Below are 56,666 nucleotides of genomic sequence, written 5' to 3' on the forward strand. Positions count from 1 at the left end.
TGCTAAGAATGTAGCGACCAATGAGCGTGTGACCACTGAGGTAATTCGCCTCGACAACAAAAACGTTCAGCAGGACAATCTGATTGCTGCCAATAAAGCAGATGCCGATGCTAAGAATGTAGCGACCAATGAGCGTGTGACCACTGAGGTAATTCGCCTCGACGACAAAAACGTTCAGCAGGATAATATTATTAACGCCCATACGACTATTATTAATAATGTATTGGGCGGAAATACGAACACTGTAGCAAGTGGAACTACTACGTTAGGCAACAATGCAAACGGTAACAATACTAATGGCAGTACAATCGTAGGTAATAACGCCACGGCAACCAAAGACAATTCTACAGTCGTGGGTAATGGTGCAACTTCAAATGGCATGGGTGGTATCGCTATTGGTAAAGATGCCCTGGCCGATAATAATGGTGCTATTGCAGTCGGTCATAAATCTACTGCTAGAGGTGAAGATGCTATTGCGCTTGGTAAAGGTGCTGTAACCACCGGTAATAATTCTGTTGCTATAGGTGCAGGTTCTACAGCTCAACGCGACAATGTGGTTTCAGTTGGTGCCAAAGGTGAAGAACGTACAATTATTAATGTCGCAGAAGGTTTCCAAGCCACTGACGCGGTAAATGTTCGTCAACTGCGTCGTGAAATCACTCGCTTAGATGCAATGGATAATTTGCAGAATGAAACCTTAAAACGCCATGATAACGCACTACAAAGTTTAGGTTATCAAATGAACAACCTTGAACATAGCATGAGCGCAGGTATTGCTGGTGCCGTTGCACTGTCATCAATTCCAGCTGCACAAGTAGGTAAGCATGCAGTCGGTTTTGGTACAGGTCATTTTAATGGCGAGGATGCTGTATCGTTGGGTTATACTGGCTCACTTATGACGGACTCCAACAACGTAATTTCCATCAAAGTAGGTGCGGCGTTTAGTAAAGGCGGTAACAACACCTTTGGTATGGGTGCAAGTTATAACTTTAATTAAAACCTGGCCAATCAACAAAAAAACCGTTCAAAATTTGAACGGTTTTTTATTGTTTTCATCATAGTGGGAACTCTATGGTTAGGTCTTTAATGACGTCTTTCATGAGCGAAACTCTATTAACTATTTGCATTCTATCTTCAACAAATTTACCATCTTTCACTAAAGGCTCGTAGAAAACTACAGGCTCACTTGCATTTCGTCGCTGGCCCGAAAGCAATGTAATCACTGAGAAAAATAAGTTAATGGCTTCATTAACCAATTCACGAACGATATCATTAGGTCTATTACTAACAAAATCCTCTATTTCAGAATTTCTATGCTTCATAATCACATCATAATGCTTTGAAAATAACCTTGCCAATTCTTTGTGTGTTTTTACCCCAAAAGCATCCGGTTCAATAATGCAATATACTGCTGTTGTCTCAGCGACAAAATTATCCGTAAAATTACTCAAAAAATTTAAACTTTTAGCTAGACGCTTCATACATTTCCTTTTAATCTTGTTAATTGATTGCTATAACCATAACAAAATAGCTTGCCAGCTTAAAAAATTAGTTTAAAGCTGTTTAAATATATTTTACGTCATTCAAATCATTTAAATAAGAGGCTTTTAACGTTCTTTCAGGGTATCACTAGGGTGTGTCCCTATTTGGATAATGAGGCTAAAAATAGACTAAATCGCTAGCAAAACAAGGCAAATTGTGCAGATAATATTGAAATATTGTCAAACAATTCAACGCAGTTTTGCCAGATTTAGGCATTTTAGGCCATTAAAAATACTTTGTTCCGAATTAGGGACACGCCCTAATATAGAATATTTGTTTGTTATTTAGTAGGATGCTATTTTAGGCTACCTTGATAGGTTTACACAAAAAAATTTGCAATCTCCCACCGTTTTTTCTTCTTAGCCGTCGCGACGATTGAATCGTCTTTTTTTTCTTGCTCTTGCTCTGGTTTAAGTGGCGGCTCATCGCTCATTTCAGCTTGCTTAAACTCTAGCAGTCTTACTTGTGCGAAATCCTGGATACTGGCGTTGGCTTTATCCAGCGTTTTGTTCAGCTGTACTATCTGCTGCTGATAATTTTCAATTAACTTCTTTTGATCGATTACCTGTTGGCTGAGGTGTTCGTTTTTGAGCTTTTCAAGCGCTAATAGGTGTTCAATGTCTGTATTGTACTGAACACTTTGACTGTTCAGTGGTGTACTTTGAACAGTGTCCACTGAACGTTCAGTACGTTTTTTAGAAATTGGCTCACCAAACACGCGCAACATTTCTGAAACGTCTATTTTCTTATCTGATGTTCTGGAAAGCTCACCATCATTGACTTTCTGATAGATCGTGGTTCTTGATACACCCCATTCCTTTGCCGCTTTTGTCACCGATATGTTCATTATTCACCTAGTGTTCAAGTACGTTTTTAAAGACTGTACAGTACAACTGTCCAGAACGTTCAGTGAACAACTATGGCACTAACCTACCTATTGTCAGTGAGTAATAAAGTATCATACTAAAAGACTCATAAGTTATTGATTTTATTATACGATACTCTGTACAGAAAATAATAAAGTGTCATACTGAGAAGCAATAATACACTACCTTAGTGTTTTTACGAGTAATAAAGTATCATACTGGTCTTTTGAAATTTAATATTTATAGTTTGATGCCAAAAGAACTTATTATTTATCGTTTCCTAAATAAATAATTTGAACAAAACCTACTTAACTCCTTTCTCTTTAATAATTTTAACCAGTTGTGTTGCTAAATTTCTTGTATCAATCTTATCAGGTGTGTCTTTGTAGGTTAACGGTGTCAAACCCTGTAAATCACTTGCAAGTTTAGATTCATGCCCCCTTGGAAAAGCTATTAATGTACGTTCTCTGCCTAAAGAACCCATAAATAGACCCAATTCGAATATAACATTGTCACGCGGTGCAGCTAACTCTACCTTTCTTGATATAACAATATCATCAGCACTCATAATAGCCAAGCCAAAGTCATGGCTTTTAATGGCTTTCTCTAGAGATTCTAATGTATAAGAACCAGCTTGAAAAGTATCTGGTTGGCTCCAAAGCGTCACATCTATATCTGCATGATCTAAATTAAGCTTTATATCTTCAGCTACAGTTAAGGCTTCAACGGTGCTGACGATAAACAACCGGGGTGTTGGATTGCATGCTTTTATTAAATCGTTTCTCTGCTCGAGCCTATCAGCCAAATCGATTGATATGAATTTGTAAGCTTCTGGGTAAATTCCTAGTAATTCAATAAACGAATCAACATCGACCTTCACAGTGACAGTTTCTTGGGTGGCAATAAGCGTTGCCGACCTTGGTCTTGAAGGGTTTATTGCTGCCATTTCACCAATACTGATACCTGGTCCCCGAGAATATAATTCTGAACCATTAATGATCACGTTGGCTTCACCTGCAATTATGAAGTAAACATCTTGGTCATGCTCCCCTTGGGTGATGATATTATCACCTGGCCCAAAGCCCACGATCTCACCCTTTTGTGCAATAGCAGACGCAAATTCCTTATTTCCGTTAACCAGCTTTTGTTTTAATAGCTCGTTTACGACAGCTTGATCTTTACCTTTAAATTTTGATAAAAGTGACATAGTAGCTCCCTATGTATTATTGTTTAATTTACAGTCATTCATAGTCATACAACACTTTTGACCTTTGAAATGCTCCCAAAATTTATTATCTTCCAAAATCCTCTTTTTTTCATTAAAAGGTATTTGGTACAACGTCTTTGAGCACTCATTTTTACAACCACCAACTGTTTTATGCTTACGCTTTGCACTACCGTCTGTGATGCAAATACAGGTAGATCTCTTGTTAAGTACTTTATTCTCAATACCCGTAGCGACAAGTTTTGAGTCATAATATAAATGGTAATATGATTGATTCGGATAGCATTTAGCAGGACTAATTTCTCTAAGCTCAATCTTTTTAAAGTCGATGTTGACGTTATTTTCTCTCAGCTTAAGCAAGTCACCCTCAACAAGCTGTTGATAGTATGCTGCATTTCCATGGCTCCACTCTTTAACCTGCTTTGGCCATTTTCTATGTTTATTTACATAATCTTGAGCTCTTAAGTAGTCTTTAATATAAGAAACCCAATCATCTATCGGCAACCCCTCTATTTCAAACCCCAAGCAAAAGTAACCACCCATATTTATATGTCTGTTAGGACAGAAATTTGGCAAAAAACCGCCGCTCTCTTTAATCAACAATCCAGAATCAGATTGAGTGGCTGTTAGCTCAAAAGCCTTTCTTTTACCGCTAGTCATCGGTACATTCAATACAAAACACAGAGTGGATGCATTGTCTTTTTTGGAGGCTATACCAGCAGCATTAAGATACTGCTCAAGCTCATTTAAACTGGGCATGAGGCTTAAACGCAGGTCGTGATGGTGTAAACTCTTCATCCGATGGAGCCGGTACAGAAGAAGAGATATCGTCGTACATTGAGCTTTCGTTTTTAGCGGTATCTTCTTCTATCGCTTCATTATCAACCTCTTCAATACGCTCAAAGGTTATGTCTATAGCTGATCTATCAGAAAATAAATCTTCATATTTAGAGCCTTCTAAGACTCCAAATGCCGTTTTACCAATGCGCGTCTCTGTTTCGTGTTCGCACTGCATTTGTTCTTTTTCGGAGGCTATCGTAGATATCCCTAATGAAAAACGCGTACTATTATCTACGCCCTCTTGACCAACTCTAAGATTAGATACATCACCCAGCTCATAACCGATCGCCAAACCCAAATCATCGGTTTGAATACCAAATCTCTCGTTAAGCTTTTCTAGTGATAGGTTAAAGCTACTTCTAATACCGCCTGATGCCTCAGTGCCAACTTCCACTGTCTTTAGTCTATCTGTCTCTTTATTACTACCTTCGCAAATAATTGCATGCATACAGTCGCCAATAAAACGAACCCGCTTACCTTTAAAGTCAGTATTGATGCAATCATCCATCTCTGATCTGATTACGTGCAAACAGCGGACAATGTTCTTTTTACCTTGCTCTGAATCCATATTAACGTTTACATAGTTTGTAAATCCATCAATATCGGCATACAAAGAAACCAGTTCTTGTCTTTTAGCCGTCTTATAGTAGTACTTATTAAAGTCAAAATCTTCTAAAGGTGATGCTGCCCGCGAGAACTGAAAATCTTTTAATAGTTTAGGCTCAGGCGCGTTCTCATTAACACTCTCAAGTGACAAACCATTCGGTAGCGTTGTGCGCTCAACTGATAATTTGATCTCATCAGAAGTTAACTTTGTTATCTTGGTTTTGTCTGCACTTACTTTGGATAGTTCAAGAGCATCCCTTGCATTAGCAGTGAGGTAAATCCCTTCTTTATCACCTGCAGCATGTTTTGCAGCATGATTGGCAGGGTTGCCTAAAAACAAAGGCTCTTTATTTTTGGCTCGGCCATTATTGACAGCTAAAGCGATACCAGAATCGATACCTACTCTGATCGTCGCTGCATCGATCTGATTATCGTTACTATCTTTTTTCTGCTGAGCGACAGCATCAATAATTAAATCACTAAGGGCAACCGCTCTATCTAAGCGCTCTTTCTCATTATCATAAGGCTTTGTGACGACTGCATGTAGGCGCTGATTATGGAAGTCTACAAATAAAGACTCGGACTCATCCAATATATATCTGATGGTTCTAAAATGTGAATCGAAGAATCTAATAGCCCTTTTGTGTGAAGTTTCATTCTCATCACCATCTTTAGCCAATAGGTCTTCAAGATTTAAAATATCAACATAGATATGAACAGCATCCATTTCATAGGCTTTGTTGACAGGTATATTATCCAAATCCATCTTACGAGTATAATTCGCTATTTCAACATCTTCTACTGAGTCACATAGCTTATCTATATGACTTTCCGCTCTATCTACATCCCAAATGTAATGCATTTTATATCCTTATTTTAAATATTCGATTAGTAATATATATGGTTGCAATGAAGCAAATTTTCAATATAGAAAGAATATACTTTTTACTTGAGCTGAATAGCCACCTATTTTGTAGACACCTTAAAGTTAAATAAAATGACTAATTTATGAGGTGATTATGAGCGGTAAACGATACCCTGAAGAATTCAAAATCGAAGCAGTCAAACAAGTCACAGAGAAAGGCTATAGTGTAGCAGAAGTAGCTACACGTTTAGGTACGACCACCCATAGCCTTTATGCTTGGATTAAAAGATACGATCAAGGGCAGTCCAAGGCAACCAAAGACAAGGATTCAACTGCCGAACTTGCTAGGCTAAAAAAAGAGCTGCAACGGGTTACAGAAGAAAGGGATATCTTAAATGAGGAGGGATAAGCGAAGCACTGCTTCGCCCCGACGCAAGGCGAGAGCTATGCTCGAGTGGGGGCCGCGGTGTACTTCGCAAGTCAGTCCAAATGAGGTGCGCCTTTATTCAGGACAACCAACACATATGGTCTATTCGTCGCCTATGTTCTACTTTAGATGTTCATCACAGTGGCTATCACGCATGGTTAAAGCAACCTATCAGTAGAACTGCCAGAAAGCGACAACACCTATCAAGATTAATTAAACAATTTTGGCTAGAATCTGGTGGCGTCTATGGTTATCGTAAGATTCACTGTGATTTAAAAGATGTCGGTGAAGGTTGTGGTGTCAATCGTGTACATCGACTGATGAAAGCAAATGGTCTTAAATCACAGCGTGGCTATCGCAAACCCAGATCTCAGGCAAGTACACCATCTGTTATTGCCGCAAACACATTAGCCCGACAGTTTAACCTAACGCAGCCGAACCCTTGCGAAACAGTGTTTCTCAGGTGACTGATATCACTTATATTCGTACCCATGAGGCACGGCTATATCTTGCAGTAGTGATTGATCTGTTTTCACGTCTTGTGGTTGGCTGGTCTATGAAATCCAGAATTACAACAGATTTAGTTTTAGACGCATTATTGATGGCTTTGCTTCGTAGACATCCGAAGAATAAAGTGCTGATCCATTCTGACCAAGGTAGTCAGTACACTAGTCATGAATGGCAAACATTTCTTAAGCATCATAATCTTGAAAGCAGTATGAGCAGACGAGGCAACTGCCATGATAATGCGGTTGCTGAAAGCTTCTTTCAGTTGCTAAAGCGTGAGAGAATCAAAAAGAAAATATATCTTCCAAGAGATGAAGCTAAATCAGATATTTTTGAGTATATTGAGATGTTTTATAATTCTAAACGCAGACATGGTTCTATTGGTTAACGTTCTCCGTTAGAGTATGAGAAAAACCATCAACAGATGGTTATGTGTGTCTAGAATTTTGGTGGCTATTCAAAGTAACGACTTAACCTGAATTGTTTAAAATAATTTATTTTAAAATTGGAAGATATAAATACAATGTTACGTAAACTTATAATTTTTGGCAATGGCCTAGGGATGGCAATCGATCATAGTCATTTTTCATTAACAAATGCACTAAATACTGTTTGGACAGACGATAGCTTATGGAGCGATACAATCCATCGTGACCTCATTCAAAACTGTATACCTTCAAATCAGTGTCCTGTTTCAGAAGAGGATTTAGATAAATTGTATTTAGTATCAACTTCGTGTGATTATCTTGATGATATTCCTAATACAAATACTGGAGAGCACTGGCTATCTGATTATGGTCATGAGTTTACTAACGCTGTCCAAGAATATGTCCACACTGTTTCTTCACATTTATTTGACTATAAAAGCTCTTTACCCGCATCATTTAAAGACGCCTTGATTGATTTTATTAGAACTACTAAATCTCATGTAGCAACATTAAATTATGATAAGTTACTATACGAAGCATTTATTGATGCAAATATTTGTAGTGGATTTTCTGGACAATTAGTTGATGGGTTTACCAGTTCAGGTTTTGACAGCTCAAATTTAGCTCGTAAATACGGTAGAAGCTTTGGGTATTATATGCATTTGCATGGCAGCCCATTATTTAAAGATATAAATAATATAACGTATAAATTACAAACTTCACAGATTTCGACATCAAATATCTTTAGTAGTAGACATGTAGTATTAACGCATATTCCCCATAAACCTAATGTGATTACCGCTTCTGCAATCTTATCAACATATTGGAATTACATGATTCTTGCATTAAGTGAGGTGGATGAAATTATTTTATTTGGCTATTCAGGATGCGATACACACTTGAATAATGTTTTGAAAATCCATGCTAATTCAAAAAATAAAAAAATTATCGAGTGGAGCGGTGATTCTTTCACTACTCAACAGAGGCAAGACTTTTGGGATAAAGAATTAGGTAATAATGTAACACTACAAAGGATGTCAGATATTACTAACTTCACATCATGGTAAAGGATGATTACACCGATCTTGGGATGGTCTTCAAAGGTCAATCACTCAGCCAAACCTAGAGCCGTATCCAATCGCTTTTGCCATCGTATAAAATCGTCACTACTTTCAGTAAGTTCGAGCATACCTTTAGGATGATTCAAGGTATGCACATCGTCAAACTTTTTTAAATAACTAGCATTAGGCCAACGCAGTGATCTCTTAACAACCGAGCTCAAAAACTCATCCATATGATCGTTCCAGTAATCTAAATCATTGGTTTTTATTATTAAGGTCGATATTGGCTTATAGTTGTCAGTAGTATCTATCTCCAAAATGACGAAATGAGAAGTGTCAGTTTTGACTCTTACTTCAAGTAAAGACCGTCTATTGCCGTCCATCGTTGTATGTAGCCTAGAGCGCCCGACAGCAGGTAAAAAATGTAGCTCTTCAGTACAGTCAATACCAGGTTGTTCTGATAACCTCTTGATTAGTAGCTTAAAGGCTTCAAATGTAAGCCCCCGACCATCCCACCTATTTCACCGTAAACTAAAGCGAGATAATGTCCATGATTTTCAGTAAATGGACATTAACATGGCAACCAACAAACCCAGACGCAAGACCTACAGTGACGAATTCAAAGAATTTCTAGTCCAAGAAGCGATAAGCTCAGGACGGTCTATTGCCAGCATAGCCAGAGACAACGGCATCAACCAGAACCTATTGCACAACTGGAAACGAGAACAAAAAGCCAAACAAGCCCAAACCGACCAAATACCCGCACTTATTGACAATGACGCTTACCGCAATACACCAACATTCATCCCTGTCAGTTTACAGCCAAAACCAAACCATGAGCAAATCACCGATTTCATCACATCTAGGTCATCAGTCCTGACAGGTATAGAACTACAAATTCCCAGCCACAATGCAATGCCCATAAAACTCACTATCGACCAAATCGACACACACAGCCTACTCGAACTACTGCGGGGGCTACAATGAACCCCCTTATCAACCCCCAACAAATTTGGCTATCCACCACCCCCATGGACATGCGGTGTGGCAGTAATAAACTACTCGCCTTCATCCTACAGCACCACCCAGGCATCCGCCCACACTGTGCCTACCTATTTTACAACAAAACAGGCACCCGGCTAAAAATACTCATCCATGACGGACTGGGCATTTGGCTATGCACCCGAACACTGGATGATGGCAGATTTCACGGACTTGGCGAACGCCTCATGCGACATCACAGTCCACCCAACCCAACCACAGGACTCACCATCAGCCATGAACAATTCAATGCCCTGATTAGTGGTTTGCCTTGGCACAACCTAGGCAAAGACATACTCACGCCGCTGACCTAACCTGCCTTTATCATAAAGCCGCTAAATCTCAACTATCACCACCTATTTACTGACAATGCAGGGCGGTTATGGCAAACTCATGCCATGACCACCGCCCACCCATCCGACCCAATTGCGCCAAGCTATGCTGATTTATTAGCCCAAAACGCTCGGCTTCAACAGCAGCTTGACGCACAAAAACAACATTACTAACAGCAAGCAGCGCAACTCAAACAGCAATACCAACAACAAATGGACGCTCAAAGGCAGCAATACGAAGCTAAGCTTGCTCGCATTAACCAAGCACTCGTTGAAGAAATCGCTAAACAGCAACGTCTTATCCATCGGCTGTTTGGGCAAAAAAGCGAAGGCTTAACGCCCAAACAAGACCACCTAAACCAAGAAACCGCCCTAGAAGACCTAGCCTTACTTGAACAAGCCCATGACAACTTCTTAGCCAATCTTAGCGATGACGAGCGAGCCAAACTGCCTGCTAGCAAGCCGATTGATACGCAAGAAAAAGCTATACAACCAGAAAAACTGACTCAGCCCAAACGACAAAAACGCCTCGTTATCCCTGATAATCTCGACATAACAACCATCATCCACGAACCACCGTCAATTACCTGTGAGTGTGGCTGTCAAATGACGCAAATTGGCCAGGATGTTCAAGACAAACTTGGCTTTAAGCCAAAGCAGTTTTACCGAGAGCGTCATGTTTATCCCAAATACACCTGCCGTAATGCTGCGTGTAACCGTGAGCGGTTGGTTCAAGCCAAAACCGAGCCTCAAATCATCGATAAAAGCATTGCCACGCCTGAGCTACTCGCTCACATCTTAATCAGTAAATACGCTGACCATCTGCCTTTATACCGCCAAAGCCTGATTTATCAGCGTAGTGGGGTATATTTATCCGATTCAACCTTGGCAGATTGGGTGGGACGCTGTGGGGTGCAGCTTAGGTTTTTAGTTAATCGGTTAATTAAACTCATGCTTATTCAGCCAATTGTGCATGCCGATGAGACCCCTGTGAAGATTTTAAACGCTTACGGTATCAAAGACGTGAAAGGCAAGTTAAAGCAAGGCTATGTGTGGGCGTATGTGACCCCAAAGCACAGCCCAATCAAGGCGGTGGTGTATGATTTTGCCCAAGGTCGGGGTAGTGAGTATCCTAATACTTTTCTACAAGGCTTTAAGGGAAAACTGGTCTGTGATGGCTATAACGGCTACAAGCCATTATTTGGGCGAGGGGTGATTGAAGTGGGTTGTATGGCCCATGCTAGGCGTAAGTTTCATGAGCTTCATGTGACAGGGCAGAGTCTTATTAGTATTGAGGCACTAGAACTGTTTCAATCGCTGTATGCCGTTGAGCGTGAGATTGATGAGCGGTTTGAGAAAAACCAATCACCAATGCCCAGAGATGCCCAAATCGTTAGACAAATCAGGCAACAGAAGGCAAAGCCAATTGCGGATAGGCTGTATGCGTGGTTACAACAGAAACGCTTAGGTACAACTAAGAATGCTGATATTACCAAGGCAATTGAGTATTGTTTAAAAAGGTGGCAGGCTCTGACACGTTATTTGGATGATGGTAATTTGCCGATTGATAATAATTGGGCAGAGAATCAGATGCGTCCTTGGGCGCTCGGGCGTAAGAATTGGTTGTTCGCAGGGTCGCTTGAGAGCGGTCAGCGGGCGGCTAGTATTATGTCGCTTATCCAGTCTGCAAGGTTAAATGGTATTGACCCGTATGCGTATTTGGCGGATGTGCTAAGACGTCTGCCTACCCATAAAGATAAGGATATTGATGAGCTCCTGCCTCATGTTTGGAAAATGCAATAGGGGTTGGTCGGATGCTTACTGACAAACTGCTATCTTGGTTGAATCAATATAGCTGATACCCGTACAGTCGCCCATCATGCTTTGCAAGTAGCTGCACAGTGGTATGATACTGCGCGGCACAAGCTCTATAAATCGCGAGTAGCTCGGCAGATTTGGAAACTCCCGTTTCATCATGCCAAGCATGTGATGGTAGTAAAACGCCTTAAACTGTCGATACCGCAGTTGATGAAACAGTACCAAGATGGTCATCATCTCTGCTACACTTATCTGGCATGCTCTTAACCTTTGGTGTCCCGTTGCGATTAAATGAGCGTCAAACTCAGGTTTGAATTGCTGATAAAAGTCGTCAATATGGCAGTATAGTTCGGTTAGGTTGTCCATGTAAGAAGTCCTTGTTGTGAAGTTTGTCTTGGTAAACTTACTTTAGCAACTTCGGACTTCTTTTTTTATCTTTTTTTTGAGCGCTTATCCCGAACTGGGGTTATTAATAAGTTAGCGATGGACAGTAAAAATCATCCTTTTCAGCTATAACTGGGCATTGGCGCTATCAACCTCAGCATATACCGCTGTGCTACCGTCTTTGTTGATTTGCATCACTTGATAAGGTGAAAATTTATTTTGGTACTCCATCCCGGGGCTACCCATTGGCATACCGGGTACGGCAAGGCCAATGGCGTCGCTTGGCGGGTTTGCTAAAAACTCTGCAACATGCTTAGCGGGTACATGGCCTTCAAACACATAACCATCACTCGTGACCGTGGTGTGACAAGAGCGCATATTATTAGGGACGCCGTAGCGCTGTTTAAATACCGCTAAGTCGGCAACATCTTGCCCCTCAGCGGTCATACCATGATCTTCGGCATGGCTAATCCACTCTTTACAGCAGCCACAATTGGCATCTTTATAAACCGTCGCAGAGACGTTTCTCAGCGCATCACTGTTACTGCTAGCGCTCGGAGTCACCGTTTTAGGCGTTTGGACTTTTGAATTCTGGCTGTCTGTTGCCGTCTCTACAGTCGCTGTGGTTGCAGCAGTGGTATTGGTTTCGCTACAAGCAAATAACGACGATGTCACTGTCAGTAGGATAAGCGCACCAAACAATTTATGCTGCTTAAAAGTTAAGTTATGGTTATCAGGTTTCATACATACCCTCTCGTCATTTATTGTTTATTGTTGCATTTGATATTTAACCCCAATTCGGGATAAGCGCTCAAAAAAAAGATAAAAAAAGAAGTCCAAAGTTGCTAAAGTAAGTTTACCAAGACAAACTTCACAACAAGGACTTCTTACATGGACAACCTAACCGAACTATACTGCCATATTGACGACTTTTATCAGCAATTCAAACCTGAGTTTGACGCTCATTTAATCGCAACGGGACACCAAAGGTTAAGAGCATGCCAGATAAGTGTAGCAGAGATGATGACCATCTTGGTACTGTTTCATCAACTGCGGTATCGACAGTTTAAGGCGTTTTACTACCATCACATGCTTGGCATGATGAAACGGGAGTTTCCAAATCTGCCGAGCTACTCGCGATTTATAGAGCTTGTGCCGCGCAGTATCATACCACTGTGCAGCTACTTGCAAAGCATGATGGGCGACTGTACGGGTATCAGCTATATTGATTCAACCAAGATAGCAGTTTGTCATAACAAGCGTATCTACCGTCACAAAGTCTTTGAGAGTATGGCGCAAAGAGGTAAAGGTAGTATGGGCTGGTTCTATGGCTTTAAGCTGCACGCCATTATCAATCATAAGGGCGAGCTTGTATCTGTTAAAGTCACTGCGGGCAATACGGATGACAGAGTGCCTGTTAAGGATATGGCAACGCCTGTGTTTGGCAAGGTGTTTGGGGATAGAGGCTATATCAGTAAAGCCCTAAACGAGTGGCTCACAAAACACAGTGATACCACGTTGATAACCAAACTTCGGCGTAATATGAAACCCCAATTACTCAAGCCGATGGATGAGGCACTACTCAATCATCGCTCTTTGGTTGAAACGGTGTTTGGAGAGCTTAAAAACTTGTGCCAAATCGAACACTCACGCCATCGTAGTGTCACGGGGTTTATCACAAACTTGCTGTCAGGTTTAATTGCTTATTGCTGGTTTCCCTATAAGCCCACCATCAAAAACATGCCTCAGCAGGGACGGGTAGTAACATTGTAAATAGTATCAATGAGTTACAATGTGGCTTATCCCGAACTGGGGTTAAATAGCTTTTTTACAGTGAAGCGATGCCAATATTGATCAAGCCGCCACCAACGATTAACCAAGTAAACATAATCGCCCCAAGTATCAATGGTTTGACGCCAGCTTGTTTAATAGCGCCCAAATGCGTGGTTAGACCCAGCGCAAACATCGCCATGGTGAGCAGCACATCGTCTAGCATGACCATACTACGCTCAAAGCTTGCGGTCATCGGCACCCAAGTGTGCAGTAAGACGATGGCAATGAATATGAAGGCAAACCAAGGTACTTTGACTTGTTGGACGCGATTCATAAACGATGGTTTTTTGCCATTGTCGCTGCTACCTTTGGTTAGGGCAAACGATAAAATAAGTAAAAAAGGGGCAAGCATCATGACGCGTATCATCTTGGTGACAACCGCTGTGTCACCCACTTCGGGACTGACTGCGTTACCAGCGACGACGACTTGCGCCACTTCATGAATGGTGGAACCCGTATAAATCCCGTACTGCTGAGCATTTAGCCAAGGTTGCAACCAACCAAGATGGTATAAAAACGGATAAAGCAGCATCGCAATGGTGCCAAAGACCACGACCGTAGCCACAGCGATAGTGACTTTGTGCGCTTCGGCCTTGATCACTGGCTCTGCGGCGATAACAGCTGCTGCCCCGCAAATACTCGCGCCTGCACCAATCAATAACGTCGTTTGTTTATCGACTTTGAGCCATTTTGTACCTAACCAATAAGTGATTAAAAAAGTCGAGGTCAATACCAACGCATCGCTCATCACCGCAGACAGTCCGACACTTGATACTTGCGTTAGGGTCAGCTTAAAGCCATAAAACATGATGGCGAGACGCAGTATTTGACCTTTGGCAAATGTCACGCCCACATGTAGCTGCTCAGCGAAACTAGAATAAACGGTATTGCCCAATATCATACCGATCAAAATCGCTAGCGTTAACGAAGACAAGCCTATAATGCGCCCGTGACTCCAGACATCCAAGCTCGTATTTAGCCATAAGCAAAATAAGCTACCGACAAACACCACTATCAAACCTGCGAAATGGCGATTGGTTGGGAAGTAGTTGGTCACTGTTTTAGTTAAGGCGTGCATGACGAAGTGTCCTATTGTCCATAATCGAAATAAGCATAAGCTTATGAATAGACATTATAAGGCAGACCAATCTATAATAAAAACAGATTAATTAGATAAAAACTATCGATTTTTTAGGTTAATAAAAGTCTTTGGGCTAAAAAGATGGTTTTTTAGATAATAAAGGGTTTTTAAAATAACAGGTGGTTTTTAGGTTGTATCAATAAGATAGGGTGTCAGAGAAATTATGAAAAAAGCCATGCAGGTATTACCAAAGATTACCCTCAAGCAATTATCAGTGTTTGTCAGTATTTATCAAACTGGCAGTACCAGCCGTGCCAGTGAAGAGCTGCATTTATCGCAATCAGCGGTCAGCAGTGCACTCACTGAGCTGGAGGCGCGGTTACAAATGCCGCTATTTGAGCGCGTCGGGCGCAGGCTCAATCAGCATCCAAACGCCCATCCTATCTATATACAGGCACAAGCGATTTTGGGACAAGCTTTAACGCTTGAGCATTATCATAAGCATCAAGCAGGGCAGATTCATATTGGTGCTAGCACGACTATCGGTAATTATGTATTGCCACCGCTGCTTGCCAAATTGTACGAAGCGCTACCCGATGCCCATATCGATATGTATATTGCCAATACCCAAGAAGTGGTCGGCGAGGTTGAGCAATTAAATATCGATATTGCGCTTGTAGAAGGTATGCCGCGCCCGACAGATATGAAAGTCATTGAGCAGCGCGCTTGGCGGACCGATACCTTGATGGTATTTGCTAAATCTCATAGTAAATGGCTGGCAAACATGGACTATAACCATAAAGAAAAATGCTATGAGCTCAGCGCTGAACGATTGGCAAGGCTGCCATTACTGGTACGAGAGGCGGGTTCGGGGACGCGGCAGATTATCGATGAGCAGTTATTGCAGCATCTACCGCATGCCGAGATTGTCATGGCAATTCAGCAGTCAGAAGCCATTAAGCATATGGTCAGCGCCGATATTGGGCTTGGCTGCTTATCGCAGTATGTCATTCAAGCAGAATTGGATAAAGCAGAGCTGGTGCAGGTGAAAGTAGCAGGTATTGATTTAGCGCGCACGTGGTGGCTGGTGTGGCATAAAGCGCGTCATCAAAGCCCCATTTGGCAGAGTTTTATTGATATTTTGACAGAAGATTGATTTTAGTAGTAAAACCCCAGTTCAGGATAAGCCAGTGCTTAAGTTGTTGATACTATTTGTATAATTATTATCTGACCTTATAAAGTCATGCTTTTGACAGTAGTTTATAGAGAAGCCTGTCTTCAAAGACTTAGCTGGTCTTCAAGAGTAATAGAAAATATCAATACTATCAGCAGCTTAATGAATCACTTATCCCGAACTGGGGTTATAATAATAAAAAAATATATTTGCCTTTAATGATAAGAGAGATTGACGCTAAGTACTGGGATGCCACTTCTACTTATGGGTATGGCGGTCCGCTGGTTGACGACACTGTGACCACTGATGAGCTGGATATTATGTTGAAAGGCCTTCAGGATTTTCTTTATGAAGAAGGCTGTGTCTCTTTGTTTATGCGCCTGCATCCCATCATTAACAAAGAACGAGAGCGCCCCCCAGCTATTGGCAAAATAATAAAGCATGGCTTAACAGTAGCCTCTGATTTGACTAAATCTGAAGAAGAATACTGGCAAGAAACTCAAAATCAGCACCGCCGTGGCATCAAAAAAGCAATGAAAATGGATGTGACTACTAAGGTTGAAGCGTTGGACGAAGAAAACGCTAAAATCTTTTCAAAGATTTATGAAGAGACGATGGCGAATGTTGGTGCCACTGATTATTATTTTTTTGATGACAATTATTACTATAATTTGTCTAAAAACCTACAAGGCAGATTGCTGTTGATAACGGCTTATCAAGAAGATAAGCCTATTGCTTCTTCTTTATACACTGCCTGTGAGGAGTCAGGGATTATGCAGTATCATTTAGGAGGAACGCTCGACGATTATAGAAAACTGCAGCCTGCTAAACTGATTACTCATGTGGCAAGAGACTGGGGGCGGGAAAATAACTATAAATTACTTCACCTTGGCGGTGGCCTTGGTGCTAGCCTCAACTCACTATACAAATATAAAAAAGGCTTTAGCTCCCCCTCTGAGGAGTTTGATTTTAAAACCTATAGACTCATTGTCAACCCAGAGAAATATGCCGAATTGGTAGCCAAGGTTGGTCTGAGCGAGGAAGATTTGAATTCTGACTTCTTTCCTTTATATAGGAAAAAGGCAGCACTTGCTTCTGAAGATGAGGCGAACAGACCTGCTTAATAAGGTAGTATTAAAAAGTATTATTGCAGACAGTATCACTATAAAAAAACACCAGCTATAACTAGTTATAGCTGCTGTTTTTTGTCTCTACAATATATTGGGCTTTATTGAGTTGGAACAATATGCCAAACGCCTTTTACATTATCGCCGTTTGCATCTCCAGCTTTAGTGTCTTTTACAAAGAAGTATAACGGCATGTTATTGGCAGCCCACTGATAAGTACCGTCATCACGCTGAAAAGTCGAGAACTGACCGACGCTTTTGGCATTGTTAGGGGCGGTAAGTGCTGGCCAAGCCGCTAAACAATCACCTGTACAGTTCGACTTATTGGCAGTGTCTTTGTCAAAGGTATATAGCGTCATGTAATTAGTAGAATCAACCAGCATACCGTTTCTACTAGTCACTGGTACGGCGCTGCTACTAACCATCTGGTTATCATTCATTCCTGACATATTAGTGCCAAATACTTTATCCATTGTCGAGCAGCCTGTAAGCGCTAAAACACCACTTAGTGCAGATAACATCATAATACGCTTCATAGTAACTTCCTTATTCTTAGAAAATGATTAGTCAGTAGACCTCTTGCAAAAGTCATAGGTTTAGCTCGAAATTAATGATACCAGCAAGAGCCCATCCCAGATTCTGTGTAACTGCCATTTAGATTAAATGCTTACTGATACGATCATCAAACATAATTATAAAGCGATTAAGAGCCGCCGTCCAGTTACGAATCGGCATCGACCACCTTGACGATGCCTGTTGAGTTGCCAAATAGACCACCTTGAAGGCGGCTTGATCAGAGGGAAACACCTTACGCTTATTCACCGCTGTTCGAATGACACTATTTAGCGACTCTATCGCATTGGTGGTATAAATGACTTTTCTGATGTCTTTAGGGTACTCAAAGAACACCGTTAAGCCCTCCCAGTTATTACGCCAAGACTTGATGACATGCGGGTACTCTTTGCCCCATACTTCATCAAAGTGCTCAAGGTTGGCCTCTGCCATCTCAAGCGTATCAGCACCGTAGATGGCCTTTAAATCAGCTGCTACGGCCTTCTTGTCCGTCCAAGGTACGAACTTCATCGAATAGCGCACCATATGCACGATACACAGCTGAACCTGAGCGTTAGGGTAGACCGTATTAATGGCATCAGGGAAGCCTTTTAGGCCGTCTACACAGGCAATAAGAATATCTTGAACCCCGCGGTTTTGTAGCTCAGTGAGAACACCAAGCCAGAATTTAGCGCCCTCGTTCTCTGATAGCCACATGCCAAGCAGCTCTTTTTTACCATCAAGAGCAACGCCTAAGGCCAGATAGATTGCCTTGTTGATGATCTGCTTGTCTTGACGTACTTTAATGACAATGCAGTCTAAATAGACGATAGGATAAACACTGCTCAGCGGCCGGTTCTGCCAAGCGGTGATGTCCTCTAATATGTTATCGGTGACTCTTGAGACAAGAGAGCTTGAGATGTCGACATCGTAGAGCTCTTTAATGCTCTCTACGATCTCAGTGGTGGTTTGACCTTTGGCGTATGAGCGAGGATCAGCAAGTGTCTGGGAGACACTTGCCCGAAGCGCAAGACGTAAGGCTATGCCTGTAGTGAAATATGATTTTATCATCAAGACCTGAAATACGGGTTTGATGCTTACTGACAAGTACAGGCTCAAAGCTACTGTCGCGGTCTCTTGGGGTGGAGATCTCAAGCTCGCCTGTGTCGCTACGGACTCTCTTTTTAGTGTGCCCATTGCGCTTATTAGGCCTGTCTGCCTTTTCATGCTTGGGGTAGCCGAGATGCTCTTCCATTTCTGCTTCTAGGGCAGTGTCGATGAAGGACTGCATGAGCTGCTTTTGAAAGTCTTTGATGTCATCGAAGCTTTTCATGCTGCTGGCCATTTGCTCAGCCAGTTTCTTGATGTCAGATTGGTTAGTCATTGCTTATTCTCCTGTTAGTGGATTATAAGCAGTTACACAAAGTTTGGGAAACTCCCCAACTTGCGCTTTAACGGCTTATCTTTGTCTTTATAAATACCGACATGATAAGCCCAACAAAATGCTAAGGCGTTCACTGCGACTAATTTACTGACCCGATCAAGATGGGTTAAGTGGGTATCTTCAAGATTAAAGCCACGGCCCTTTAGACAAGCAAATAAAGTCTCAATCTCCCAACGCTTAGCTTAGCATAGCTTGTCATCGCATCCACTGTTTCTAGTTGATTGGTGGCCACAATCACTAAACCGTAGTCTTTATCACGCTTGGCAAATACTCGAACCAAACAACCATCGACAGTCAGTATTCGCCCATGTCGATATGTTTCTTGATGGCTAACATGGCGTAATAACTCTTTAATCTGTACCAACTTGCCATGATGATTCTTAACTTTACTGTTCTTCTTAATCCGTATGGCAAAGGGTATGTGATTATTGGTGAGCCAGTTAAACCATTTTTCGCCAACAAACTCTCTGTCTGCTACTATCATCTCAAGGTTATCTTTGCCAAATTGTTTGATAAACCGCTCAATAAGTTCACAGCGTTCAAGATGGTTTGTATTACCTCGCTTATCTAGCATTTGCCAGTATAAGGGGATGGCTATCCCTTTATATACCACCCCTAGCATAAAGATGTTGAGGTTACTTTTACCCCATTTCCAGTTGGTGCGGTCAATGGTTAAGGTGACTTTGCCTAGCCCAAATAGTCGATATATCATTAAAGCCAGTTGATCGTAGTCTATCCTCGCTTCGGCAAAAAATCGCTGTAGTCTGCGATAGTGACTGTCGGTCTTGCCACCCTTAGGAAGGTGTCTTGCTATTTTTTTTAAGATTACTGCTTTGAGCAGTAATCAGGGCTATTATCATTAGGCTCAAACATGTGATTCTTGCCTTGTTCATACTCAGGTTTTGAGTTAAAGTTTCACTAAGTCTGTTAAAGTTTGGCATGGTCTATTCGTCTTAAAAATTACTATTATGCCTTTGCTTTAACAGACTTTTTTGTTTTTTTGTCGTGTGCAGAGATAAATTTCTTATTTCTTGGATTGTGTTGCTAACTTTATGAATTTACTGATGTTGAACTGGGCGGTGCTACACCCGAAGTAACCCATCCCAACTAAAATAATTCTGCGTCAAACGATCTCAGCTCATACTCCAAGCACGATTTGGCAAATAACAACCACTCAATGCAATTTTAGATTTGCCGTATTTGGCTTGGATCGCTTCAAAGGCTTGCATGAGATTTTCGTTTTTTTCATGTTGACTATGGTTGCTGGCAGATCGCTTAGAAAAGTTGGGTGTGGAAGTGGTTAATAAAGAGATGTCGAGACAGTGTATTCAAGACCGTAAGTTAATTACAGGAGATAGTCCTTTGGCATCGAATACCTTGGGTAAAATGGCAGCACAAACGCTTTTGGCCGAGGTTCAGTAGTTATATTTTCTTCAATCAAGAGCGCCGTGGCGCTCTTTTTTATGTCCAATTTGCTTGTTAAAAGTTCGATTTTTTAAGCTTGGAAACTGATCTTGAATGTGGATCAAAGATTAAAATTAAGCACTCATTTGTTCCAACCAAACTGTTTAAAAATCGCATGGCCTTGTGCAGAGCTTAAAAACGTAATAAAACTTTTTGCTTCAGGATTTTTTAGACTGTGTTGAGTTAGTGCAACACCTGCATCACGGTAAATCACCAGTTCAGGTTCGATCGGGATAATTTGCCCAATGTCTGGATTACTGACTCCCCAAATATTAAACACCAACCATGCATCATAGCTGCTGTCAGTTTCCCATGCTTTTTTCGCTGTGCCTGTATTGGGTGCATACATGGCGATATTTTTACGGAAGGATTTTGTGAGCTGAATGTTGCCCGTTCTACCTGCAATATCTTCCCACATGCCGACTTGGCCTGCGCCATGGGTGACCAAAACTTTAGTGTTTGGCCTGCTTAGATCTTTAAATCCTTGAATATGTTTGGGATTGCCTTTTCTGACTAAAATGGCAGCAGGGCGTAGGTAAATAGGCTCAATCGAGTCCTTTACGATTTTGTCGGCAAATAAGCTTTCGAAATCAGACATCATGGCTTCCGAACCACTATAGATGACGTCGGCATCAAGCTTGGCTTTGTCGCTCCATTGTGAAGTAGGGCCCGCGGTTACATGGACATCAATCCCTGTTTTATTTTTAAATTGTTTCGCTGCTTCGTGCATCGCTGGTGCTGGTCCACCTGGACCATAGACATTAATTGCCGCTATAGCATTCATTGATAAAAAGCCCAGCATGAGCGGAAAGATATAGTGGCTGAGCTTATAATTTTTTGACATTTTTATTCCCTTTATTGATATGTGAATGTTGATAATATTTGTTTTGCTGATGTATTTAAATATTTATATTATTTTTTTTGTTAAAGAGTTTTTTAAATATTAGCGCGATTTTCTTACTTAAATTTAAGTTGTAGAAAGACAGAGACATGACGGAATTTTTAATGCACTTACTCTAAAGAAACTATCAGTGAGCGTAGTGAACTCTTTTTAACTGTAGGGGACGCTTTTGCCAAAGTCTAAGGATGAGGCCAGAAAATTGGAGCGACAGCTAAGTTGCTGGGGGAAGTTGAATTGTAAGGTCGGACTAGGAATAAAAAGAGTGCATCGGCGCTCTTTTTATCGTTTTGACACTATTAATTAGTAGTCAAAGCTAAAGTGTTCAGCGGCCAATGACGTCATGGTTTTTGAAGGATTGACCATTCTTCAGCATGACCTTGAGTGCGCGGTAACATGCGTTCAAAGTAGAAGTCAGCCAGAAAATACCATTACGCACAAAGTTTAGTTAAGGCCAAAAAATAACGAATGTTTGCTAGGTGAACCGTACCGGGTTTGGAGACCCTCCGACATAGTGTCGTCTAGCCCTGCTTTAACACCCGATAAACCGTAGCTACCCCAACACCAACCGCCTTAGCGATCTCCTCTTTTGTCATATTGCCTTGACTGTCTAATTCTCTAATACGATTGTGTTTCGTTGTATTAGGCTTCTTACCGGAGGGCTTATAGCCACTGTTAGCCAATCCCTGCTTGATACGCTCTCTACGCTTGTCGTTATCAAGCTTTGCCATCGTTGCTAATAAGTCGATCAGCATATGGTTAATCACTGTTAGGATCTCACCTGTCATGCCTTTACTTACCGTATGCGTAGTTGGTAGATCAGCCACCACCAATCGCAAGCCCTTGTCTTTGATGCGCTGCTTTAGAATTGCAAAATCATCTTGAGATAGCCTGCTTAATCTGTCCACGCTTTCAACCAGCAGAATATCGCCTTGATCAGCGTCTTTTAATAGCTTAGCTAATACTGGCCTATCGAGCTTTGTACCACTGAAATGCTCAACGTACTCAACATGTTTAACGTTATAGCTTTGGCTAAAGGTAATCAAGTCAGACAAGGCTCTCTTAGCGTCTTGATCCTTAGTGCTGGCTCTCACATAAATACGAACGGTCATAACGCGACCTCTATTACTTAGACTTAATAATTAATGTTCATTGATAATAGCAAGATATTACTATCATTTAATTTTAGAAACAAGTCTAATGATAGCTAAGTTATCGTTTAGAAGTTTTATGTTTTAGGTATAGTCTAATGGTAGATTGTCAGGCGCTTTCACTGGTTCGGTCCCCTAGTGAGGACTTGAATCTTTGGCTGTGGGCTAATGATATCGATATATTGAGTTATTTAGGTAATCGCAGTGTACTTCGTTGTGTACATCCAGTAAGCTTTTGGATCATTATTTTTATTTACCATAAGCGCTGTTATAGGAATAAGGATTACTGCTGGCATACCTAACAACAAGCCTAATGGTTAGGCATTAAGCTCTTTGCTAACCTTTTAATATCGCTAATCTTAACAAGATCTAGTGACTTGGCATACTATAGTGATCTGCGATTAGTTCAACAGTGCGATATTGGGCGGGGCGCGAATAGCCCTGAACAACCAGCATTACCTCGTCAACCCCTGTCTTTTCCTGAATATCCTCCAAACCTTTTGCTACCTCGGCAGCAGTACCATGAAGGGTTTGATCAGTATATTTGTCAATAATCTGATGCTCTTGTGCATTACCTTGAAAAGCCGCCACTTCATCAGGTGGCAGTAGGGCAAAAGGTTTACGTTGGAACATTCTTAACATTGCCATAGCAGTAGAACTTGACTGGCGACGTGCCTCTACAGGGTCTTCATCTGCAATCGCACCAATACTGACCAAACTGTATGGCTTGGCTAGGATTTTTGATGGACGGAAATTCTCTCGGTAAATCCGCATGGCATTTAAGACATCAGCACTGCCAAACTGTAATGCGAACGCATAAGGTCTGCCAAGCTGTGCTGCCAGATGCGCTGAATAAGTCGATGACCCTAAGATCCAAACATCAGCAGTAGTCTTCGATGGGGGTACTCGGTTTTGCTCGGCCTGCCATGGGCCTGGCACAGCATGAACTTCACTATAAGGATGGTCTTTTGGAAAGCTGTTTTCTAAAAAGCCCAACAATTCTGCGACTTGCTGAGGAAACTCATCATTCGCTGCCTGATGACGACGCAAAGCTGACGCCGTTGCGCCATCCGTACCTGGTGCCCTTCCCAAACCCAGATCAATCCGTCCTGGCGCCAGCGCATCAAGCATACCAAATTGCTCAGCGACCACCAGAGGCACATGATTCGGTAGCATGATACCGCCTGCACCAAGCCTAATGCGCTCGGTTTCACCAGTAAGCCGAGCCACCATCATCTGTGGCGAAGGAACCGCGGCGCCAGGCATGGCATGATGTTCAGACATCCAAAACCGCTGAAAGCCCCTTTTATCTGCCAGTTTCGCAAGCGCAATCATCTCTTGAAAGGTGTTCTCTACTGTGTGGCCAACGCCGGTGAAGGCATTGTCGAGTACCGAGAGAACGAAAGGTGCGTTGCCAGAATTATTTGGCATATTCATAAACTGTCTCAGTTATGCAGTGTTTATTATATGTGGCAACACACTTTGAGCATTGCCACACAGGGAAGCTTCTAAAAATTGACTTCTAAAGAACTAGAATTTATAGGTTTGACCATCATTAGGAACAAGCGCACGCTGTTTGTCTAAGTGTTTTTCTTCGATAAAACGGCGCAGCTCTGCCTTCGTGAGTGTGGCATGATTAACCGTATCCATATGTACGCTCACGATCTGAGCATTAGGAGAGAATTTATACGCACGATATACATCGTCTTTACCCATGATGATAGAATCATCGACAAAGGTAGTCAGCTGTGCATAGCCTGTATTCAAGATAACCGCATCAGGCTTGTAGCGAGTAAGTGCATCTTCTACTCCCTTATCCCAAATGGTATCTCCTACTACATAGACCGTCTTATAGTTTGGCTTTTGGAACACAATTCCCATCGTTTTGCCAAGTAACTGAGCAAGCGCTGGAACTTTATACATCGCATCAGTGCCATGCTGTCCGATGGTTTTATTGATTTTAGTGCCTTTAAACACCACACCTTGCTTTGTCAATACTCTGACATCGGTAAAGCCATCTTTACGTACGATTGCTGCATCGGCTTCATCTTGGGTAAAAATTGGCATGTCACGAGGCACTAAGTTACGTGCAGCATCATCCCAATGATCAGCATGTAAATGGGTCAAAATAATAGCATCCGCCTTAAGCACCTCTTCAACGGATATAGGCAAATCGACCATTGGATAGCGTATTTGGCTATTTACTGTGCCTTCAAACCCTGGATAAGCGTTTTTAGCCGCTAGCATAGGATCCACTAAAAAAGTAGTACCTGCATAATCAAGCTTAATCGTGGCATTACGGATTTGCTGAAATTGAACGGTATTGGTCGCCGTCTGTTTGTCAGCGTTAGGATTAGCCGCTGGAGTGGCAAAGGTGGTACATGCGGTTAACAACATCACGCCACTTAACAGCGTGGTACTGGTGAGCGATTTCGCTATATTCATAATTTGATACCTTGTTAATGAGATTCTTGTTGATGAGTCTGTTTTACGACTTAATGAGGGTTTGGTTAAACACTCAGTATTAACGTGCAATCCAGGTTTGGGTATCAATCACTTCGCCATACATAAACTCAATGGCTGCCATAATAGTGGCATGAACCTGAGCTGCGGGTACGGTCGTGCCATTAAATTCAAGATCAAGCGTGGCACAAGCATCATGAATCGTGGTCGTGGTATAACCAAAGTCCACTGCCGCGCGAACGGTTGCATCAATACACATGTGGCTCATGGCGCCAATTACGGTCACCTCTTTAATGCCTTCTTTATCTAACAGCTCTTTCAGAGTCGTCTCACGGAATGAATTGGCATAATGCTTCACAACGACGACTTCACCCTCTATCGGTTTTACCTTCTCATGGATCTCTACACCATCGGTATTAGGCGTAAATATCGGCGCATCAATAGAGGGCATTTCATGGCGGATATGAATGACGGTATGGCCTTTTTCTCTAGCAGACTCAATCACCAAAGCTGCATTATCAGCGGCTTCATTGATACCTACGAGTGATAATTTACCTTGCGGAAAATACTCATTTTGAATATCTACAACGATAAGTGCTTTTGTGCTCATGATGATTCCTTTTTTTATCAAAGTGACTGTATAGGCGTCTATTTTACAAGCTCTATGCTACACTAACGAGTGGCTACATCGACACATAAGAGGTTAATAACGACATATGAATCAAAAATATGCTATTGAAATAGGCTTAATTGTCTATGAGAAAGCACAAATGGCGGCCATCCTTGGGCTGACTGATTTACTGATGGTGGCCAGTAAAATCGCTGCCGAACGTCAAGATACAACCGATCTGCCTTTACAGGTCAGTCACTCGGAGATTACGGGTTCTGAGCAGCAGCCTACCTGCACTTTTTCGAGCAATCCCGATAGTGTAGGAAAATTAAAAGCCGTCATCATTCCACCCACGTTAGAGACGCCAATTGCAAAGCAAGCAGCAGCACCTTGGCTTGAATGGCTAAAAGAGCATCATTCAGGAGGTGTGATAATGTCATCTGTTTGCGCCGGTGCTTTTTTGTTGGGCGAAACAGGACTACTATCTAAGCGCAAGGCGACTACGCATTGGGGTTATGCAGAGGATTTTAAGCAGCGCTTTTCTGATGTGGATCTTGATGTGGATCGCATTATTATCGAAGACGGCGATATTGTGACCGCTGGTGGCGCGATGGCTTGGACAGATTTAGGACTTAGAATGGTAGATCGCTTTCTTGGCTCACAAGTGATGAATGAGACCGCTCGTGCATTGTTAATTGACCCCTCAAGGCGTGAACAATGCTATTACAGTGCGTTCTCACCCAACCTCACCCATGGTGACGCGGCCATACTAAAGGTGCAGCATTGGCTACAAAAAACAGAAGCACGGGTTATTGATTTATCCACCCTAGCCAGTTGTGCGCAGTTAGAGGAGCGCACTTTTCTGCGCCGTTTCCATAAGGCGACGGGCATGACATCAACAGAATACTGTCAGCGATTACGCATTGGTAGTGCAAAAGACTTTCTACAGTTCTCTTTAATGCCTGTTGAGCAAATAGCGTGGAAGGTGGGTTATAGTGATGTCAGTGCGTTTCGTAAAATATTTAAGCGTGTTGTTGGTTTGACACCAAGTGAGTATCGGCGCAGATTTACTCTGGATAAAGAGTAATGTACTCAGGCGATTACTTTTTTAAAGCGCATCAATAAGATGCAGTTGCTCATTCCAGCTTTTCTCCAACTGGTCAATATTTTCAGATGTGATTCAGCCCATCGTCCTTTCTGTCAAACAGATAGGCTGCGCGTTTATAAGGCTCATTCATTGCGCTTGTGCAGGGAAACCGCCTTTTGCTAAAGCAGCTGTCATCTGCTCAATACTGGCGATGGTTTCGATACTGACCACTTTGGCTGCTAAATCAATCTTAACCTTGGCCTTTGAGTCGATATTCTGAATAGCTGCTGTCACACCACGGGCACAACCGCCACAGTTCATATTTGCAATCAATAGTTTCATACCCTTTCTCCAAATAAGTTTTATTTCATCACTAAGCTTAAGCCTTGTCATAATGGTAAGGTCAAACACATTTTTGAAAAAATATACTTGACCTTACCATGATGTCAACCTATATGCTGTTGATAATAGATTGAACATGATAGAGGCTGTTATGAATTCAGAAAATAGTAAGTCTTATCTTTATAGTGAGACATTGCCCATTGAGGGTATGACTTGTGCTTCATGTGTGGGACGAGTAGAAAAAGCATTAAAAAAAGTTGAAGGTGTTGAAAATGCTGAGGTGAATCTTGCGACTGAAAAAGCCATGATTTCCTCATCTCAACCTTTAGACCTTATCGCAGTAACCAAAGCCGTAGAACGAGCCGGTTATAAGATTGTGGCATCTCAGCCGATTGAGCTTTCAATCGAAGGTATGACCTGTGCTTCTTGCGTTGGTCGGGTAGAAAAAGCATTAAAAAAAGTTGAGGGTGTACAACAAGCAAACGTCAACCTTGCGTCTGAACGAGCATGGGTACAAGGCAACACTCAGGTACAGAGTAGCGATCTGATTCAGGCCGTTAAAAAAGCGGGATACCATGCGAAGCTGGTTGAGCAGGATCAAAGTGACCAACAGGACAAGAAAGCCACGGAACAGCAGCAGCTGAAACGAGATTTAATCATCTCTTTGATTTTGGCCGTTCCGGTTTTTATTCTAGAAATGGGGTCACATATGATTCCAGCTTTTCATATGTGGGTCGTGGACAATATCGGCACGCAACAAAGCTGGTTGATTCAATTTGTTTTGACGACGCTGGTTCTTATCTTTCCAGGGCGACGTTTTTATCAAAAAGGTATTCCGGCATTATGGCGTTTTGCACCGGATATGAATTCATTGGTCGCGGTTGGAACACTGGCGGCTTATAGTTTTTCGCTAGTCGCAACATTTATTCCACAAGTTCTACCCGAGGGCACTGTGAATGTTTATTACGAAGCGGCCGCTGTGATTGTAAGCTTAATTTTATTAGGGCGTTATTTTGAGGCAAAAGCCAAAGGACGTACCTCTCAAGCCATTCAACATCTAGTGGGTATGCAGGCAAAAACAGCGCGTGTTCACCATAATGGGCAAGTGAATGAAGTACCGATTGTAGAAGTAACCACAGAAACGATCGTTGAGATTCGTCCCGGTGAGCGTGTTCCTGTTGATGGTGAAGTGGTTGAAGGTCAAAGCTATATTGATGAATCCATGATTACGGGTGAACCCGTTCCTGTTAAAAAACAAGTGGGTGATCAAGTGGTAGGAGGGACGGTCAATCAGAATGGAACATTGAATTTTCGGGCAACGGCCATTGGCGACTCTTCGGTATTGGCGCAAATCATTCGCATGGTTGAACAGGCTCAAGGATCTAAATTACCGATTCAGGCATTGGTTGATAAAGTCACTATGTGGTTTGTTCCCATGGTCATGTTCTTAGCAGCTCTGACTTTTGCTGTGTGGTTTGTTCTTGGTCCTGAGCCTGCTTTGACGTTTAGTCTCGTTAATGCCGTTGCTGTCTTAATCATTGCTTGTCCCTGTGCAATGGGATTGGCAACCCCTACCTCCATTATGGTTGGTACAGGTCGCGGTGCAGAAATGGGCGTCTTATTCCGTAAAGGTGAAGCGTTACAAGCTTTACAGGAAGTTAAAGTCATTGCGGTCGATAAAACCGGCACCTTGACCGAAGGTAAACCAACCTTAACGGATTTTCATGTCCAACAAGGGTTTCAACATGAGCAAGTCTTGCGTATTGTGGCATCGGTTGAAGCAAAGTCTGAACATCCCATTGCCGTAGCCATTGTTCAAGCCGCAGAACAACAAAATATCAGCTTATTACCGATTACCGCCTTTGACTCTGTGACCGGACTAGGGATTAAAGCGGAAGTGACAGGTCAAACCATTCATATTGGTGCTGATCGTTATATGAAGCAATTAGAGCTTGATGTTACACCTTTTGAAAATGAGGCTGCACGCTTAGGACAAGAAGGTAAAACCCCACTTTATGTCGCGATTGACCAAAAGCTAGCAGCCATTATTGCCGTTGCAGACCCTATTAAAGATACCACTTATACTGCTATTGCAGGTTTACATCAACTGGGCTTAAAAGTGGCAATGATTACAGGCGACAATCGGCATACCGCCCAAGCAATTGCAGCAAAATTACATATTGATCAAGTGGTCGCAGAAGTGTTGCCTGATGGAAAAGTAGATGCACTACGTCAGCTGCAACAACAGTATGGACGAGTGGCTTTTGTTGGTGATGGGATTAATGATGCCCCTGCTCTTGCTCAAGCGGATGTCGGTCTGGCAATTGGGACAGGGACAGATGTGGCAATTGAAGCAGCAGACGTGGTGTTGATGTCAGGTAGTCTACAAGGCGTCCCTAATGCGATTACTTTAAGTAAGGCGACTATCAAAAATATTCGACAGAATCTATTTTGGGCATTTTTCTATAACATTGCCCTGATTCCAATTGCCGCAGGGGTTTTATATCCAGCATTTGGTATTTTGCTGTCACCCATTTTTGCCGCAGGAGCAATGGCGCTATCCTCTGTTTTTGTGCTAGGTAATGCCTTACGTTTAAAGTACTTTCAGGTGCCAGCGATTAAAGCATAGATTATATTAAGATAGGGTTAAAGTAGCCGTTTGGCTTTAACCCTTTTTATATCAGGAGGAAAGTTATGAATATCGGTCAAGCGTCAGAGCGATCAGGAATCTCTCCCAAAATGATTCGCTATTATGAACAAATCGGTTTGCTTGATACCGCCAAACGCTCGAATTCAGGTTATCGAATCTACTCTAATCAAGATATAAAAAACTTATGCTTTTTAAGACAGGCTCGTGATTTAGGTTTTTCCTCCAAACAGATGAAAGAATTGCTTAATTTGTGGAAAAATACAGATCGGCAGAGTGCTGATGTTAAAAAATTAACACTGACACATATAGAAACTTTAAACCGAAAAATAGCTCAGTTGCAAGATATGGTGAGCTTATTACAGATTTCTGCTGATCATTGCTCAGGTAATGAAAACGCAGAGTGCGCCATATTAGAAGATCTTGAACAGGGTGAATAAAATAAATTGCATTTGATCTTATCTATTTCCTTATCTATATATCAGTCTGAAAAACGTATACCCTAGCGGAACCACCTAAAAACGCCTTATAAAATATTAATAGACCACCTAAAATAGACTGGTATAATAGAACCACTTATAACAGACTATTTTGGGTGTTTATGTTTATTAGAGCCTACCTTCGTGCCTCAACCAAAGAGCAAGACGCCAATCGTGCTAAAGATGAACTTATTGCTTTTGCTAGAGAGCATGGCCATAAAATTGCAGCATTCTATACTGAGAACGAGTCAGGAGCGATGCTAGAACGTCCACAACTCATGCAGCTCATTGATGATGCTTCTGAGGGCGATGTGATCTTAGTTGAACAGATAGACCGTTTGGCACGTTTAAATCAAACTGATTGGGATACCTTAAAGAGAAAACTATCAGCCAAACGTCTTTCTGTAGTGTCTAAAGAGCTTCCAACGTCATATATGGCATTGCAACAAGGTAATGGCTCGGAGTTTATGGACAGTGTACTACGCGCCATAAATGACATGCTGCTGGATATGTTAGCGGCTATAGCTAGAAAGGATTATGAGGATAGACGTAACCGTCAAATGCAAGGTATTGCACGCGCTAAAGCTCAAGGTAAATATAAAGGGCGGAGGAAGGACATGGAAAAGCGTAAAATTATTGCCAGTCTTCTAAAATCAGGCCACAGCTACTCTGATATTCAACAGACTGTGAAGTGTTCAAGACAATTGATTGCTGATGTTTCAAAGGCATCAAAACCAATATCTTCCTCTATGTAACCTGACGAATATATTTATACAGTAAAGCCAATATGCTTCCCCGTTGGCAGCTCCACATCAATACGAAGCTTACCACCCATGGCTTCAACATATTTTTTCATGGTTGAGATTTTAAGGTCATTGCCACGGTTTTCTATAGCAGATAGTGAAGGCTGCTTAATACCCAAAGTTTGAGCAAGTTCTTTTTGAGAGATTTCAAGCTCCTCTCGGATGCGGTAGAGTTGGTTTTCCAAAAATAGCTGCTCGGCCAGTTGCTGAATACGCGCCTGGCTGTCTAAAGAGCGCTCTGCTAATAGCTCTTGTAATGTCTTAGTCATGTTATAAATCCCCCAAGGTTTTAAGGTGACACTCATACTGCTGATCGGCTGTGGCTAGCATTTCTTTATAAAAGCGCTTGTTATTACCCTTATCACCGATACAAAGTACAATCGCTTGCCTTTTCGGATCAAATGCGAAAAAGGCTCTCAGTGGTTTACCTCGATGCTGGACCCGAAGCTCTTTCATGTTGGTAAATTTTGAGTCATATACAGTGTCCACTAAAGGGCGCCCTAGGCTTGGGCCTTGCTGCTGTAAAACCACTAAAGCGGCAAGCACCTTCTCTTGTGTCGATTGATCTTGCTGATAAAGCCAATCATTGAATAGATCGGTTGTGATGACAGTCCACATATAAAACCATAATATAGATTATAGTCTATATACTACTCCTAATAAATGCTCATGACAACTGTGATACTTAGCTACTCTTTAACAAGTAAAGGTTTTGCTCGTTAAAACCTAACTATCCATGAGAGCATTTACAAAGACAAGCTCCACCATCTTTTCTTGCCCTTAGTGTTGATAGCTTCTTGATTAGTAGCAGGTTTTGAATTTGACTCAGAACTTACTATTTCACTGTCTCCCTGATTGTCCTTGGAGTTGTTTTCGTCTTGAGAGATGCTCGATCCTGATAAGCTACCTTTCATCTCTAATAGCTTAGTTTGTGCAAAGTCCTGAATACTAGCATTCGCTTTGTCCAAGCTCTTACTTAACTGGTCAATTTGCTTTTGATAATTTTCAACCAACTGCTTGTGATGATCCACCTGCTGCAGCAGGTAGACATTTTTTAGTTTTTCCATCTCCAGTTGATGTTTTAGCTGAACGTTTTCCTGTTCAGCTTCACTGTTCACTGACGTCCATTGGACATTATTTTCATTTTGTTCAGTACGTTCAGTGCTTGGTGGATTCCCAAACTCCCGTAACATTTCAGTAGTATCGATTTTCTTGTCTGAATTTCTTGAAAGCTCGCCATCATCTATCTTTTTGTAGATTGTGGTCCTTGATACACCCCATCTTTTTGATGCTTCTGATACTGATATGTTCACATAGCCTCTCTTTGTTCAATGATGTCCTCTGATGTATACCTAGTACAGTATCATAGTTGTTCTAGATGGTTGTCCAATTTCACCGAAAGCCATATACTAAAACTACCTAAGAAAGGCTCAATTAACATCCTTATACTTTGTTATAGCCTCTAATAAAGGGGCATAAATTTAGGTTTAGCCTAAACTAAAAATGGAATAGCTCATATCCCATAAGATATGAAGTAAAATTATAAAGGGATAAAAATATGCGCCAGAAAAAACAAACGACCAAACTTAAAAAATTTAAGAATACTAAAGATGCTATAAAGATTTCAGAAAAGATACAACTGGTTCAGATCAGGATGCTATTCATAGCTATCCTTACTATTTTATTAATAGGGTTAGGCATTAGTTTTATAAGAAATTGACATACAAAAAAACCGCATTTTAAAAAATGCGGTTAGGAGCGATACTTAAGGTATGATTTTATTGTTTTTATATTTTAAAATTAATACTAGTTGCTAGGGCGTGTCCTCAATTTAACTTAGCATGAATAATAGAGCAAGCCAAGTAAAGCATCGATTTAAAATTACGAGCTAATTTCTCATAGCGAGTAGCAATACTACGAAACTGCTTTAATCGTGCAAATGCATTCTCGACTAAGTGGCGTAATTTATAAAGGTAGCTATCAAAATCAGGGTTAGGTTGCTTGGCATTTTTACGCTTTGGTATAATAGCTTTCATACCGTGTTCTATCGCTTTATCTCTGATTTCTTGCGAGTCATACCCTTTGTCAGCGATAAAATATTGAGCTTCTTGTATGACTTCTATCAAGTCGTTTGCAACTTGACTGTCATGCACGTTACCCCCAGTGACTTTAAAATCGAGCGGATTTCCATGCGAGTCCACACATAGGTGTATTTTTGTCGTGTTTCCGCCACGGCTTTGTCCAATTGCTCTATCGAAACCACGCCGAGCTCCACTTGCATGTTGATGACACCGTACATAACTTCCGTCGATGAATACCCATTCTTTGTCAATTTCTTTTCGTAGATCAAAAAAAAATTCTGCCACAAGCCTTTTTTAGACCATCGGTTAAAGCGGTTATAAGCGGTTTTCCATGACCCTAGCTCAATAGGTATGTCTCGCCATGGTGCACCTGTTCTTAGCTTCCATAGTATGGCTTCCATAACAGTACGGTCGTTCTTCCATTGATGACAGCCGTGCGCTTTCATGGTTGTTTGTAATTGTTCCCATATGTTGTCAGTTATTGCGGTTCTCGCCATTGTTTGTGTTTGCCTATATTTTGTTGGAATATAGGGTTAAAATAGGGCTCTTTTGGGCTTATTCAAATTAGGGACACGCCCTAGGTTCCTTCTTTAATAACATTAAGCTCGCTACCGCAAGTTAAGCAACCAACTTTTAAATTTTTACGGCCCCATAGTTTAAATTTGCAGCTAGGGCATTGATAGCAAGTTTTTATAGGTGAGTCTGGCCTGTCTTTAATGGAAGAAATATCAAAAAATTCATTAATCGGGTGGGTAATAGCATCGTAGGCATCTAATTCATGATTAACTTCGTTATTGCTATTGAAATTATCATCATCAAAATCTTCGTAATCGTCAAAATCATCGTCAACAAATTCCTGTGACATGTTAAATGTAGAGGTTCTGACATTGTTTAGACCAATACTGGCAGTCAAAGCTACTTCTGATGGGTAATATTCATAATCATTATAATCATCAAAGTCACTAAAGCTATCGCCGATTACAGGATTCTCAAAAGACGCATTATCACTATCATTATTAATAGTATTAAACAAAATATCTTTTTCAGGTGTGGTATCTATCTTTATTGCTAGACTACTAGCATTATGGATACGCTCCTCAATAGCGGAATTCAAACGATTAAGGGTGATGTTTGAATTATATTGTTTATCGACTAAGGCCAGCTTATAACCAGCTAAGAAAAACTCTATACAACATATAATACTCCCCAAAAACTAGACCAAAAAATCATAGCAAATAAGATAGAATAGCCCTTAAGCAAAGAGGTCTATCTAATGACAAAAGTTCGTAAGCGTCATAATGCTGAATTTAAAAGCAAAGTTGCTGTTGAAGCAATTAAAGAGCAAAAGACTATCAATGAGCTGACCGCAGAATATGGTGTTCACGCAACCCAAATCAGCAACTGGAAAAAGCAAGCCTTGGCTGCTATACCCAGTGCCTTTAACACCAAACAGCACGACAACGAACAAGCCCAGCAAGCCATCATCGATGAACTGCATCGGCAACTGGGGCAAGTCATTAGCGAGAGAGACTGGCTTAAAAAAAAGTCCTCACAGCTACCCTAAATGCTCGTAAACAACTGCTAGAGCCTGACAATAAGGATTTCAGTACTCGTAAGCAATGCGAACTACTGGGTATCAACCGCTCAAGTCTGTACTATCAGCCAAAGCCCATCAGTAAGTTTGATATCACCTTGATGAACCTGCTTGACGAACAATATACCAAAACCCCATTTTACGGGGTAAAGCGTATGACTGCTCACTTTAAGCAATTGGGTCATCCAGTAGGGCAAAAGCGAGTTAGGCGATTACTACGGCAAATGGGATTAGACGCCATCTATCAGCATCCTAACACGAGTAAGCCCAATCCTGAGCATCAAGTTTACCCGTATTTGCTTAGAAATGTACCCATTACACGATGTAACCAAGTGTGGAGTACCGATATCACTTACATTCGCCTGTCTAAGGGCTTTGTGTATTTGATGGCGGTGATTGATTGGTATAGCCGTTATGTTTTAGACTGGTCGCTATCTACCACGCTTGAGGCAGATTTCTGCATTGATACGGTGGGTAAACTACTGCACAATGGGTTACGCTGTGAGATTTTTAATACGGATCAAGGTTCGCAGTTTACCAGTCCAAGATTTACCACGCCGCTGATTGATTTGGGCATTGCTGTGAGCATGGACGGTCGTGGCAGGGCGTTGGACAATGTCTTTGTGGAAAGGCTTTGGCGGTCAGTAAAATACGAGTGCGTGTATTTACGCCAGTTTGATACGGTTAATCAAGCTAGAGCTGGTTTGAAAGACTACTTCGAGTTTTACAATTATGAGCGGTTGCATCAGTCGCTTGAGTACCATACCCCTGCACAGGTTTATTTAAACAATAGTTCGGATAATCTTATGCTTTATCAACCCAATTCTATCTTAGTTTTGTGATTATTTGGTCTGGACATTGGGGAGTACCTTAACATTGTTCAAATTTACCGCCAGGAATAGGCTTATCACCCACGGATTGACCTGTAATACCGCCATCTTTTGCTACTGGCATTAATCCAATATCAATCATCATATTTGCCCATTCAAGATTGTGATAGCCGCCTCTTGAGGGCTTTCCAAACTCAAACATAGCCTGATGACACATTTCATGACATAGCGTTTGATAAATTTCAAGCGGTGATGCAGTGATAAAGTAGGCTGGGTTCACAGCAATCTCATGTGCCTCATCACCATTTTCTGCTACCCAAGCATTATTACGAAAGTAACCACATACCCTCTTTTTTCGAGTAATGGTGAACATCACTGGACTGAGCTTATTGTTAAATAATCTCTCATTAAAAAAATCAAAAGCAGTTTGAAGATAAGTATAAAAATCTAAAGTGGGTTTCAACTCAAATCACCTTATTTTGTAATGTACTATACAATTTAACAAAATTTACAAGAACAAGGTAGATGCAGTCAATTTTACATAAAAGAAAATAGTAGATTGTTTATTTGATAAGGATGAATCGAATTTCAACATAACTGACATTTGTTAGATTTCTAACTGTTTAACAATATACTGATCAAGCAGTAGGGAAATACTGTAACTCAAATTAACTGGAGTAAACATTATGAAAAAACAAGCGTCTAAAGTTGTATCTGCTGTACTGGCTATTAGTTTTGGTGTATCAATTATTAGTACAGTAAATTTTCAAACCACCAATACCAACAATAACATAGTAAGTCATGTCACCAATCAAATTGACCGTGCTTATTGTGTTTCATTTTCTGAAACCAGCTACAACATTGACAAGAGTATTCACGACTGTTTAAACGAAGCTAAAGCTGAAAGACAGCAAAAAAACTTTTTATAAACCAGTCGGGTAAAAATCACTAAATCAAAGATTAATTAACAATGAAAGTTGGAAGCCCAGCTTTCATTTTAAAGGTAGGTATTCTAGTAAGAGAAAATAGTAAAGAGAATGCTTTTAAGTCTAATTTTTGGTGATTTATTACAATTCTATCATAAAATATAATTTATTGTTTTATAATTGTAACTTAACTCAGATCAACTGGAGTCAATATATGTCTGTTCTATCTATAGGAAATTTGAAAAAATTTATTCGCAAATACAAACATTTGTCTTTATTTTTACTCATTCATAGCTCATTGTTATTCATACCCTTTTTATCAATTTATTGGCTGCAACGAGAAAGGGTAGATATTACTTATCACTTACCACAGGACACCTATAGTTTCTATGTGGTGGGCGTGTTGGTTATAATTTTTCTATATTTCTACTCTAGTACCATTTTCTATATGGTGTTCAAAGATTATTTGTTAATCAGAGCGATAGATAAAGGGGATGCCTTAAAGCTTTAACAGGCATACTAATATAATAATGTATTTTGACTTTCTCCCCTTGCTAAACCAAGGGGGATTGTTTTTACTTCCGTTAATATCTTTATCATGTCATGTGCCATATTAAGCTGATATTCATTGCTATTTTGCTCGCGTGAAAGTATGAGGTCAAAAATCATCATCTGTTAAGTCATTTTCTTGCAGCTTCAAGAAATTCAAACTTTGTTTGCTAAATTGGAGTTTCTTATCTTCAAGTAGGGTATAAGAAAAATTTTCCCCACTAATTTCGCTGATTTCTTTCATCGCTGGGGCAATACAATGCCGCAAAAACTCAGTTTTGTTTTGCTTGTACGTGTTGGGATTATCTGCAAGCAGAACCGCCCTTAATTGTCCGACTGTATAAATATTTCTATGCCCCGACCCACGGCCCAATAAAAGCATTTCTTGTAAACGCAGCGTATATTTCGATTTTGCTTCTGCCAATGAAGAAACACTATAGCTGAATTTTTCAAACTTGCTTAAAACAGCTTGTAATAGAGGAACAATGTCAGAATTTAACTGATACGATATGTACCCATTTTTATATTGTAAGTAGTTGAAAATTTTTCCTTTATAGTCGACCTGGCTTTGTGATAATTCCTCTGGTTTGCTATTCCAATATAGTAGATGCTCATCTTTTTTTTCAGCAAAGGTTTTACATGGACTACAAAAATTACCAGTTTCCTTATTGAGCCTTTGTCCTAATTCAAATGTTGCATAAAGCTCTAAAATATCTTTTTTAGCAGACGTTAAGCCTTTGTTATGCCTAAACGCAGATTTTAATAAATACAAAAAAATTCGCTGGTCACTTAATGACAAATTGTTGCGTAAAGCAAAAAGTGCCGTATGTTGCTCGGGGGGAGTAATGGTTTTTTTCAATTTTTAACCTCATAATCTTTTGGGTTAACAATATTAGATTTAATTATTTTTTCCGCACTATGCTTAGTCGAAATTTAAGTCAAACAAAAGAAAATAGTAAATATTAATCAACATAATCAAACAGACCTCAAAAAGCTATTCTGAATATTTATATAGTCAATTTGAATGGCGTTATACTTCACTTGTCTTAGTTATTATAGCTCAATACAAACAGACTGGAGTGAACATGTATAGTGATATTTTTGGTAAAGAAGTACCGCTGCTTAAGAACTTAACTCAGGAGCAATTAGCAGCGTTATTTGTCATTCGTTGCTCAAGCATCAAAGAATTTATGGCAAAGGGTCGTGCTAAAAGTGAACTGTGGGGTGACACTGCTAAAGGCTTAATTATGCAGATGGCTAATGAAATCTGCTATGCCACTAATATTCAAACCAATGCAACTAAAACTATTGCAAAAGGTGTGGTACTTGAAAATGATAGCATTGAGTTGGTGAACCGGGTGTATTTTGAAAACTATACGAAAAATGACCTGCGCTTAAGCAATGGCATTATTACTGGATGCCCGGATATTATCGACCACGGCAAACGTATGATTATCGACATTAAAAGCAGCTATTCGCTTGATAGCTTTGCTAAAGAACGTTTTGGCAAGGGAACTGACTATACCGCTCAACTACGTGGTTATCTATGGCTTTACAATATGGATTATGGCTGCACGGCCCATACCCTGCTTAATACCCCAAAGGAGCTGTGGAAGTATGGGGATAACGCTTCGATGCACAACTATGACCATATTCCAGCCGAAGATCGAGTGATTATCGGTAATATTGTTTATCGTGATATAGCCTGGGAACAAGAAGTTGCAGAGCGTCATGCTCTAGGGTTATCAATGTTCTTAGAGTACGTTGAAGTATTCAAAAATAATGGACGTGAACTGCCTCAGCCACCAATAGAGCAAGTGGTTGATGATTTAGAAGAAATTGAAGATACTCAAGCCGCTTAATTTCGGCTATCAAGTTACCTATAAAAATTAGCCTAAGCAGAATATTATAAATTAAACATATAAAACAACGGGAGAATTGCCGCAAACTTAGGCTGATTACAAGTTTTTTTTAATTAAGGGAGAAAATTTATGATACTCTTAGAAAGAGCAGCACTATCTAGCACTAGGGCAGTATTGGGGTCCTGGCAAAGACCGTTTTATCAAAACCCAAAGCAGCTTAAAGACATAGAACTCAGCCACGTCAAATGCCCTCACTGTGGCAATACTGGCTTGGTTGACCCGGATATAAGTCATTGCCCTAGCTGCGATAAACATGGGCTTAGACTGATTGGTGACCAATCATCACAGCCATAGCTAGAAAAAGGGCTAAGAACTTAGCCCTTTTTTTGTTGTATCATACTTGCAGCTATTAACAAATCCTGATAGTTATAATCTTTTTTAGCTTCTGCACCAGCTTGGATCAGGGCTTCTTCTGCCTGATACATATATATTAATAGACTATCTGCTAACACATGTGTATCGGTATTATCCGGCAAATTTATTAATCGAATTTGTCTGATTATCTGACTACTGTTGGATGATTCAGTATATACACCTGTTACAATATACAATACATCAAAACCTATATCCCATAGCTTTGCAAGTAAGCTGGCAGGGATATTGCGTTTACCAGTTTCATAACTTTTATAAGTGGTTTGGGCAATATCGAGGCCCTTATAAACTTCAACTGCTTTCATTCCAAGCCGTTTTCGCTCATTTTCAAGCCGCTTTCCAATATTTTCAAGTTCAAACATGTATATTATCTGCAAAATAAGTTAATTTGAACGTAATATATCAGAGACTATTAGAACTAACAAGTAATACCTAAAATCAATGTTTATTATAGTATAAACAATTAAAAAGCCAGCAAATAGCTGGCTTTTTAATTGATGGTAAAGACTAAAAACAAACTGACTCACCACTTTTTGATGTTGCCATACAGCTACCAAATTTGGGCTGATTTTTTGTTTTACCACTATAATAATCATCACTGGCTTTTGCAACCGCCTTAGCTGTAGCGATCTTGCCAGTCTCAAGGTTATAGTATTGCATAGTTGCAGACTTGCCAACCACACTATAGCTGGTTTTCTCCTGCATATTCCAACTATCACCGCCAGCACCGCATAATAAAGACGTGTTGTTTTCTTGGATGACAGTACCGTTAGCAAGACTGTAAGTGGTGATTTTGTTTAAAAAATCAGCGGAATCGGCATTCTTATCAACAGTACGGCACACTTTTAGCGGCCCTTTTTTGTGTGTTTCGACGACATTTTTAGTGCAAGCGACTGGCGTGGTTTTACTATCTTTAACAACATAGCATGTAGCATTCTCGCCAGCGTGAGCTTGAGTAAAAGCACTGATGATCGCTATGGTAGCTGCTGATTTAAGTATTCTTGTCGTCCACATAATGCTTTCCTTATATTGCGGTGTGGTTTGCTGTTAAATAGTTTAACAATTCAGAACTTTTGTCATTAACTATAGTGGATGAATAGTATCAGCGATTAATAAAATCAGTCAATGATAATAAGAGTTTTTCCACTCTCACTTTTTACAGTAAATTTGTTTTTTGATCCAATCTTTATAACCGTGTAACCGGCTTGTTCAGTCAGCTCGAACTTACTTTCCTGTTTTATTTCAGGAAGAATTGAGGTTTGTATAGGCTGATAAAGATCTTCAATATTAAGCTCACTCCCTTGTTGGGGTAAGGGGCCGGCTGCTACTTCATTTTTATCAATGTATAATTTTATAGCTAAAGCAACACCAATACATAAAATCATTAAAAATAGTAAAATTACGATAATAAAAATATTAGAACTGTTTGATTTTTTAAATTTTTTACTTTTATATTTCACATCGTTTTCAAAAAAATTTTCTAAAGAACTCGGTTCTAGTTTTTCCATACAGCCTCCTTGATTGATTCCTAAAAATCCCATTGATACGTTGGCTTGCCGCCTCGGTAGATTATTTGCGGCTTGGGTAAATACTCGGGCGCAAATTGACTGATTTCCACCCATTGAAGCATGAAGAAGAAATCAGCTAAGTCTTGGAATACTTGTTTGACGATCATCATATCCTCAGTATCTAAGGCAATCGGTGTGATGTCGCTATCATTTAAAAGTAATAGCAATTCACCACTGACACGTCTTTTTAATTCAGAAAAATCGTTACTATTCACTTGCCAATACTGATTGAGACCTTTTATTAAGGACAATGCTCCAGGGCAGTGACCAATAGCATTATCGTTATGACGCGGATTCAATAGCAGTATTTTTTTAAATGCCTTATCGTTACTTGGCTCATTATCAGCACAGTAAACGCCACAATATTGATTAACAATCAGACCAATCCAATCACATAAAAACTCAAAAAATGGTGGATAGCCCATCGCAAGAAATACCTTTCGGACTTGCGAGAAACGCCAGTCGGCATTAAACCTGTCATCAAACTGGATGGTCTTTTCGAGCCGGGGCAGGGTATTGATGTCTATCATTTACTTGAGCGGTCCTGTTATCTATGGCATCACGCCAGCATTAATCTTAGCATTGTTGGGCGATAATGATTTATGACCAATAGATTAACAGGTAATAATAAATCCTGATAATAAATCGCTTAACTATAATAATATATATTAAAAAAGTATTATAATTAACATTTTTATAATTAATTTGGAGTATTTATGAATAAAACAACTGCGATTGAAAATGTCCCTAAGACTCAAGGTGAGGCGTTTGATTGGTTAATAAATTTGGATCGACAAATGCTTGAAAAGAAACTGGCTTTTGATGAAGCCTGTAGAGCGGTGGCAGAAAAATATGACATCAAAGTGGGCGATCTCAAAGCTGGCGTAAAAGCTCGCCGGGACTTGGAGAAGGGCGCACAGATGGTTCAAAAGCAAAAGGATAAAGCAGAGATAATGCAGGAGATTATGGATGCTTGAACAAAGGATTAATTATATGTCTGCAATTTTAATTAATAATTTAACCATTCCTATTAAGCAGATTATTAGGATTGAAGATATTGATAAAATATCTTCAAAAGTGGTTTTAGCCGATGGCAAATATATTATTTCACGAATATCAGCTAATGATATATTACAGAACATGAATAAAGTATGTGGTAGCAATAATTTTGCGCTTTTAGTAAAAAACAACATTAATTGCTTACTTAACCTTAATTACTTAGAAAATATGGAGCTTATGCGCTTATATTATCAAGACAGTTTTAATTATTTCGGATAGATTAAGGATAAATCATGAATCAGCAGCTCAATATATTTGATGTGATGACGGCATTACAAAATTGTCGTGTGTGGCTGGAACTTTATCGAGACAATGCTATACAAAAAGCCAAAGAGGGTGGTGTTTATCATTTTTTTACTGGCGAGGACTTGCCCGGGATTGAAACTGAACTCACTATTGAAGCATGTTACGTTTATGATGAGGAAGTTTTGCAAAAACATGATAGTAGTATTGAAGAAACGCTCAACCATAATCTATACTTAAAGCAAACATTGAGCAGCTATATTAAACAAATCAAAGCTAAAAATTTGGGCGATATCAGTCGTATTGAAGCAATTAAAACAGGTATTTATTTACTCGACCAGCAGATTACCAGCATTGAGCAACAAAAAAATGATAAGAAAATTCAAGTCTGCTTAAATATCACGCCAGCTTTCGAGCGTAAAATGGCCGAGTCTATTAAATTGTTGGATAAAGAAGCTCTACAACTGATGCGACTAAATCTAGGCATCAATTTTACGCCACCACCTAAGGGGTATAACGAACCATGTTAGAAGTAGCTGCTGCGGTTATTGTATTAGCCATTGTTATTAGTGTCTTTTTTGGGGTCATTGGCTCCAAAAAACACACTAAACAAAGTCAAGATAGCACAGGCGATACCCCCATCTATGCCAAAAGGTTAATGACCGAACATGAAAAAACCATGTTCACGCAGTTAAAAGGTGTACCAGGTTGTCATATTTTTTGTCAGGTGTCTTTGGGTGCTATTTTAAGAACAAAAAGCTGGAAAACGCGCAATAAATTCTCCCAAAAAATCGCTGACTTTGTGGTGACCGATCAAAACTTTAATATTCTAGCTGTTATCGAATTGGATGATAAAAGCCATGACGATAAGCAAGCACAGGATAAAGCTCGAGATGATATGCTTAAAGCAGCTGGGTATAAGGTGCTACGATACCGTATCGTACCTAGTCCACAACAGCTCACCCAAGATATTTTGACACTAACTCAATAATTTTTGGAAACATGAAGGCTGCTAGATAATGGTTGGCGTTATGATAAGCTATAGTAGAAAAAGACCATCGCTATAGGTTAAGGTGCAGATTATGGCTTTTTCATGTGTTATGAACGAAGAAAAAATTTACAGCTTTCATTTTTCGCCTGAACAGTGGATTAAGTTGAAGTGCGAGTATAAGCAGCATGTATTTAGAATGCCTTGTTGTGGTGCAAAAGCCTTACTCAAAACGAGCGCATTGGGTACACAGTTTTTTGCCCATAAGACTAAAAGTGAAAGCTGCCCATCACCGGCTCTTGAAACAAGAGAACACCTTTTTGCCAAATACTTAATCAGCAGAACCTTGTTTGAAATGGGCTGGCAAGTTGAAACTGAAAAAAAGGGAATCACACCACAAGGCAAAGCGTGGATCGCCGATATCTATACTGAGAAGGGTAGAGCAAAGATGGCAGTTGAGGTTCAATGGTCGCCGCAATCCTATGAAGAAACAACGTTAAGACAGCAAATCTATAAGGATGCCGGTATTCGATGCGTATGGTTGCTTAGGGACCTTAAAGATGGTCATAACAATGCGTTAACCGGCGATTATAGGTTTAGAACAAAAGATATTCCGGTGTTTACCCTGGCAAAAACCAAAGACGGTGCAATGCGCGTCCACAATATATATCAAGTCAATGAAAAAGGCATACATTTAGCCGAGAAATTTCAACCAGTCAGCCTAGAGCTAACAACGTTTATCAGGCACCTATTTAACGGCAGGTTTAGCTTTATACTAAGAAACAATGACCCTAACCAATACATGTCAGTACAACTCATTAATGATACCTGCTGGAGGTGTCGCCGGTCGATAGTGATTGTCGGACAGGTTTATTATCACCAAAATTTGTATGGATGGTTGATAAAGCTTTGGCCAAGTAGAACAATCAGAGAAATTTCTTTAATGGATGTTGATTTCATCAATCAGTATTTTCAGCCGGCTTTTCATTTTGCAAAGTTATCTAAGCGGTATAGCAAAACGGAGAAAACCGATTATATGGCCAATAGCTGCCCACATTGCAACGCAATCATGGGTAAGTTCTTTGAAGAAAATATGTATGACGACCCAAGTACCATAGAGACCCCGATCTGTACCATTGCTTGTAGTACCATGCAAACCGACACTCAAATGGCAGTTGGTCAATGGATTTTGGACTCGACCTTGCCAGCGACACCCGATACTAATGGTATTAACTATTTCAAGGATGAAAATCCTAGCGAAACGCCTGTAGATTATCTAGAAGAAGGGTACGAGCATGAGCATACAGTCGGCGTAAAACTAACTACCATATCAAAGCAAGCGGAAGTAAAAAGCTTATTAGCCCATCTATTCGGTGGCAGATGATTTTTTAAAAGGCCTAGAAAACTTATCCAAGACAACCAGGGAAGATGCTCACAATTTTAAGATATGACTAACTTTGTGAACTTAAGGAGAAACCATGCGGAATTTAAAATTTATCCTCCGTTGCCGTAAAACCACCCCCTTTAGGCGGTGGATATAAGGCAAACAACACGACGAACAATGACGTATAGCCAACCTAGCATCTTGAAACAGTAAACATAACTTGCCACACTAAACTTATGAAAACACTCAAGTTACGCATACGAGACAAACATAAAGACCAACTAAATCGCCTAAGCGGTTCGGTTAATTTCGTATGGAACTATGTCAATGCGTTAAGCTACGAGCATCTTAAGCGTACTGGCAAATTCTTTAGTGCGTATGATTTAAACGAATATACCAAAGGTAGCGGTGAACTGCTAGGCTTACACAGTCAGACCATCCAAGCCATCAATGAAACCCACGCCAAATCGCGTCGCCAATTCAAAAAAGCTAAACTGTCATGGCGAACCAACAACCCAAGCTCTAAGCGTAAATCGCTCGGTTGGCTACCGTTTAAACAATCTGCCATCAAACACATCGCCACCCATGCCATAGGCAAAAAGGGCTTAAAATCCACCTTGCAACTAAGCCTAGCCAAAGGGCAAAAACTCATCATCGACCTATGGGACAGCTACAACCTTAGCCTATATCAAATCAACACCCTTGAGGTCGTCCAAGACAGCCGTAACCGTTGGTATGCCTGTATCACAGTCAAAGACTATCCCAAACAATCATGCGGAACAGGTAGTGTAGGTATTGACTTAGGACTTAAAGACAGTGCTACCGCCTCAAACGGTGACAAGCTAACCATTAAGCAAACGCTAAAATATGCCAAAGCATTAGCTATAGCCCAACGCTCAAACAACAAAAAACGTATCAAGGCTATCCATGCCAAAATCAAAAACACAAGGCAAGACCTGATACACAAATTCACCACCCAATTAGTCAAAGACAATGCCCTAATCGTGGTCGGTGATATTCAGAGTAATCAATTTAATAGTAAAAAAGGCAAACTCGCCAAATCGGTTTACGATGCAGGCTGGTTTGAACTGAAACGACAACTGACCTACAAATGCGAGAACGCAGGTTGCCGTTTTGAAATCGTGAATGAGAGATACACGACCCAGCGATGTTCGTGTTGCGGTGACATCACCGCCAATAGTCCGAAAGGTAGAAAATCGCTTGGAATAAGAGAATGGATATGTGCTTCGTGTGGCACATGGCATGATAGAGATATCAATGCCAGTAAGAACATTCTTGCGGTCGGGCTTGACCGTCTTGTAGAAGGAATCCCCTTGCTTTAGCAAGGGGAGGAAGTCAATTAATAGGTACCCATAATTTAAAAAAAAGAAAAAAGTAAAGAGGGTGGTTCATCAAGCCCCAAGCGGCTTGCTGCTATGCCCAAATTGATTTTGAGGGGCGTGGGTGATTGCTAAAATAGGCATATCAAAAGCCAATAAGTTTAATCAACCTAGGAGAACCCTTATGCAACTTATTAAAACTTTAATGAACGCCATGATTGAAGCCGGACTGACCAAACCTGAAACTGCAACAGGTTTTGAGTACCTAACAAGCATTTATGATGACTTAGACAATGCGACCTTTAATGTCACTTATCGTAGTCCACGTAAGATTTTTTTCACTCATGTGCCAAGCCAGTTAGTGTATTTTTTCGAGAAAACGGTGTTTGAAAATGGTACTGAAATTTTTAGCCTTTATCTAAAAGATGAAAAGCAGGATGTGCTAATCACTAATTCTTACCGTCTTGATGATATGTCAAAAAATAAAAACCTTATCGCAGGTTATAACCGCATCGTGGGCATGGTGCGTAGCTATGACGAATTGGTGCGCCGCTGTGAAGCAGGGCAACAGGAGTTTTATATGCTCGTTGGTGGCTGTATGCGCTCAAGCAAAAACATTGTCATGACTGGCAAGGATGAATTTTCAATCCTAAATGAGATTGACGGTGAATATCAAGACGTGACCAAGGAAACCTTAGAGACCGAAACCAATATCATGACGGCTATTAATGAAGAACGCTTTTTTGCCTATGATGGTCAAGATATTGACCCCACTATCATTAGCCAAGCGTAAGTCTACCTGTCCCCTAGCTAGGTTCAAAGGTTAGGGGGCTTGTTTAATTAATTGTGAGGGATATTGTTATGGCCAGTGAAAAGCAAACAAATCAAGTTGCTTATGTCCTAGCAGAGGCTAACGGAATCAAGTTTTACCCAAAGGTTGATTATGATGAGCATGATGCTTGTTTGGTACGATGCAATCAGTGCATGAGTTTAGGCTATGCGTGGTATGGCGATGAAATATGCCCTGTATGCGGTTACGATGGGGCATTAATGGATTTAGAAGAAGCACAGGCGTAAAGTTTATATTGAATCACCCTTGCCGCTGGCAGGGGATTTTTTTGGCATCAAGCCAGCCAAATTGCCATTTAAAAGAAAACAGTAAGACATGCCAAACATTAAGCCGATGACGGCCAACTAGCTCATGCACAATTAGACTATGCGCTCGATTAAGCAATTATAATTGAGCCATCCCAAGCAGTAATGCTTACTTTCACTCAAACACACTGGAGTATTTTTATGTCAGCTTTTGCAGAGCTTTTTAAAAAAGCAGATAATTTTACGGTGACAGACATTCATGTCACGCGCAAAACCCATCACCACGGCATCGTCAATCAAGAGGGAACAGGTTATAAAGAGCTTGTTTTAAGCCGTGAAGTATCAATCAACTTGACTGACAATCGAGGAATGGTTGTCAACCTCAATGCAGAATTTTTTGAGAGCTGTGATAACTTAAACTTTGGTTTGGTTAATCGCTACAACCACGATTTTTCTAATGGCAATGGGGATGTTCGCCTTCGTCTTTCAAGCCATTGCGATACCCCAATGTGGCTCATACTGACAGAAAGCGATTTTGAAGATGATGATGTTACTCAATACTTAATGAGTTCAGAAACTTTAAAACCTGACTTTGCGATGATATTCGCCAGTAACTTGCTAGATGACCTTATAAAGAATGAAAGTGAGTACACGCAGATTAAAAATGCGTTTCATGCAAGCTTCCGCTAATCGCTCAAGTGCCATAATAGTGGGTTAATGATGACCCACTTTTACAAGGCCTATTCACTTTTGAGTTTCTATAAGGAATAAAAATGTTAAAAAATGAAGTGAAAGTTGCCACTAAGAATGCAGCACAAAGTTTTCAAATTTTAAAACTGGCAAATCTAAGTGTCGATTAAATTCGAGTTAAGTTTGCGTCGGCGCAAACTTTTGTGTCAATTAAATAATCACTAAAAGAAAATAGTAAATAAAAAATACATAATCACCGTATGCTGGTTATTAGCTGTGGGTGGTGATTAAGAGTAGGGGAGGAACAAAATACTAGGCAATGGGTTGGGTTAGTAATCAGTTTTTAAAAAACGTGGGCAAGACAAGTATTATTAGCCAAAAAAAGCTTATCATCCTAGCTTGTCTAGAATACCCTTGTCTTAACGTAAACCATGCGAAAATGTAGGGCATGAAAAAAATACCCATGCCAAGTAAAAAAGATACCCGGCGATATGACGCATCATTTACAAATTGTCGGTTAGGTAAATTGGCAATATTTCTGCGATTATTCCATCGAGCAGTGCGTGTGGTATATGAAATACCGCTGCCAGGAATGCCGATGGTTGAACGTACACCACGGCGGCTAATATTGGTTGTTAAACCGCGTTTGCCAACTGACAAACTGGTGCCTCTTGTACTAACGTTAACTCGAACGCCAGGCGCAATTTTGATGCTTTTTCTAAATCTTAGTCCCATATTAGCCTCTATTTACAAATGCTTTCGCAAGGTATGCCATCACCATCGCCATCAATCTGTTTATTGCCGCAAGCCAATGCTTGTTTAGCTTGACCACATGAACTAAAACTGCCGCAGGTAGCATTTTTATATTGATTGCACACTGCTGTTGAAGGTTCGCTTGGCACAATGACTGGTGTTGTTGGAGAAGTACCGTTATCACCGCAGTTACCAGTTCTGATGCCTTTGCGCCAATCCCACGGCGCGATCGGGCAGCTATCCTGCCACAAACCCACTTTAGCACCTCTCGCCAAAACTTCGGCATTTGAATAGGTTAATTGGTCCGATTGAGTTTGCTCACTTTGATACTGCTTATAATGCCAAGCCATGCCTTTTTTGACTTGCTCGAGATTACAATCTTTTGAGTTTACCAAAACCTTGCCTACCAGTCGGTCATATTGGTCTTTTTTGATCCATTCAATCGTGACATTGCCGAGGCTGACACAAGTTTCAAGTGATGACTTGCTAGTATTGCCATAAGGTTGGTCACTTTCAGGCGCATCAATCCCCATAAGTCTCACACGCTCACTTTGGCCACTGACAGGTATGACTTCTAGAGTATCGCCATCAATGACGCGGACGCTTTGAGCTTGGATTGTTTTTAATGAGGTATCAATTACAGGTGGCGTGACAACTGGCTGGGTATCGGTTGAGCCAGTCGTTGTATTACTAGGATAATTATTTTTTACATAAACGGATGGCAGTTCTCCAAATCCATCCGTATTACAAGCAGTTAACGCAAGCATTGCTGGTAAAAACAGAGCAAACCTTTTCATGATTCTTACTCAGTTGTTTCTTTTGATTAAATCATAAACACCATTCGACTAAAAGTAAAGTTAAACGCTATACGCATTAAATACCTTATTAGGCACATCGCCTAAAATCATGTAATCAAGTTTATCTCAACCACTTCTGCTAATCTGCTAAATGATTTTCCGTTTGGGTAATTGCCGCTTTTTTTACAGGATCAGTAGCAGCTTGAGCGCGACATGCTTGTTCGCTTGGGCAACTAAATGACAGTTTATTATCAACATACCAGCCTTGCTCAAAAAACGTATTGTCATTGATCCAAGTGCCTAATTTAGAGCGTTTGTCGCTTGCAAACGCGGCTTTAGGAACCGTTAGTTGGCCAAACCCCCAAGCCTTACCTTTAATGACATGGCCTTCATACACTATACCGTTAGCTCTTTGTGCTTTACCAATACCAGTCTGTTCATTATTTGCAAAATCTCCTTCATACCAACTACCATCGGGAAGAACTATCTTACCCTTACCGCTTATAACACCATCATCAAAATCGCCAGTATAAACATACTGATTTGGCACTATTTGCTTACCCTTACCTGATACAGTATCGTTTTCCCAATAGCCTTCATATCGAATACCGTTACTCCATTCACCGACCCCATAGCCATGCTTTTTACCTTCCTTCCATTCCCCATCATAAACAAGGCCTGTTCTCTTTGAGGTATATTTACCCTTGGATTGCTCATTATTTACCCATTGACCTTCGTATTTATCACCATACCAGGGGCTTTGCTCACCCCAGGTATAAACCCCATACCCTGATTTTTGACCAGCTACAAATTCTCCAACATAGGTATCGGTGTAATACTCATTGTCTTTGCCCCAAGTAAACTTGCCTCGATATCGCTCGCCACAGGGAACAAAATCACCCTCAAAGCGATTACCGTCGGTAAACTCTATCACGCCTTTACCAAGCATTACCCCATCGTTAAATTCGCCCTCATAACGCTTGGTCTCATTAGGAACCTGTGCGTCCCATTCAATAATACCTTTTCCGACAATTTTACCTTTCTCAAATGTGCCTTGATAATGGTTATAGGCATTGCCATCTTTGTCATACCACTGAGCAACCCCTTTACCGGTTGCATAACCATCGCGACATTGCCCTTGCCAAACCACGGTTTGATCGGTTTTTAGCTCGGCGTTATAAACAGCACATTGATTATTCGTGCTTTTATGATAGCCAGTAGCGTCGGCAGCCCATAAAGAGGTGGGCATCACACAAAATAGAGCAAAGCCAGCACTTACTTTTAACAATAATTTAAATGATTTTATGGAGGTTCGGCTCATAAGCGATGGTATTGCTATAAAAATTTAATTGGTGATAGCGTAATAGTCAAATTTTGTAAGGCTATAAAAGTCATCTATTATCTTATCTGAAAACAAATGTTATAACTAGCGATAAATTAGCCCACCTCCTATTGGCCAAGTATGTCTTGGCAGCCTGACTATCATCTACCTAAAAAGAAAACAGTAGAGTGGTGGGAAATGAGTCGAATACGAGCGTCAACTGTAACGACATCATTCGTTTTCTTTGGGCAAACTCACTACACTTGAGTTAAGCAGGTAAGGCGAACGCTACTGCTGCACTGACTGTTTTTAAGTGATTTTTACCATAAGGAATTTATGATGCCACAATCAATCAACAATGACGATTTAACCGCCCTCAAAAAGTCATGGCTAGACGACCCATGTTGGGATATTGAGGATAGCGAAGGCTTTGAAGCTCACAAGGCAGAATTGCTGGCATGGCGTAAAAACCATGAGGCTCGATACCAGTTAGAACAAAATATAATCCAAGCTCAAGGTAAAGTGAGTAGCATTGAGCAAGCTCTCAAAGAAGCCAACAAATTGCCAACAATGGCTTTACACGAGACGATGCAAATTAACAAGTCTCTTAGCGTCACTCGGGTTAATGATGGGTTTATTTACACCACGATCACTCGAGAAGAATTTGATACAAACTCACAAGATGCTAATGGTAACCGTGTATATCAATTAGCTTTAGCTAATAGCTCAGTTTTTGTGCCTTTTGGCGTAAAAGACTTAAATTTCCAACTATCAAAAGTCGCCACCCAAGAGGCACTTTTAAAAGCCGAAGATATGCTTGAAACTTATCTTATGCAGCTTGAGCAATTACCACAGGATTTTTAATAAAAATCCATTATCATAAGAGTTTTAAGGTTCGCGAAATGGCTTATTTATTAATGATATAGATTTTGCCATTTTTCTATATATATTACTAACAACATGTATAGAATTTCCAAAATTCTATACATGTTAATGTGAGCGCGCCTAATTTTGTATCTATCAGAATGAAATTTTTAGTAAATGAAATAAACTATTCTTTGGGATAATCATAAAGCAGTGAAGAATGATAGTGAATAATACTGATATTATATCTGTTAAAGAAACTCGAACTGATTGGGGTGATTTTCCTCCAGTTATCAGCAATGGAAAAATTGGTGAATTAAAAAATGAACCTGAATATCAAGAGGCAAAAAGTGGGGATTTTAATCAGTCTATGGCATTGGTTGAAAAACTGCTGAAAGATGAAACCATTGATAGAATTAAAACTTTGATAGGTGATGAAAAACCTATCATACTACCTGTTTTATCTGAGGAGCTGACTGGCAAAAATCGCATTCCACAAGCAACTGCTTATGCTCTAGCAGTCAGTTTAGAATTAGAAGTTGATACTAATATATATCAAGATAATACTGCTAAACGTACTGGTACAGGTATTTATCACCGCTATATTGCACCACCTGAATTTAAAGGAGAGGTTAAAAGCGGACAATCCTATTTAATCGTTGATGATACTTTGTCAGTTGGTGGCACGATTGCAACCTTAAAGGGATATATTGAAAATCTAGGCGGTAAAGTTATCGGCGCAACTGTTATGACTGCCTTTGATTACAGTGTAAATATTACTATCAAGCAAAATATGCTACAATCTATTAAAGAAAAACAAGGTTTAGATGAATATTGGCATAAAGAATTTGGTTATCACTTGGATAAGCTTACCCAGCAAGAGGCTGGGCATCTTAAAAAACCAACACTAGAGCAGATTCAGGCGCGTGTTCAAGAAGCTAGACAAGCTTTGAAGCAGAATTAGGAAAATCATTATGAAACAACAACCGAAAATCATCGTACCGAACAATAACCAATACACTCGTCATCTCAAATTGACCGAAGAACAGGAACGTGAGTTGATAGCTTATAATAAAGCAGGCGCGGAGTTTTTCAAAAAAGCATTTCAACATCGAGCCAAAAAAACCAGTCAAGTTGTTAAATAGTTGTCTATAATTGCATTTCATTAGTGCTGTTTAGTCAAACCGTCTCATTTACTGCATCTTTAAAAAGCCACCTATTTGGTGGTTTTTTTGTTTTTTGCGGCTATTAAGTCATTTAGGTATCAGTATGATAGGTAATTGCTCAGTATGATAATTAATTGCTCAGTATGATAGTTAATTAGTTCAAATTCCTGGCAAACATCGCCCGGAAAATTAACGATAATTGATTCAAAAGAAAACAGTAAAATGGTGGGGCAATAAGCGCAAAACCGCTTGTAGCCTCGCTCAAACTGCTGGGTTGGCAAGCTAATACCCCCTTATAATGGACTCATACCAAGCAGCAATGCTTACTTTCACTCAAACACACTGGAGTCCCAATATGAACCCAATTAATGAAACTGCACAAAAAGCTGAAACCATCGTAACTAACATCCTATCGCTGACACCGGATATCAGCAAAGACCATGATGAAGGTACAGTGACCGCCTCCTGGCGTAACTTTGGTTATGGCATTACCGCAACAGCTGTGACAGAACGTATTGACGGTATTGACCATGTGAATGTAAGTGAACGCCTTGAATTTTGGGTTGACGTCGATGGCGTTGATGACAATAGCTTTGATGGTGTTGAAGCAGAAATGGAACGCCGTTACCAAAAATTTATGCAACTATTTGCTGGCATGATGCCTTGGGTTGAGAATGTGGAATCGCCTGTGGTATAACTGGCAAACCTAGCCAGCCCCCAAGCTGGGGCTGGCTAGGGTCAATTCACTAAACGCCATCTTATAAACAATCGACCAAAGATAAATTTAGACAAAAGAAAACAGTAAATAGGGTAGGCATCAAGGTCCATGCCGGTTCCCAACGCGCCTAATATAATCGCCCTATCAGTCTATCACGCCTATAATCAATTTATACCTAATCGATATTCACCTTAATTTTTTATAGGAATAACATCATGAATTTTACTTCTTTTCAGCGCATTGCAACATTAATTGTGTCTTTATCTGCCTTAATTGCCCTGCCAAGCTGTGCAACGCTAGGCTACAAACCTGACCCTTATTTTGAGTTTCATAAAACGCCTGTCAGTAATCCCAATGGCTTAAGAACGCGCTATTTTTGTGAGGTCACTGACCAAACTAAAGATACCCCAACGCCTTATCGCGCCATACCGCTTGAACAAATCACCATTCAGGATAGCTATATTAAGTTTCAACGTAGCCCCAATGGGCAGATATACGCCATAGATAGAGAAGTGGCTCGTATTGACTGCTTAGAGACATTGATGGAATAACCGTATTTTCTTAGCAAGGGTAGCCAGTTAAATGGCTATCTTTGCTACCATGCCAAACATGCGATTGGCAAACTTTAGTTTAATTGAGATAGGCGATCAGCCTGATTTCTTTAAATTGAAACAGACGGAATTTGGGGTAATTTGGGGGTAGGGCGAGATATAATTTTAGTAGTATGCCATTATTGTCCGGCCAGCAATAATGGCCATTTAACTGCTTTAATCTGATTTTATTGGCGTAAAGTGTTGATTTTTAATGGCCTGAACAACATTTTGCTTCAACTTTCTATTTTGCTTCCAGCTATTTAATAGCTTAATCACTTCTGCTTCATCGGGTTTATCTTGGTATAACTTTAAAATAACGGTAACGGCTTGATGCTTCATATCGTGTTTTTTAGAACGCCGTGATGCTGGATTCATAGTTTTCCCGAGAACAGACAACAATTAAAATGAGAATTATTTTAATGTAATATATATTATATTACAATTATGAATAAATGTTTGTTTCCCAAATATTTTATTCAGCTTAACGCAAAATTTGAGTTTAGTTTTCCATAGGATTTAATAATGGTATTAAAGTTCACCAACGCGCCAATCACATTCGTTTATCATGCTAATTGCAATGATGGGATAAGTGCTTTAGGTGTTGGTTTGTATTATATAAAAAAACAGTTAAAACGCAGTGATTACAGTATCATTGAAGGTCATCACCAAATAGAAGTTTCACTAGATGGCTTTATAGGCCGAAATGTTATCATGTTAGATTTCTGCTATCCAAGAGCCATTACTGAAAAAATACTAAGCATCGCCGAAAGCGTTACTATCATTGATCACCATATCAGTATCTTTGAAGATTTAAAGGGTTTAAACCATCCTACATTACGCTATATCTATGACGTAAATTGTTGTGGGGCGACGTTAGCTTGGCAATGTTTTTTTCCGAGTATAGATAAGCCTCTATTCTTAACCTACATTGAAGATCGCGACTTATGGCGAAAGCAATATATTGAAAGTGAATACCAGTCGCTTGCATTAAGAGCAAAACGACTGACAGCCGATGAATTTACTGCGTTGGTTTTTGACATTATTGACGAGTGGCTCCATGCTGATGAACAAATCACTCACAACCGATTGGTAATGATAGGCCAACAATATGCCGATTATCATCATGTTTTGGTCGACCAAATTGCAGCATCGGCTTACCCAAGCGAGTTAGAAAATGGGGTAAAAGTAATGAAATGCAACGCACCATTGGCATTTGCCAGTGATTTAGGAGACTGTCTCAATAAAATCTTTGGGGTGACTGTGATTTATGAGCAAGCAAAGGATTGTACTAAATATTCCTTACGTGTAGCCAATGATTGTGATTTTGATGGCAGTGCGTATGCTAAATCGAAAGGCGGTGGCGGCCATAAAAAGGCAAGCGGCTGGCGTGATTTCAGCTAAAAAATTATCAAAAGGAAAAAAGTAAATTTACCGGAAGATTAAGCCCCAAGCGGCTTTGAATCTTGCCTGTCTTTATACTTTGCGTGTTAGTGGGTAGATATAATGAACGCATAGCCAGCGATATTCGCTAAGGCTTGTTTCATTTATCACCCATTTGCAAGGATAAGCCCATGTCAAACCATGCTGAAATTCAAAAATTAAAACAAGACGTTCAAATACTTGAAAAAATGCAATCATTGCACTTTTTTGACTGTATGCCTGTTAATTCTTGCAGACGAGTGATGCGTGTACCGGGTGGTTGGATTTACGACAATATTAATAAGCAATACTCAGCCACCACGGTAAGCGATAGCCTCAATAGTGTGTTTGTCAGCGATACTGATCTTAATATCAAATACTCGCTTAATCAGATTAAATCAACAATCGCAGAACTAAACGAACGTTAATTTGGTTCTAATTTAATGGTATTTGAATGTTTTAATCGCCTCATTATTGAGGCGGTTTTTTTGACAAATGTTCTATAAAGTTAAATTATTAATCGACTTAAAACTTCTCTTTAGTTTGTTAAAAAAAGAAAACAGTAACCAATCTTATATTAACCATCTTGCCAGTGGCATCCGTACTCAATCTGATCGGCCTAATAAGTGCAAATGCCTATAATAGTGACTACCAAGCAAGACAACTTGGTAAACCTTACACTCAAAGTTACTGGAGTCATTAGTATGTCTATTGAAAATACTGTTATTACCGCGCCTAAAGGCTTTGTTATTCAAGAAATTAAATCGGGCGGCTTCTATCACGCAAGCAGTATGCCAAATCTACACACCACTTACTCAATAGCGGTCAAATTGGCGGCTCAAAAACTTGAGGTGACGCTTAATGACAATGGCAATCGAGTGTTATTGGTCAGTAAAGAAAAGCACATTGCTAGTCGGGGTGCGGTATATTTAGCGGTTTATGCTGACTCAAGCAAAAACTATACTATCACCTTGCCAACAAGCAAACAGACGGTTATCGTCGATAAAACCACCTTGGACTTTCTTTTATCCTTCATGGTTTGGCAAGAAGATTTAAATACCCTGCAAAATAACAAAGACTATCCCTACAGTCATAATTTGCAGATGAAGCATGAATGCGTGTCTGACTGGCTGTATAAGCTTAAGTATGAGTTGTTAGAGGGCGAAATTCACATGACCGCTGATGAAAAGGCGTATGCCGTCTTGATTGAGCCAATCGTGAAAGAATTACTCGCGTTATAACCAATGGGCGAGTAATCGCCCTATATCCTCCAACTTTCTTGCCATGCTATAAGGGA

61 protein-coding genes and 7 pseudogenes are annotated in these 56,666 nt (G+C 40.3%); 34 read left to right on the forward strand and 34 right to left on the reverse strand.

Going from position 1 to position 56,666, the window contains the following annotated elements:
* A partial coding sequence (locus RTJ53_RS08130; protein ID WP_312276577.1) for a YadA family autotransporter adhesin occupies positions 1-997 on the forward strand: 997 nt, incomplete at its 5' end.
* Between the two features lie 58 nt (positions 998-1,055).
* Here RTJ53_RS08130 and RTJ53_RS08135 read toward each other — a convergent pair.
* The 5 genes from RTJ53_RS08135 to RTJ53_RS08155 all read right to left on the reverse strand — a co-directional run bounded on the left by RTJ53_RS08135 (position 1,056) and on the right by RTJ53_RS08155 (position 5,941).
* Positions 1,056-1,481: a hypothetical protein gene (locus tag RTJ53_RS08135; RefSeq protein WP_128681855.1), complete on the reverse strand. Its 426-nt coding sequence runs from the start codon at positions 1,479-1,481 to the stop codon at positions 1,056-1,058.
* 380 nt (positions 1,482-1,861) lie between these two features.
* On the reverse strand, positions 1,862-2,389 hold the full coding sequence (locus RTJ53_RS08140) for a hypothetical protein (protein ID WP_128681853.1): 528 nt from the start codon (positions 2,387-2,389) through the stop codon (positions 1,862-1,864).
* A gap of 323 nt (positions 2,390-2,712) precedes the next feature.
* Positions 2,713-3,615: a TIR domain-containing protein gene (locus tag RTJ53_RS08145; RefSeq protein ID WP_128681851.1), complete on the reverse strand. Its 903-nt coding sequence runs from the start codon at positions 3,613-3,615 to the stop codon at positions 2,713-2,715.
* Between the two features lie 9 nt (positions 3,616-3,624).
* Positions 3,625-4,392 carry an E2 domain-containing protein gene (locus tag RTJ53_RS08150; RefSeq protein WP_128681849.1) on the reverse strand — a complete coding sequence of 256 codons (768 nt, stop codon included), beginning with the start codon at positions 4,390-4,392 and terminating at the stop codon, positions 3,625-3,627.
* On the reverse strand, positions 4,376-5,941 hold the full coding sequence (locus tag RTJ53_RS08155) for an adenylate/guanylate cyclase domain-containing protein (protein WP_128681847.1): 1,566 nt from the start codon (positions 5,939-5,941) through the stop codon (positions 4,376-4,378). The genes RTJ53_RS08150 and RTJ53_RS08155 overlap by 17 nt, the downstream gene beginning before the upstream one ends.
* A 157-nt stretch (positions 5,942-6,098) precedes the next feature.
* On the opposite strand from RTJ53_RS08155, the pseudogene RTJ53_RS08160 reads away from it, so the two are divergent.
* Both RTJ53_RS08160 and RTJ53_RS08165 read left to right on the forward strand, forming a co-directional pair.
* Positions 6,099-7,266 (forward strand): annotated as a pseudogene (locus tag RTJ53_RS08160) (IS3 family transposase).
* A gap of 174 nt (positions 7,267-7,440) precedes the next feature.
* Positions 7,441-8,373 carry a hypothetical protein gene (locus RTJ53_RS08165; RefSeq protein ID WP_312276578.1) on the forward strand — a complete coding sequence of 311 codons (933 nt, stop codon included), beginning with the start codon at positions 7,441-7,443 and terminating at the stop codon, positions 8,371-8,373.
* A gap of 41 nt (positions 8,374-8,414) precedes the next feature.
* Here the strand turns inward: RTJ53_RS08165 and RTJ53_RS08170 are convergent.
* Positions 8,415-8,852, reverse strand: a pseudogene (locus RTJ53_RS08170) (Tn7-like element transposition protein TnsE); the annotation flags it as partial.
* 91 nt (positions 8,853-8,943) lie between these two features.
* Here RTJ53_RS08170 and RTJ53_RS08175 point away from each other — a divergent pair.
* The 3 genes and pseudogenes from RTJ53_RS08175 to tnpC form a co-directional block, all read left to right on the forward strand.
* A complete protein-coding gene (locus tag RTJ53_RS08175; protein ID WP_100271173.1) occupies positions 8,944-9,354 on the forward strand; it encodes a transposase in 411 nt (136 codons plus the stop codon).
* On the forward strand, positions 9,351-9,722 hold the full coding sequence (gene tnpB, locus RTJ53_RS08180) for an IS66 family insertion sequence element accessory protein TnpB (RefSeq protein ID WP_312276579.1): 372 nt from the start codon (positions 9,351-9,353) through the stop codon (positions 9,720-9,722). The genes RTJ53_RS08175 and tnpB overlap by 4 nt, the downstream gene beginning before the upstream one ends.
* 204 nt (positions 9,723-9,926) lie before the next feature.
* Positions 9,927-11,543, forward strand: a pseudogene (tnpC, locus tag RTJ53_RS08185) (IS66 family transposase); the annotation flags it as partial.
* Between the two features lie 21 nt (positions 11,544-11,564).
* Here the strand turns inward: tnpC and RTJ53_RS08190 are convergent.
* A pseudogene (locus RTJ53_RS08190) lies at positions 11,565-11,924 on the reverse strand (IS982-like element IS1599 family transposase); the annotation flags it as partial.
* A 144-nt stretch (positions 11,925-12,068) separates the two neighbouring features.
* Positions 12,069-12,686 (reverse strand): DUF411 domain-containing protein, encoded by a 618-nt coding sequence (locus RTJ53_RS08195; protein ID WP_312276581.1) that lies wholly within the window; start codon positions 12,684-12,686, stop codon positions 12,069-12,071.
* A 147-nt stretch (positions 12,687-12,833) separates the two neighbouring features.
* Between RTJ53_RS08195 and RTJ53_RS08200 the strand changes: the two genes are divergently transcribed.
* Entirely contained in the window at positions 12,834-13,715 is an 882-nt protein-coding gene (locus RTJ53_RS08200; protein WP_312276031.1) for an IS982 family transposase, read from the forward strand.
* Positions 13,716-13,770: 55 nt separating this feature from the next.
* Here the strand turns inward: RTJ53_RS08200 and RTJ53_RS08205 are convergent, their stop codons facing one another.
* Positions 13,771-14,853, reverse strand: coding sequence for a YeiH family protein (locus RTJ53_RS08205; RefSeq protein WP_312276582.1), 1,083 nt, complete (start codon positions 14,851-14,853; stop codon positions 13,771-13,773).
* Positions 14,854-15,079: 226 nt separating this feature from the next.
* Between RTJ53_RS08205 and RTJ53_RS08210 the strand changes: the two genes are divergently transcribed.
* Together RTJ53_RS08210 and RTJ53_RS08215 are read left to right on the forward strand one after the other, a co-directional pair.
* Positions 15,080-16,012, forward strand: a complete 933-nt coding sequence (locus RTJ53_RS08210; RefSeq protein WP_068037308.1) for a LysR substrate-binding domain-containing protein — start codon at positions 15,080-15,082, stop codon at positions 16,010-16,012.
* Positions 16,013-16,248: 236 nt separating this feature from the next.
* Complete coding sequence (locus RTJ53_RS08215; protein ID WP_312276583.1) at positions 16,249-17,154, forward strand: GNAT family N-acetyltransferase; 906 nt, start codon at positions 16,249-16,251, stop codon at positions 17,152-17,154.
* 104 nt (positions 17,155-17,258) lie between these two features.
* On the opposite strand, the gene RTJ53_RS08220 is transcribed toward RTJ53_RS08215, so the two are convergent.
* From RTJ53_RS08220 to RTJ53_RS08230, 3 genes and pseudogenes are all read right to left on the reverse strand, one after another.
* Positions 17,259-17,693, reverse strand: coding sequence for a COG4315 family predicted lipoprotein (locus RTJ53_RS08220; protein WP_068037304.1), 435 nt, complete (start codon positions 17,691-17,693; stop codon positions 17,259-17,261).
* A 118-nt stretch (positions 17,694-17,811) separates the two neighbouring features.
* Positions 17,812-19,093, reverse strand: a pseudogene (locus tag RTJ53_RS08225) (IS256 family transposase).
* A gap of 202 nt (positions 19,094-19,295) precedes the next feature.
* Entirely contained in the window at positions 19,296-19,994 is a 699-nt protein-coding gene (locus RTJ53_RS08230) for an IS4 family transposase (RefSeq protein ID WP_109592591.1), read from the reverse strand.
* A gap of 416 nt (positions 19,995-20,410) precedes the next feature.
* Here RTJ53_RS08230 and RTJ53_RS08235 point away from each other — a divergent pair.
* A pseudogene (locus RTJ53_RS08235) lies at positions 20,411-20,575 on the forward strand (glyoxalase III HchA); the annotation flags it as partial.
* A 124-nt stretch (positions 20,576-20,699) separates the two neighbouring features.
* Here the strand turns inward: RTJ53_RS08235 and RTJ53_RS08240 are convergent.
* From RTJ53_RS08240 to RTJ53_RS08265, 6 genes and pseudogenes are all read right to left on the reverse strand, one after another.
* Positions 20,700-21,461: a substrate-binding domain-containing protein gene (locus tag RTJ53_RS08240; RefSeq protein ID WP_058368377.1), complete on the reverse strand. Its 762-nt coding sequence runs from the start codon at positions 21,459-21,461 to the stop codon at positions 20,700-20,702.
* A 357-nt stretch (positions 21,462-21,818) separates the two neighbouring features.
* Positions 21,819-21,937, reverse strand: a pseudogene (locus RTJ53_RS08245) (hypothetical protein); the annotation flags it as partial.
* Between the two features lie 99 nt (positions 21,938-22,036).
* Entirely contained in the window at positions 22,037-22,627 is a 591-nt protein-coding gene (locus RTJ53_RS08250; protein ID WP_058368781.1) for a recombinase family protein, read from the reverse strand.
* A gap of 408 nt (positions 22,628-23,035) precedes the next feature.
* Complete coding sequence (locus tag RTJ53_RS08255; protein ID WP_312276584.1) at positions 23,036-24,103, reverse strand: LLM class flavin-dependent oxidoreductase; 1,068 nt, start codon at positions 24,101-24,103, stop codon at positions 23,036-23,038.
* Positions 24,104-24,196: 93 nt separating this feature from the next.
* The gene (locus RTJ53_RS08260) at positions 24,197-25,111 is read right to left on the reverse strand and encodes an MBL fold metallo-hydrolase (RefSeq protein WP_312276585.1); all 915 of its coding nucleotides are present in this window, start codon (positions 25,109-25,111) and stop codon (positions 24,197-24,199) included.
* 79 nt (positions 25,112-25,190) lie between these two features.
* Entirely contained in the window at positions 25,191-25,739 is a 549-nt protein-coding gene (locus RTJ53_RS08265; protein ID WP_025646090.1) for a cysteine hydrolase family protein, read from the reverse strand.
* A 160-nt stretch (positions 25,740-25,899) separates the two neighbouring features.
* Between RTJ53_RS08265 and RTJ53_RS08270 the strand changes: the two genes are divergently transcribed.
* Positions 25,900-26,826, forward strand: a complete 927-nt coding sequence (locus RTJ53_RS08270; protein ID WP_312276586.1) for a GlxA family transcriptional regulator — start codon at positions 25,900-25,902, stop codon at positions 26,824-26,826.
* 147 nt (positions 26,827-26,973) lie between these two features.
* Here the strand turns inward: RTJ53_RS08270 and RTJ53_RS08275 are convergent, their stop codons facing one another.
* The gene (locus RTJ53_RS08275; RefSeq protein WP_025646094.1) at positions 26,974-27,168 is read right to left on the reverse strand and encodes a heavy-metal-associated domain-containing protein; all 195 of its coding nucleotides are present in this window, start codon (positions 27,166-27,168) and stop codon (positions 26,974-26,976) included.
* Positions 27,169-27,319: 151 nt separating this feature from the next.
* Here RTJ53_RS08275 and RTJ53_RS08280 point away from each other — a divergent pair, with 151 nt between their 5' ends.
* The 3 genes from RTJ53_RS08280 to RTJ53_RS08290 all read left to right on the forward strand — a co-directional run bounded on the left by RTJ53_RS08280 (position 27,320) and on the right by RTJ53_RS08290 (position 31,049).
* Complete coding sequence (locus RTJ53_RS08280; RefSeq protein WP_312276587.1) at positions 27,320-29,797, forward strand: heavy metal translocating P-type ATPase; 2,478 nt, start codon at positions 27,320-27,322, stop codon at positions 29,795-29,797.
* 65 nt (positions 29,798-29,862) lie between these two features.
* The gene (gene cueR, locus RTJ53_RS08285; RefSeq protein WP_007394853.1) at positions 29,863-30,255 is read left to right on the forward strand and encodes a Cu(I)-responsive transcriptional regulator; all 393 of its coding nucleotides are present in this window, start codon (positions 29,863-29,865) and stop codon (positions 30,253-30,255) included.
* Between the two features lie 161 nt (positions 30,256-30,416).
* Positions 30,417-31,049: a recombinase family protein gene (locus tag RTJ53_RS08290; protein WP_128681841.1), complete on the forward strand. Its 633-nt coding sequence runs from the start codon at positions 30,417-30,419 to the stop codon at positions 31,047-31,049.
* A gap of 14 nt (positions 31,050-31,063) precedes the next feature.
* On the opposite strand, the gene RTJ53_RS08295 is transcribed toward RTJ53_RS08290, so the two are convergent.
* The 5 genes from RTJ53_RS08295 to RTJ53_RS08315 all read right to left on the reverse strand — a co-directional run bounded on the left by RTJ53_RS08295 (position 31,064) and on the right by RTJ53_RS08315 (position 34,388).
* Positions 31,064-31,366 carry a helix-turn-helix domain-containing protein gene (locus tag RTJ53_RS08295; RefSeq protein WP_011954794.1) on the reverse strand — a complete coding sequence of 101 codons (303 nt, stop codon included), beginning with the start codon at positions 31,364-31,366 and terminating at the stop codon, positions 31,064-31,066.
* A 1-nt stretch (position 31,367) separates the two neighbouring features.
* The gene (locus RTJ53_RS08300) at positions 31,368-31,715 is read right to left on the reverse strand and encodes a type II toxin-antitoxin system RelE/ParE family toxin (RefSeq protein ID WP_110817442.1); all 348 of its coding nucleotides are present in this window, start codon (positions 31,713-31,715) and stop codon (positions 31,368-31,370) included.
* A 128-nt stretch (positions 31,716-31,843) separates the two neighbouring features.
* Entirely contained in the window at positions 31,844-32,410 is a 567-nt protein-coding gene (locus RTJ53_RS08305; protein ID WP_128681839.1) for a plasmid replication DNA-binding protein, read from the reverse strand.
* Between the two features lie 513 nt (positions 32,411-32,923).
* A protein-coding gene (locus RTJ53_RS08310; RefSeq protein ID WP_115304630.1) for an IS5-like element IS1301 family transposase occupies positions 32,924-33,675 on the reverse strand; the annotation gives its coding sequence in 2 pieces (ribosomal slippage) (positions 32,924-33,474 and positions 33,474-33,675; 753 coding nt in all).
* A gap of 80 nt (positions 33,676-33,755) precedes the next feature.
* Positions 33,756-34,388, reverse strand: a complete 633-nt coding sequence (locus tag RTJ53_RS08315) for a hypothetical protein (protein WP_128682222.1) — start codon at positions 34,386-34,388, stop codon at positions 33,756-33,758.
* A 63-nt stretch (positions 34,389-34,451) separates the two neighbouring features.
* Between RTJ53_RS08315 and RTJ53_RS08320 the strand changes: the two genes are divergently transcribed.
* A protein-coding gene (locus RTJ53_RS08320) for an IS3 family transposase (RefSeq protein WP_312276588.1) occupies positions 34,452-35,614 on the forward strand; the annotation gives its coding sequence in 2 pieces (ribosomal slippage) (positions 34,452-34,725 and positions 34,725-35,614; 1,164 coding nt in all).
* 28 nt (positions 35,615-35,642) lie between these two features.
* Here RTJ53_RS08320 and RTJ53_RS08325 read toward each other — a convergent pair.
* Positions 35,643-36,065, reverse strand: a complete 423-nt coding sequence (locus RTJ53_RS08325) for a SprT-like domain-containing protein (RefSeq protein ID WP_128682224.1) — start codon at positions 36,063-36,065, stop codon at positions 35,643-35,645.
* Positions 36,066-36,288: 223 nt separating this feature from the next.
* On the opposite strand from RTJ53_RS08325, the gene RTJ53_RS08330 reads away from it, so the two are divergent.
* Positions 36,289-36,531, forward strand: a complete 243-nt coding sequence (locus RTJ53_RS08330) for a GSKIP domain-containing protein (protein WP_128682226.1) — start codon at positions 36,289-36,291, stop codon at positions 36,529-36,531.
* Positions 36,532-37,186: 655 nt separating this feature from the next.
* Here the strand turns inward: RTJ53_RS08330 and RTJ53_RS08335 are convergent.
* The gene (locus RTJ53_RS08335) at positions 37,187-37,936 is read right to left on the reverse strand and encodes a replication initiation protein (RefSeq protein WP_128682228.1); all 750 of its coding nucleotides are present in this window, start codon (positions 37,934-37,936) and stop codon (positions 37,187-37,189) included.
* A 226-nt stretch (positions 37,937-38,162) separates the two neighbouring features.
* Here RTJ53_RS08335 and RTJ53_RS08340 point away from each other — a divergent pair, with 226 nt between their 5' ends.
* Positions 38,163-38,939 (forward strand): hypothetical protein, encoded by a 777-nt coding sequence (locus RTJ53_RS08340; RefSeq protein WP_128682230.1) that lies wholly within the window; start codon positions 38,163-38,165, stop codon positions 38,937-38,939.
* 374 nt (positions 38,940-39,313) lie between these two features.
* Here RTJ53_RS08340 and RTJ53_RS08345 read toward each other — a convergent pair whose 3' ends face one another.
* The 4 genes from RTJ53_RS08345 to RTJ53_RS08360 form a co-directional block, all read right to left on the reverse strand.
* Positions 39,314-39,733 (reverse strand): helix-turn-helix domain-containing protein, encoded by a 420-nt coding sequence (locus RTJ53_RS08345; RefSeq protein ID WP_128682232.1) that lies wholly within the window; start codon positions 39,731-39,733, stop codon positions 39,314-39,316.
* Between the two features lie 145 nt (positions 39,734-39,878).
* Positions 39,879-40,385 carry a hypothetical protein gene (locus RTJ53_RS08350; RefSeq protein ID WP_128682234.1) on the reverse strand — a complete coding sequence of 169 codons (507 nt, stop codon included), beginning with the start codon at positions 40,383-40,385 and terminating at the stop codon, positions 39,879-39,881.
* Positions 40,386-40,489: 104 nt separating this feature from the next.
* Positions 40,490-40,879 carry a hypothetical protein gene (locus RTJ53_RS08355; protein ID WP_128682236.1) on the reverse strand — a complete coding sequence of 130 codons (390 nt, stop codon included), beginning with the start codon at positions 40,877-40,879 and terminating at the stop codon, positions 40,490-40,492.
* A gap of 20 nt (positions 40,880-40,899) precedes the next feature.
* The gene (locus tag RTJ53_RS08360; protein WP_128682238.1) at positions 40,900-41,469 is read right to left on the reverse strand and encodes a hypothetical protein; all 570 of its coding nucleotides are present in this window, start codon (positions 41,467-41,469) and stop codon (positions 40,900-40,902) included.
* A 186-nt stretch (positions 41,470-41,655) separates the two neighbouring features.
* On the opposite strand from RTJ53_RS08360, the gene RTJ53_RS08365 reads away from it, so the two are divergent.
* The 9 genes from RTJ53_RS08365 (at position 41,656) to RTJ53_RS08405 (ending at position 47,738) form a co-directional block, all read left to right on the forward strand.
* Entirely contained in the window at positions 41,656-41,916 is a 261-nt protein-coding gene (locus RTJ53_RS08365; RefSeq protein WP_128682240.1) for a hypothetical protein, read from the forward strand.
* 16 nt (positions 41,917-41,932) lie between these two features.
* The gene (locus tag RTJ53_RS08370) at positions 41,933-42,217 is read left to right on the forward strand and encodes a hypothetical protein (protein WP_312276589.1); all 285 of its coding nucleotides are present in this window, start codon (positions 41,933-41,935) and stop codon (positions 42,215-42,217) included.
* A gap of 14 nt (positions 42,218-42,231) precedes the next feature.
* Positions 42,232-42,771, forward strand: coding sequence for a hypothetical protein (locus RTJ53_RS08375; protein ID WP_312276590.1), 540 nt, complete (start codon positions 42,232-42,234; stop codon positions 42,769-42,771).
* On the forward strand, positions 42,765-43,232 hold the full coding sequence (locus tag RTJ53_RS08380; RefSeq protein WP_128681940.1) for a DUF2726 domain-containing protein: 468 nt from the start codon (positions 42,765-42,767) through the stop codon (positions 43,230-43,232). Before RTJ53_RS08375 ends, RTJ53_RS08380 begins: the two co-directional genes overlap by 7 nt.
* A 109-nt stretch (positions 43,233-43,341) precedes the next feature.
* The gene (locus tag RTJ53_RS08385) at positions 43,342-44,613 is read left to right on the forward strand and encodes a competence protein CoiA (RefSeq protein WP_312276591.1); all 1,272 of its coding nucleotides are present in this window, start codon (positions 43,342-43,344) and stop codon (positions 44,611-44,613) included.
* A gap of 236 nt (positions 44,614-44,849) precedes the next feature.
* Positions 44,850-45,956 (forward strand): RNA-guided endonuclease InsQ/TnpB family protein, encoded by a 1,107-nt coding sequence (locus RTJ53_RS08390; RefSeq protein WP_128681936.1) that lies wholly within the window; start codon positions 44,850-44,852, stop codon positions 45,954-45,956.
* Between the two features lie 181 nt (positions 45,957-46,137).
* Complete coding sequence (locus RTJ53_RS08395) at positions 46,138-46,746, forward strand: hypothetical protein (RefSeq protein ID WP_128681933.1); 609 nt, start codon at positions 46,138-46,140, stop codon at positions 46,744-46,746.
* 68 nt (positions 46,747-46,814) lie between these two features.
* The gene (locus tag RTJ53_RS08400) at positions 46,815-47,030 is read left to right on the forward strand and encodes a hypothetical protein (protein ID WP_128681931.1); all 216 of its coding nucleotides are present in this window, start codon (positions 46,815-46,817) and stop codon (positions 47,028-47,030) included.
* A gap of 219 nt (positions 47,031-47,249) precedes the next feature.
* Entirely contained in the window at positions 47,250-47,738 is a 489-nt protein-coding gene (locus RTJ53_RS08405) for a hypothetical protein (protein WP_312276592.1), read from the forward strand.
* 336 nt (positions 47,739-48,074) lie between these two features.
* Here the strand turns inward: RTJ53_RS08405 and RTJ53_RS08410 are convergent, their stop codons facing one another.
* From RTJ53_RS08410 to RTJ53_RS08420, 3 genes are all read right to left on the reverse strand, one after another.
* The gene (locus RTJ53_RS08410; RefSeq protein ID WP_128681928.1) at positions 48,075-48,473 is read right to left on the reverse strand and encodes a DUF4236 domain-containing protein; all 399 of its coding nucleotides are present in this window, start codon (positions 48,471-48,473) and stop codon (positions 48,075-48,077) included.
* An 8-nt stretch (positions 48,474-48,481) separates the two neighbouring features.
* Complete coding sequence (locus RTJ53_RS08415; protein ID WP_138018262.1) at positions 48,482-49,288, reverse strand: thermonuclease family protein; 807 nt, start codon at positions 49,286-49,288, stop codon at positions 48,482-48,484.
* Between the two features lie 139 nt (positions 49,289-49,427).
* The gene (locus RTJ53_RS08420) at positions 49,428-50,609 is read right to left on the reverse strand and encodes an MORN repeat-containing protein (protein ID WP_128681926.1); all 1,182 of its coding nucleotides are present in this window, start codon (positions 50,607-50,609) and stop codon (positions 49,428-49,430) included.
* 336 nt (positions 50,610-50,945) lie between these two features.
* Here RTJ53_RS08420 and RTJ53_RS08425 point away from each other — a divergent pair, with 336 nt between their 5' ends.
* The 5 genes from RTJ53_RS08425 (at position 50,946) to RTJ53_RS08445 (ending at position 53,908) form a co-directional block, all read left to right on the forward strand.
* On the forward strand, positions 50,946-51,473 hold the full coding sequence (locus tag RTJ53_RS08425; protein WP_138018263.1) for a hypothetical protein: 528 nt from the start codon (positions 50,946-50,948) through the stop codon (positions 51,471-51,473).
* A gap of 226 nt (positions 51,474-51,699) precedes the next feature.
* Positions 51,700-52,437, forward strand: a complete 738-nt coding sequence (locus tag RTJ53_RS08430; RefSeq protein ID WP_128681922.1) for a phosphoribosyltransferase — start codon at positions 51,700-51,702, stop codon at positions 52,435-52,437.
* Positions 52,438-52,447: 10 nt separating this feature from the next.
* Complete coding sequence (locus RTJ53_RS08435) at positions 52,448-52,618, forward strand: hypothetical protein (RefSeq protein ID WP_175405664.1); 171 nt, start codon at positions 52,448-52,450, stop codon at positions 52,616-52,618.
* 376 nt (positions 52,619-52,994) lie between these two features.
* Positions 52,995-53,336 (forward strand): hypothetical protein, encoded by a 342-nt coding sequence (locus tag RTJ53_RS08440; protein WP_128681920.1) that lies wholly within the window; start codon positions 52,995-52,997, stop codon positions 53,334-53,336.
* Positions 53,337-53,572: 236 nt separating this feature from the next.
* The gene (locus RTJ53_RS08445; protein WP_312276593.1) at positions 53,573-53,908 is read left to right on the forward strand and encodes a hypothetical protein; all 336 of its coding nucleotides are present in this window, start codon (positions 53,573-53,575) and stop codon (positions 53,906-53,908) included.
* 216 nt (positions 53,909-54,124) lie between these two features.
* Here RTJ53_RS08445 and RTJ53_RS08450 read toward each other — a convergent pair whose 3' ends face one another.
* Positions 54,125-54,325: a hypothetical protein gene (locus RTJ53_RS08450; RefSeq protein WP_312276594.1), complete on the reverse strand. Its 201-nt coding sequence runs from the start codon at positions 54,323-54,325 to the stop codon at positions 54,125-54,127.
* Between the two features lie 147 nt (positions 54,326-54,472).
* Between RTJ53_RS08450 and RTJ53_RS08455 the strand changes: the two genes are divergently transcribed.
* The 3 genes from RTJ53_RS08455 (at position 54,473) to RTJ53_RS08465 (ending at position 56,610) form a co-directional block, all read left to right on the forward strand.
* The gene (locus RTJ53_RS08455) at positions 54,473-55,351 is read left to right on the forward strand and encodes a hypothetical protein (protein WP_312276595.1); all 879 of its coding nucleotides are present in this window, start codon (positions 54,473-54,475) and stop codon (positions 55,349-55,351) included.
* 170 nt (positions 55,352-55,521) lie between these two features.
* Positions 55,522-55,797 (forward strand): hypothetical protein, encoded by a 276-nt coding sequence (locus RTJ53_RS08460; protein WP_312276596.1) that lies wholly within the window; start codon positions 55,522-55,524, stop codon positions 55,795-55,797.
* 276 nt (positions 55,798-56,073) lie between these two features.
* Positions 56,074-56,610: a hypothetical protein gene (locus RTJ53_RS08465; protein WP_312276597.1), complete on the forward strand. Its 537-nt coding sequence runs from the start codon at positions 56,074-56,076 to the stop codon at positions 56,608-56,610.
* Positions 56,611-56,666: the final 56 nt, after the last annotated feature.

The organism is Moraxella sp. CTOTU46711 (assembly GCF_031975715.1).
Classification (GTDB): Bacteria; Pseudomonadota; Gammaproteobacteria; order Pseudomonadales; family Moraxellaceae; genus Faucicola.

Bases quoted from the DNA above. Each gene is read 5' to 3' on its own strand.
- RTJ53_RS08135 (WP_128681855.1), bottom strand. From the start codon at position 1,481: ATGAAGCGTCTAGCTAAAAGTTTAAATTTTTTGAGTAATTTTACGGAT.
- RTJ53_RS08140 (WP_128681853.1), bottom strand. From the start codon at position 2,389: ATGAACATATCGGTGACAAAAGCGGCAAAGGAATGGGGTGTATCAAGA.
- RTJ53_RS08145 (WP_128681851.1), bottom strand. From the start codon at position 3,615: ATGTCACTTTTATCAAAATTTAAAGGTAAAGATCAAGCTGTCGTAAAC.
- RTJ53_RS08150 (WP_128681849.1), bottom strand. From the start codon at position 4,392: ATGCCCAGTTTAAATGAGCTTGAGCAGTATCTTAATGCTGCTGGTATA.
- RTJ53_RS08155 (WP_128681847.1), bottom strand. From the start codon at position 5,941: ATGCATTACATTTGGGATGTAGATAGAGCGGAAAGTCATATAGATAAG.
- RTJ53_RS08165 (WP_312276578.1), top strand. From the start codon at position 7,441: ATGGCAATCGATCATAGTCATTTTTCATTAACAAATGCACTAAATACT.
- RTJ53_RS08175 (WP_100271173.1), top strand. From the start codon at position 8,944: ATGGCAACCAACAAACCCAGACGCAAGACCTACAGTGACGAATTCAAA.
- tnpB (WP_312276579.1), top strand. From the start codon at position 9,351: ATGAACCCCCTTATCAACCCCCAACAAATTTGGCTATCCACCACCCCC.
- RTJ53_RS08195 (WP_312276581.1), bottom strand. From the start codon at position 12,686: ATGAAACCTGATAACCATAACTTAACTTTTAAGCAGCATAAATTGTTT.
- RTJ53_RS08200 (WP_312276031.1), top strand. From the start codon at position 12,834: ATGGACAACCTAACCGAACTATACTGCCATATTGACGACTTTTATCAG.
- RTJ53_RS08205 (WP_312276582.1), bottom strand. From the start codon at position 14,853: ATGCACGCCTTAACTAAAACAGTGACCAACTACTTCCCAACCAATCGC.
- RTJ53_RS08210 (WP_068037308.1), top strand. From the start codon at position 15,080: ATGAAAAAAGCCATGCAGGTATTACCAAAGATTACCCTCAAGCAATTA.
- RTJ53_RS08215 (WP_312276583.1), top strand. From the start codon at position 16,249: ATGATAAGAGAGATTGACGCTAAGTACTGGGATGCCACTTCTACTTAT.
- RTJ53_RS08220 (WP_068037304.1), bottom strand. From the start codon at position 17,693: ATGAAGCGTATTATGATGTTATCTGCACTAAGTGGTGTTTTAGCGCTT.
- RTJ53_RS08240 (WP_058368377.1), bottom strand. From the start codon at position 21,461: ATGTCAAAAAATTATAAGCTCAGCCACTATATCTTTCCGCTCATGCTG.
- RTJ53_RS08250 (WP_058368781.1), bottom strand. From the start codon at position 22,627: ATGACCGTTCGTATTTATGTGAGAGCCAGCACTAAGGATCAAGACGCT.
- RTJ53_RS08255 (WP_312276584.1), bottom strand. From the start codon at position 24,103: ATGAATATGCCAAATAATTCTGGCAACGCACCTTTCGTTCTCTCGGTA.
- RTJ53_RS08260 (WP_312276585.1), bottom strand. From the start codon at position 25,111: ATGAATATAGCGAAATCGCTCACCAGTACCACGCTGTTAAGTGGCGTG.
- RTJ53_RS08265 (WP_025646090.1), bottom strand. From the start codon at position 25,739: ATGAGCACAAAAGCACTTATCGTTGTAGATATTCAAAATGAGTATTTT.
- RTJ53_RS08270 (WP_312276586.1), top strand. From the start codon at position 25,900: ATGGCGGCCATCCTTGGGCTGACTGATTTACTGATGGTGGCCAGTAAA.
- RTJ53_RS08275 (WP_025646094.1), bottom strand. From the start codon at position 27,168: ATGAAACTATTGATTGCAAATATGAACTGTGGCGGTTGTGCCCGTGGT.
- RTJ53_RS08280 (WP_312276587.1), top strand. From the start codon at position 27,320: ATGAATTCAGAAAATAGTAAGTCTTATCTTTATAGTGAGACATTGCCC.
- cueR (WP_007394853.1), top strand. From the start codon at position 29,863: ATGAATATCGGTCAAGCGTCAGAGCGATCAGGAATCTCTCCCAAAATG.
- RTJ53_RS08290 (WP_128681841.1), top strand. From the start codon at position 30,417: ATGTTTATTAGAGCCTACCTTCGTGCCTCAACCAAAGAGCAAGACGCC.
- RTJ53_RS08295 (WP_011954794.1), bottom strand. From the start codon at position 31,366: ATGACTAAGACATTACAAGAGCTATTAGCAGAGCGCTCTTTAGACAGC.
- RTJ53_RS08300 (WP_110817442.1), bottom strand. From the start codon at position 31,715: ATGTGGACTGTCATCACAACCGATCTATTCAATGATTGGCTTTATCAG.
- RTJ53_RS08330 (WP_128682226.1), top strand. From the start codon at position 36,289: ATGAAAAAACAAGCGTCTAAAGTTGTATCTGCTGTACTGGCTATTAGT.
- RTJ53_RS08340 (WP_128682230.1), top strand. From the start codon at position 38,163: ATGTATAGTGATATTTTTGGTAAAGAAGTACCGCTGCTTAAGAACTTA.
- RTJ53_RS08345 (WP_128682232.1), bottom strand. From the start codon at position 39,733: ATGTTTGAACTTGAAAATATTGGAAAGCGGCTTGAAAATGAGCGAAAA.
- RTJ53_RS08350 (WP_128682234.1), bottom strand. From the start codon at position 40,385: ATGTGGACGACAAGAATACTTAAATCAGCAGCTACCATAGCGATCATC.
- RTJ53_RS08355 (WP_128682236.1), bottom strand. From the start codon at position 40,879: ATGGAAAAACTAGAACCGAGTTCTTTAGAAAATTTTTTTGAAAACGAT.
- RTJ53_RS08360 (WP_128682238.1), bottom strand. From the start codon at position 41,469: ATGATAGACATCAATACCCTGCCCCGGCTCGAAAAGACCATCCAGTTT.
- RTJ53_RS08365 (WP_128682240.1), top strand. From the start codon at position 41,656: ATGAATAAAACAACTGCGATTGAAAATGTCCCTAAGACTCAAGGTGAG.
- RTJ53_RS08370 (WP_312276589.1), top strand. From the start codon at position 41,933: ATGTCTGCAATTTTAATTAATAATTTAACCATTCCTATTAAGCAGATT.
- RTJ53_RS08375 (WP_312276590.1), top strand. From the start codon at position 42,232: ATGAATCAGCAGCTCAATATATTTGATGTGATGACGGCATTACAAAAT.
- RTJ53_RS08380 (WP_128681940.1), top strand. From the start codon at position 42,765: ATGTTAGAAGTAGCTGCTGCGGTTATTGTATTAGCCATTGTTATTAGT.
- RTJ53_RS08385 (WP_312276591.1), top strand. From the start codon at position 43,342: ATGAACGAAGAAAAAATTTACAGCTTTCATTTTTCGCCTGAACAGTGG.
- RTJ53_RS08390 (WP_128681936.1), top strand. From the start codon at position 44,850: ATGAAAACACTCAAGTTACGCATACGAGACAAACATAAAGACCAACTA.
- RTJ53_RS08395 (WP_128681933.1), top strand. From the start codon at position 46,138: ATGCAACTTATTAAAACTTTAATGAACGCCATGATTGAAGCCGGACTG.
- RTJ53_RS08400 (WP_128681931.1), top strand. From the start codon at position 46,815: ATGGCCAGTGAAAAGCAAACAAATCAAGTTGCTTATGTCCTAGCAGAG.
- RTJ53_RS08405 (WP_312276592.1), top strand. From the start codon at position 47,250: ATGTCAGCTTTTGCAGAGCTTTTTAAAAAAGCAGATAATTTTACGGTG.
- RTJ53_RS08410 (WP_128681928.1), bottom strand. From the start codon at position 48,473: ATGGGACTAAGATTTAGAAAAAGCATCAAAATTGCGCCTGGCGTTCGA.
- RTJ53_RS08415 (WP_138018262.1), bottom strand. From the start codon at position 49,288: ATGAAAAGGTTTGCTCTGTTTTTACCAGCAATGCTTGCGTTAACTGCT.
- RTJ53_RS08420 (WP_128681926.1), bottom strand. From the start codon at position 50,609: ATGAGCCGAACCTCCATAAAATCATTTAAATTATTGTTAAAAGTAAGT.
- RTJ53_RS08425 (WP_138018263.1), top strand. From the start codon at position 50,946: ATGATGCCACAATCAATCAACAATGACGATTTAACCGCCCTCAAAAAG.
- RTJ53_RS08435 (WP_175405664.1), top strand. From the start codon at position 52,448: ATGAAACAACAACCGAAAATCATCGTACCGAACAATAACCAATACACT.
- RTJ53_RS08440 (WP_128681920.1), top strand. From the start codon at position 52,995: ATGAACCCAATTAATGAAACTGCACAAAAAGCTGAAACCATCGTAACT.
- RTJ53_RS08445 (WP_312276593.1), top strand. From the start codon at position 53,573: ATGAATTTTACTTCTTTTCAGCGCATTGCAACATTAATTGTGTCTTTA.
- RTJ53_RS08450 (WP_312276594.1), bottom strand. From the start codon at position 54,325: ATGAATCCAGCATCACGGCGTTCTAAAAAACACGATATGAAGCATCAA.
- RTJ53_RS08455 (WP_312276595.1), top strand. From the start codon at position 54,473: ATGGTATTAAAGTTCACCAACGCGCCAATCACATTCGTTTATCATGCT.
- RTJ53_RS08460 (WP_312276596.1), top strand. From the start codon at position 55,522: ATGTCAAACCATGCTGAAATTCAAAAATTAAAACAAGACGTTCAAATA.
- RTJ53_RS08465 (WP_312276597.1), top strand. From the start codon at position 56,074: ATGTCTATTGAAAATACTGTTATTACCGCGCCTAAAGGCTTTGTTATT.